The sequence below is a fragment of the Bacillus sp. TE8-1 genome (genome assembly GCF_008368855.1).
GTDB classification, from domain to species: Bacteria; Bacillota; Bacilli; order Bacillales; family Bacillaceae_G; genus Bacillus_A; species Bacillus_A cereus.
In genome coordinates, this window is the sequence record NZ_QPET01000013.1 from 115,344 (window position 1) to 169,756 (window position 54,413).

The window sequence follows — 54,413 nt, forward strand, 5'->3', positions numbered from 1 at the left end:
TTCTGAATCTACAGTATTACACACGTTAGTAAAATTAACAGGAGCACATCAACCAAGTTCGCAAATTGAAATTCAAGTAAAAAACGAACCTGGTATTCTTGGAAAAGTCGTTGCTATTTTTAGTGATTTACAAATAAATATCGTGAGTGTTCTCGTCTACCCAGCAAAAGACGAGAATGATAAAGTACTCGTTTTCCGCATTCAAACGATGAATCCTCTAAAAGTGATTGATGCACTTGAAGCAGAAGGCTACCGCGTATTATGGCCAAACATCATGGGGATGCAAGCATGAGTAGCGCGTTTATTTATTCGGATGACTTTCGGGGCTATTCATTTAGCCCTGATCATCCTTTTAACCAACTGCGCGTCACACTTACGTATGATTTATTACAAAAGGGCGGTTTCATCTCTCCCTCTCAAATCATCTCACCACGGATGGCTACAGATGAAGAGATCGCCTACGTTCATACAGAGGAGTACATAAATGCGGTAAAACGTGCTGGAGAAGGAAAGTTAGAAAAATCAATTGCGATGACATATGGACTCGGAACAGAAGATACACCGATGTTCCCAAATATGCACGAAGCAAGCGCATTGCTCGTTGGTGGTACGTTAACAGCTGTCGATGCTGTTCTTTCCGGAAAAGTAAAACACGCACTTAATTTGGGCGGCGGCTTACATCACGGCTTTCGCGGCAAAGCATCTGGCTTTTGTATTTATAACGACAGTTCTATCGCAATGAAATATATTCAAAAGAAATACGGTTTACGCGTCTTATATATTGATACAGATGCTCATCACGGTGATGGCGTACAGTGGTCGTTTTATGATGACCCTAACGTATGCACAATTTCATTACATGAAACTGGTCGCTATTTATTTCCTGGAACTGGCGCTGTAAATGAACGCGGACAAGGTAATGGCTATAGTTATTCTTTTAACGTTCCACTCGATGCTTTTACAGAAGATGAATCGTTCTTAGATTCCTATCGAACTGTTGTAAAAGAAGTTGCAGCGTACTTTAAACCGGATATTATTTTAACGCAAAATGGTGCTGACGCACATTATTATGACCCACTTACGCATCTTTGTGCGACAATGAATATTTACCGTGAAATACCGAAGCTCGCTCGTGAAATTGCAAATGAATATTGCGACGGTCGCTGGATCGCTGTCGGTGGCGGTGGCTATGATCACTGGCGCGTCGTTCCAAGAGCTTGGGCACTCATTTGGCTCGAAATGAACAACATCCAAAACATCTCAGGTTATCTCCCTCCAGAATGGATTGAAGCTTGGAAAGGACAAGCAGAAACAGAACTTCCCCTCACATGGGAAGATCCAGACAACATGTATAAACCTATCCCCCGTAAACCAGAAATTGAAGAAAAAAACGCATTAACTGTAGCGAAATCCCTTGAAATTATTCGGAATAATATGACAAAATCTTTATACTAAACGAAAAGGAGGCTCGTTTTTGAATAGCCTCCTTTTATTTATTGTCGGTTTCTGTCGGTAAGTCGATATATTTTAATAATCGCTGATATATTTCGAAATGCGCCGATATATTCTAATAATCGCTGATATATTTTTATGTACTAATGGATTTTATGAGGAAAGGTCGTGATATTATGTGGATACAACAAATGATCCACACGAAACGTGGCACATTTGAGCTTTTTACTAAAGGCAGTGGCGAACCGCTTTGTATTACACATCACTATTCACAATTCAATGAAACTGGTGATTACTTTGCGGATGTTTTTACTGCTACGCATCGTGTATTTCTCATTAATTTACGAGACGCTGGTAACTCGTTAAAAGCCAATTCAGAAAAAGAATTAAGTATGATTGAAACGATTCACGATTTAGAAGCTATACGAGAAGCTTTACAACTTCCAACATGGCATTTCGCTGGCCATTCAACAGGTGGTATGCTTGGACTTTTATATGCAATTACATATCCACATTCCTTACAATCATTAGTCGTGGTCGGAACCGCAGCAAGTAACTACACCGAAACACCCTTTTGCATTTATCACCCAGCACATCCACAGTTTCATTATATGCAAAAACTCATCGAAAACTTAAAAAACCCTCACCTTACAGATGAAGAACGGAAAGAACTATCTACTAAGAGAACAAAATTATCATTGTATAAACCAGAAAACTACAACTCTTATTTTTGTAAACCAATTAATAAAACAATGTCCGTTAGCCGGATGAATGCTTTCGCCAATGAATATCCTTCATTTGATTTAAGAGAGAATTTACCTTCCATCCAAACAAAGACCCTCATTACATGTGGAAGCCATGATGTACAGTGCCCGATTCAGTATTCTATCGAGATACATGATGGAATACGTAATTCTATCTTCATTCCATTCGAAAATAGCAACCATTATCCTTTTTTAGAAGAAGCTGCTCAGTTTACTTCTACTACTCAAACATTTTATAAATCGTTAGTACCATTATTATTAAGAAAACCTAAACACTGATAAAAAGCTCATAGCCTCTATACGACTATGAGCTTTTTTCAAAAGAAATATTTCACACTAAAAACAACTAAAAAAACAAAAGAAATAACCACTAAACCCACATCAAGTAATACCGACTTTTTATCTCTATCTTTTAAACTTACCTTAGAGCTAGAAATGCTTTTAATTACCCAAAAGATTGCAAAAAAGAACCAACCGAAATGATCATTCGTAGAATCTTCATCATAAAACATTTGTATTGCACCAATAATCAATAAGATAAGTACGATATTAGTTCCAATCTTTAAAGTCTTATTTGATTTATTATCTTTTAATATATCCCCCAACATATAGCTCGCTCCCTATGCTCTCCTCTGTTTTGTTTCTCTTTACATTTTAACACAAATTACCTATTTCTTCCTTTCCATTCGAATAACATACAAAAAACCTGCCAATTACTCGGCAGGTATATTACACGTTAAAACGATAACCAGCTCCCCATACTGTTTCAATATATTGCGGGTGAGCAGGATCTCTTTCAATTTTTTCACGTAGCTTTCTAATGTGGACGACAACAGTGGCTAAATCACCAGCGGAATCTAATCCCCAAATGCGTTCAAATAACTGTTCTTTATTTAATACTTGGTTTGGATGTGTGACAAAGAATGTTAATAAATCAAATTCCTTCGTTGTAAATGCCACTTCTTCATTGTTTATAAAAACTTTCCTCGCTCGTTGATCGATAGAAATTCCGTGAATATATAACGTATCGCGTTGCTTACTTACATTTCCTAATAATCTTTCATAACGAGAAATATGTGCTTTTACTCTTGCGACTAATTCACTCGGGCTAAACGGCTTCGTTATATAATCATCCGCTCCTAATCCGAGTCCGCGAATTTTATCTATATCTTCTTTTTTTGCTGAAACAAGTAGAATCGGAATATCTTTTACAGCACGTATTTGTTTACAAATTTCGAATCCGTTCATTTTCGGAAGCATAATATCTAAAATAATTAAATCATAGTCTTCTTGTAAGGCTGTTTGTAAACCTATTTCTCCTGAATGCTCTACATCAACTTGGAAATCATTAATTTCTAAATAATCTCGCTGTAATTCTGCAATACTTACTTCATCTTCTATTAATAAAATTCTTTTCAATTTACTCACCACATTCCTCTACTTTTTCCAATGAGAAGAAAATGCTTGTGCCTTTACCAAGCTCGCTTTCCGCCCAAATTTCCCCGCCATGTTCTTCAACAATTTGCTTCGCTATTGCTAAACCAAGTCCACTTCCACCTGTGCTAGAATTCCGCGATTGTTCTGCACGATAAAAACGTTCAAAGATATAAGGTAGCGTATCAGATTCTATACCTGATCCATTGTCCATCACTTTCACAATAACTTTATTATTATCACTCGATACTATTACAGTAATTTTCTTCTCTTCTTTATCCATGTATTTCACACTATTATGAATTAAATTTGATATAACTCTATTGATTTTTTCGCAATCAGCCGTTACATATAGTGGTGATGCATGTAATTGTAAGTTAACTTCTATACCTTCTTTACTTAAATCCATTTGCATCTCTTCGATTAACTCTTGCATAAACGTATTCAATTCAACCGTTTCAAACTGAAAGGGAACTCGATTCAAATCGAGCTTTGAGAATAAAAATAATTCATCAATAAGTGTATCCATATGTCTTGCTTTCGTATGGATAGTTGTTAAATACTTATCCATTTTTTCTGGCGTATTTGCTACCCCGTCCTTTATTCCTTCTACATATCCGATAATTGATGTAATCGGTGTTTTTAAGTCATGAGAGATGTTTGAAATAAGCTCTTTTCTATTTTCTTCATACTGTGTTTGCATCTCTATCGATTCTTTTAATCTCTTCCTCATTTCCTCAAATCCTTGATTTAATTGCCCTATTTCATCGTGTGATGTAACTGGTATTTGAAAATCTAAATTTCCTTCTTTAATTTTCTCCGTTGCGCCTTTCAATACAAAAATTGGTTTTATTACACTTCTTGAAACGAGGTAACTTAATAATCCAATGAGTAAAATGGCTAGTAGTAAGAGAGATACAAATAAGATTGGAAATAATTTTTGTGTAAGATCTACAAATGAACTTTGCTTTTTTAATACAAATATACTTCCCTCTTCTTCCTGAGGAAAATAAAAATCAAACTTTACATATCGATAAAATGTATCGCCTAGTTCCGTTGTACCACGACTATTAATATTTGCTGATTCAAATTTCGGAAGGGCTTCTTTTAAAGATACACTTTCAAATACGTTTGAAGCATATGAAAGTGTTTCTCCTTTTCTTACTACTATTTTCACACCCTCTTTTTCTATTGCTGAGACAAACGACTCATCTAACAATTGAGATTGATGCTGTTTGGCTGCTGACTTCAACTCAAGATAGGCATTCTCTTCTTCTGGTGTAAGCGGCTTTTGAATGTAAGAACTTTTATAGAAATTTTTCACTGCTTCCAAGTCACCTGTTATCGAAAAAACGATTAAAAATCCCGCGACTAATATAAGCGTAATAGAAACGAGGATAACAGCAATATAAGAAAATAAAAACCTTGTTTTAATAGACATATCTTAAATCCTCACTTTATCAAACCTTATTATTTATAAGCATAAAAATATATGTTCAATTACTCAAGCGATTTTATAGTAATTTTAGCGCCAGTTTATAAAAATTTAATGTTCCTATTTTACAGTTGAAATTAGGAGGTTGAAATTCCATGTTCAAAAAAACATTCAGTATGATATGTTGCGTAATTTTTTTACAAGGATGCTCGCAAGAACAAGAAGTAAAAAAGGAGATGACAAACATGGAGACTGCACTACTAGCAGCTACTGAAAAAAATGAAACGAATACTGTTATATCTTTACTAAAAAAAGGCGCAAATATAAATGCGACGGATAGTCAAGGACGCACTCCGCTTATGATTGCTACATACAAAAATGATGTAAAAACCGCAAAAGCGCTTATCGAAGCTGGTGCTGACGTAAATATCCAAGATGACATGAAAAACAATCCCTTTCTATACGCCGGTGCGGAAGGTTACTTAGACATTTTAAAGCTAACAATTGATGCTGGTGCAGATCCTACGATTACAAATCGTTACGGCGGAACAGCTCTTATCCCAGCCTCAGAACATGGCTATATTGACGTTATAAAAGAACTCCTCACTCGAACAAATATTGATGTAAATCATGTAAATAACCTGGGATGGACAGCTTTAATGGAAGCCATCGTACTAAGTAACGGAAACGAAACACAGCAACAAGTCATTCGCCTTCTTATTGAGCACGGTGCAGATGTAAATATTCCAGACAATGATGGTGTTACCCCGTTAGAGCATGCTCGCGCTCATCACTTTGAAGAGATAGAGAAGATTTTGTTAGAAGGCCGTAAGTAAAAAGCTAATTTTTGCCTTCCTCCCCCACCCTATGCTACATTTAAGCCGTTACATTAATATTAATAGGGTGGGAATAAAATGAACAAACCTAAAATTGGGATGATTGGACTTGGAAGTATTGCGCAAAAGGCCTATCTTCCAACACTTACAAAAGAAACTGATTGGAATTTTGTAGGGGCGTTTACACCTAACGCAGAGAAAAGAAAACAAGTTTGCCAGCAATACCGAATTCAAGACTTTCATTCTATTGAAATGTTAGCTTCGGAATGCGATGCAATCTTCGTTCATAGTTCAACTGCATCGCATTATGAAATCGTTTCTGAACTTCTAAAAAAAGGGATCGACGTTTATGTTGATAAACCGCTAGCAGCTACAGTGGAACAAGCTGAGCAACTAGTCGAGTTAAGCGAGAAGTATAACCGAAAATTAATGGTCGGATTTAATCGCAGATTCGTTCCTATGTATGTTGCTGCCAAAGAACAGGCTAATGATATTTCATGGATTCGAATTGAAAAGCATCGCACAAATAAAGTCGGGCCATATACGTACGACTTTACTATGTTAGATGATTATTTACACATTGTAGATACTGCTCGCTGGTTAGCTAATGATGACCTTAACGTCGTTCACAATATGATGCAAATCAATGAAAAGAATGAACTTCTTTACGGACATCATACATATACAACTCCAAGTGGACTGTTACTTTCTACTGCAATGCATCGCCATGCCGGTACAAATTTAGAACAAATTGAACTTGTAATGCCAGGGAAAATCATTCGCGTAAGAAATATGAATACATTTGAAATTGAACAGGAAAACTCAGTTTCACAAAGTGGTTCCCCATCATGGGATACGACGTTAAAACAACGTGGTTTTGAAGATGCTGTTCATCATTTTATTGAGTGTGTACAAGGCGATACAAAGCCTGTTGTAGATGGATTAGAAGGATTAAAAACGCAGCAAATGCTACAATCTTTACTAGATGATGTAAACAAAAATTAAAACGGATACATTTTTCAGAATTTACTTTCATTCCCATTCCCTCTTTATTTCTCTCGTAAATTTCTATAGAATATGTTGATAGGAATTATAAATTTCATAATGAATCGTGGAAAGGATGGGATTAACACATGTGGAACGAGTTTAAAAAATTCGCTTTCAAAGGGAATGTCGTTGATTTAGCTGTCGGGGTTGTAATCGGTGCTGCATTCGGTAAAATCGTTAGTTCTTTAGTAAAAGATATCATCACACCATTACTTGGTATGGTATTAGGTGGCGTTGACTTTACAAGTTTACACTTTGGATACGGTAAATCTGCTGTTATGTATGGTAACTTCATCCAAACAATTTTTGACTTCTTAATTATCGCAGCTTCTATCTTTATGTTTGTTAAAGTTTTCAACAAACTAACATCTAAAAAAGAAGAAGAAAAAGAGGAAGAAATTCCAGAGCCAACAAAAGAAGAAGAACTTCTTGGCGAAATTCGTGATTTACTAAAACAGCAAAACTCTTCTAAAGATAGAGCATAATTGAACGGATAAAAAGGCATGTCCCCTTGGGACATGCCTTTTCTATATGCTATAACGTTTCCGAATTCATATGAATAAATAAAATAATACCAGCAACCATAAGTACCATAATGCTACCTGCAAATAGTGTAATACCAATAAACATTAAACTTGTGCTCATATCTACTGATACACTTTCAATAAAAATAGAAATTACATACGTGATAAGGGCAATTCCTGCAAGAATACTTCCTGGAACAAATCGCTTTAAACCATTTTGTTTTAACGTCATATATGCAAAAATAGCAGTCATACAAAGCGTAATTATCCAAAGAACGATCATCTCTTTTCCCCCCTCACAAGCCTTTTCTTTCTATTATACATGACATTGCCCTATAATAGTTAAATTTGCACTTATGTGACATATAACAAGGAATAGTCCCATCTATAGCGAAGGCATTATAACATACACTTATACAATAAGGAGGCTTTCATTTGGAATATACTACTACATGTAAATTAGAGCTATCCGAACGATTCGATTATGTTACGATTGACTTAGACAAACAGTTTTTTTACATCGAAGTTGTAAATTTACAAAGTAATATAACTGTATTAAAAATATCAATTAACTTGCAAAAAGACGAAACGATGGTAGAGGGAAATACAATTCATTATGATACTTTTCACGTAGATGCATTATTACAAGGATTGAAATATGTTGCTCGAACATGTATTGATCATAATTTAAAAAACCAAAAGGAACTGTTCGCATTTCTAGAAGAAAATTAGCTCCAATAAAAAAAATGGTTATTTTTTCTTTTTATTGATATAATTGTTATATAGAAATATTCTTTGTAAGGGAGTGTTCATAATGATTTGGATTTCACTAATTGTATTAGCTTATTTCATCATTCTCGTCCCAATACAGTACAACTACATTAAAATGCTCAAAGAAAAACAGAAAAAAATGAGTGTCTCACAAAACGAACTATATGACAACATGTCTTATGAAGAATCCCAAGTACATTACCATTATCAAAGTAACGTATTTACAATACCTGCTTCGCTTGTCGCAAGTATTATTTATAAAGTGAAACATGCTGCATAATATGTACGCTGTAAAATTATTATTTGAGTCCGTTCATTCTGATGAGCCTGATTCTACGAAAATTGATGAGCATTATGAAGAGAATCACGATACACTTTTTGAAGAAAGTATTATTCTTGTTAAAGCAAACAGTTTGGAAGAAGCTCATGCACTAGGTGAACAAATCGCTATACAGTCTGAGCATACGTACGATAATAAGTACGGCCAGCAAATAACATGGACGTTTCGAAAACTATTGCATGTGTTTGAATTAGACGATACCCCATTTGAAACCGGAAAAGAATTGTATGCAAGATTTTTACACGTTAAGAAAGACGAAATGGTAAATGCAGTCGTACAAAAATACTATCCTGAATACGAATAAAAGCTCACAGCAATCGCTGTGAGCTTTTTTATACTTACTTCGTTGAATCTCTAAATTGGATACGGTGAGGTAAGATAACAGTGTGATCTTCCACTTTTTCTTTGTTCATATACTTTGTTAATAGACGCATTGCTACTGCACCGATATCATACATCGGTTGAACAACTGTTGAAAGCTGCGGACGAACCATTAATGCAAGGCGTGTATTATCGAAACCAAGTACTTCTACGTCAGTTGGTACGTTTAATCCAGCGTCTTGTGCTGCATGGATTACACCTAGTGCCATTTCATCAGAAGATACGAAGATTGCTGTTGGCTTTTCATCATTGCTCCAAAGCTTTTCGAATGCTTCGATACCTGAGTCATATGTGTAATCTCCATCGATTACAAGATTTTCATCATATGAAATACCTGCTTCTTCTAAAGCTTTTTTGTAACCTTGTAACTTCTTCGCGCTTCCCGCTTTATCAATGAAAGGACCAGAGACGAAACCGATACGTTTATGTCCTTGCTCGATAAAGTGCTTCATTGCATCATAAGCTGCTTGTGTATAATCAATATTTACTGATGGCGTTTCATTTTGCTCATCAAATGATGCTGCTAATACAATTGGTACTGGAGATTTTTTAAATTCTTCAATGTGAATGTCTGTAATATCTTCACCCATGAAAACAATTCCGTCCACTTGTTTTCCAAGCATCGTATTTAATAAATGGAACTCTTTCTCTTTATTTTGGTCAGAGTTACTTAAAATGATGTTATATTTGTACATTGTTGCGATATCTTCAATTCCACGAGCTAGTTCTGCATAAAACGTATTTGAGATATCAGGAATAATAACACCTACTGTAGTTGTCTTCTTACTTGCTAGTCCACGTGCTACCGCATTTGGGCGGTATCCTAAACGATCAATTGCTTCTAATACTTTCTTTCTTGTTGTAGGCTTTACATTTGGGTTACCGTTCACAACGCGTGATACGGTAGCCATTGAAACGTTCGCTTCACGCGCTACATCATATATTGTTACGTTCATCTCATCGCACACTCCTTCTATTTTTGTTATCTATTTTTATGTATCGGTTACTTGAATGAAAAAAAGACATCAACTCTATTTGCAGATGCCACCAATCGTCCCGAGTTCTTCCTTTTACTAATGATACGATAAAAACGCAGGCTCATACAATATTTTCCCGCAAAAGTTTCGAAAAAATTCGCTTCTTTTCTCGTATTTTCGTATTTTTTATGAAAAAAGGGCATTTTTTGTAAAAAAATAGATGTTTCCTTAGTAGAAATCTTATTTTAAGCAGTACGATAGTAAATGAAATTTATATCGGCGATTTTTCGAATATATCGACTGTAACTCGAAATATATCAGCGATTTTCCAAATATATCGACCGCAACTCTAATTATATCAGCGATTTTTTAAATATATCAACTTACCAACAAAAATCGACAATGACAGTCGCTATACAATAGGAGAAAGCTGTTCCAAAATGCCTTTTTGGAACAGCTCATTAAAAGTTTTTATAATTTACTTCCAAATGATTTTAATTCATTCATAAAATCATTGAACTGCGGTATATTCATTTGTTGCGCTGCATCAGATAAAGCTACAGCTGGATCTGGATGTACTTCAGCCATAATTGCGTCTGCACCAATTGCCATCGCTGCTTTTGCAGTTGGTAAGAGAAGGTCACGTCGCCCTGTAGAATGCGTTACATCGACAACGACAGGTAAATGTGTTTCTTTCTTTAAAATCGGCACAGCGGAAATATCAAGCGTATTACGCGTCGCTCTTTCATACGTGCGAATACCTCGTTCACATAAAATAATGTTCCCATTTCCCTTTGCCATAATATATTCTGCCGCATTAATGAATTCTTCAATCGTTGCTGATAGACCACGTTTTAATAATACTGGTTTATTTACAGCACCAGCTGCCCTTAGCAAATCAAAGTTTTGCATATTGCGAGCGCCAATTTGAATAACATCAACGTAATCTAATGACATCTCAATATCATTCGGATTTAAAATTTCACTAATAACAGCCAAATCATATTCATCTGCTACCTGGCGCAAAATTTGTAATCCCTCTAATCCAAGACCTTGAAAATCATACGGTGAAGTACGTGGTTTGAACGCACCACCACGCATTAATTTCAGACCTTGCCCTTTCATTGCTTCAGCAACTTGACGTACTTGTTCATAACTTTCCACTGCACACGGTCCCATAATAAAATGCTGATTTCCGTCACCAATTTTTTCACCATTAATTTCAACAATCGTATCTTCTGTTTTTTTCTTACGAGAAACAAGTAATGCTTTACGATGATCGTCTTCTTGTAATTCTAAACCAGCTTGAAAAATTTGTTTGAAAATATGTTGTAAAGTCGAAGTTTCAAATGGACCATTATTATTCTCTGCAATTAAATCCAGCATATTTCTTTCACGTACAGGATCAAAACGTTTCACACCTTGTACTTCTTTTAAATTACCAACTTCTTGTACGAGACGACCTCTTTTGTTTAGTAACTCTAATATTTGTAAATTAAGTTGATCAATTTCAGAACGTAAACGACCTAATTGTTGTGATGCCATAAGAAAGCCACCTCTTTCAAATTCCTATATGTTACTTTTTTAAGATAATTTATTATAGCTGATACATATGATTGTCACACGATATACAGCAAGGAATTACTATCAAAAAACATTATATATTTTCATTTAAAATAAAAAAAAGACAGTTTATATACTGTCTTTTTTTACAAGAAGGAAACAAACGGTTTATCACTGTTTTTCTCTTTTATAATAACGGCCTCAATTTTACTCTCGGACTTGATCTGTAATTGTACTTTCGCATCTTTAGGCAATTTGTCTAACATGCCTTGAGCAGCCAATTGGGTAAGAGCCATTAATTCTGTTTTACCGTTATATTTAATAACAATATTCATATTTAATGTATCCATTTGATCTTTCTTATAAGAAACTTTAGCGTTGACTGGAATAAAATCTCCATTAGAAAAACCTTTTATTTCCTTAGCAAAGTTATTTATTTTTGTATTATCTTCTCCATGTGCTTGTGTAAATTCATCAGAAGGATATGAATACGACTTTTCATCGATCGTACTCCAATTTCCAAGGTTCGTATCATTCTTTTGAACAGTAGCACTAGCAATATACGTACCATTTTTTAAAGAACTTGTACTTTCTTGCTTAAAGATAGCAAACGTAATTGGAGATTTGTTATATTTATCATTTTTGTTAATAGCTTCAATAAGTTGTTTAGCAACTTCAGTCCCTTTAGACATAGCCTCTTCATTCGATACACTTGAAGACATAGCTAAGCCAATCATAACACCAGATAAACTTAATTCATTTGAATTCTGTTTTCCGAAATAGTCTTGTTCTATAATATTCGTCAAAACTGGCGCTTCTACTTTCGCAACTAGTTCATCAATTAGTTTCTCTGGAATATACTGGTTCAATTGCAGTACGTGACTCTCTGTATCAAATTGTTGCGTTGCAATATTTATTAAACCATTTTCATACTCTGCTAAATCTAATTTAGAATTTGTTTTTATATTAGCTGTATTAATAACCTTTTGTTCTTTTAAAGGAATAACAGTTCTATAATAATCTTTAGAAACAGCAGTTCTCGGAATCATACTTTTTTCTTTTGTATCTTTTTGTATAACTTCATCCTTCTTACTAATCGTATTACTATTGTTACTACAAGCTCCCAGTAATAAACTTACGACTGCGAAGGATAATGCCATTTTCTTCATTACTTAAAACCTACTTTCAACAATCTAGTTATTTAGTTTGAACTATTAATAGTGTACCACTAAATATATTTCAACAAAAACAAAAAAAAAGAAGCAAGCACCTTTAGCTTGCTTCTTTTTACTTTATATTCTCTTCTAAAGCATCTTTTTTAATATTCCAATGAGATGTATTCCATACTACCATCCCATCTTTTATGTATAACACTTGCGGTGATTCATGTCTAATACTGTATTGTTCTGCAACACGATTTGACACATCTCTCGCATCTTGTACGTATAAGTAATACGCTGGTACTTCTCTTTCTTCGCTGCAATACGCTTGAAATTCTGTGTATGCACCGTGACTAATTGGGCATGTCGTACTGTGTTTAAAAAGAACATACGGCTCGTTCTTTTCTACTAAGACTTCAAGCTCTTCAATTGTTTCAAGTTTTGTCATATTCATCACGATTCACCTCTCATACGAAATCTAGAGCGTTTCTCTTTCTTTTCAGCTTTTTTCTCAATTCTTTCTAATTTACGCTCTTCTTTTTCAACCTTCTTCTCTTGTCTCGACGCACGGTAATGATTGTATACTTCAATCGCCGCACTGCTCCACTGTACAACTTGCGCTACTTTATCAGCGTTATTTTCAATTTCGTCCGTTACAGAGTCTGATACATTACGAAGCTTCGTATTTAAAGATTGGATTGTCGTTCCAATCCCATCTACACCCGCTACCACTTTATTTAATGACTGTGACTTCTGTTGAATATCATCAGCTAACGCATTCGTTTTATGTAATAATTGCTCTGTCTCTACGCTAATTCCTTGCATTTGTTTTTCTAAACCTTCTAACGTGCTTGCAACGTTTTCTAACGTCTTCTGAACCGATAACAACGTTCTGCATACATACACTACTAATACTGCGAAAGCAACCGCGATAATAGCCGCACTTACATATAAAAGAACTTGCATTTCATCACTTCCTTTATCTTTTTCATACTTTCCCCTATTATACAATCATTTTCCGTTTCATTCTAATCCCTATCTCATCATTAGAATTTTCATACTTATTCGTTAACTGTAACATAAATCATTCAACAAATTCCACTAAGTAGGTTACAATAGGAGAGGATACATAATTAGTAGGGAGGCTTTACATATGAAAGATCCACGTATTGAAAAGTTAGCATACAATTTAATTAACTACTCTATCCGCTTACAAAAAGGTGAAAAAGTATTAATTGAAAACTTTGGCTTACAAAAAGAACTTGTAACTGCACTTGTAAAAGAAGCATATGCAGCTGGTGGTTTCCCATTCGTCTCTTTAAAAGATCATCAAGTAGATCGCTCTTTATTAATGGGTGCTACTGAAGAACATTTCGAACAAATCGCTGCATATGAAGCAAGCGTAATGAAAGACATGGACGCTTATATCGGCCTTCGCTCTGGCGATAATATTAATGAACAAGCTGACGTTCCAAGTGAGCGTATGAAAGTTCATGGCCAAACAGTTGGTAAAAAAGTTCATAGAGACATTCGCGTTCCAAAAACACGCTGGGTTGTTCTTCGCTACCCAAATGCTTCTATGGCACAGCTTGCTAAAATGAGTACAGAAGCTTTCGAAGACTTCTACTTTGAAGTATGTAACTTAGACTACGGTAAAATGGATAAGGCGATGGACAGCCTTGTTACATTAATGAATAAAACAGATAAAGTTCGTTTAACTGGTCCTGGAACTGACTTAACATTCTCTATTAAAGACATTCCAGCAATTAAATGCTCAGGTCATTTAAACATTCCAGACGGTGAAGTATACTCTGCACCAGTTCGTGATTCTGTTAACGGTACAGTTTCTTACAACACACCATCTCCTTACAACGGTTATACATTTGAAAATGTACAACTTAAGTTCGAGAACGGCCAAATCGTTGAAGCAACTGCAAACGATTCAGAACGCATTAACAAAATCTTCGATACAGACGAAGGCGCACGCTACGTTGGTGAGTTCGCAATCGGCGTAAACCCATACATCTTACATCCAATGGGAGACATCCTATTCGATGAAAAAATCGATGGCAGCTTCCACTTCACTCCTGGACAAGCTTACGACGATGCATGGAACGGTAACAACTCGAACATCCATTGGGACTTAGTATGTATCCAACGCCCTGAATACGGCGGCGGCGAAATTTACTTTGACGACGTACTAATCCGTAAAGACGGGCGCTTCGTTGTACCTGAATTAGAAGCTTTAAACCCAGAGAACTTAAAATAATGAAAAACGCTCGGAATTTTCGCCGAGCGTTTTTTTATTATCCTCACTCTATATCGAGCTACTGTTCTTACTTTTTGTTTGCTGAAAATGAAAATAATATAAAAGTGCCACTGCGATAGTACCTATTAATATGGGTACATATAAAGGCAGGTTCCATTTCATATTTACCCTAGTGCAGATAGCAAACACCAGCATAATTTCCAAGCAAAAAAAGGTTTTATATATTTCATTTCTTCCCTGCCATTTCTATTTTCACATGTGGATTTTCTTTCTCTATAAGCGCCAAGAATTCATCCATATTTTGCGGCATCGCAACCATATGTACTTTATATGCATTCGTCGTAATTTCAAGAGACTTTCCGACCTGACGTATAATTCTCACATCTTTTAATACAATATCATCATTTAAAATACCGTACTTTAATACGCCATTTTCTACTTTATGTTTTTTAATAAATACTTCCCAAACGATTGGTACATTTACAATGAAGCATAAACCCATCCCAATCAACGCTGACATCCAATGCGCTTTATTAGTGAAAAGCATGACAATTGGATATATAAACATAAAAACTAACGTAAGGCAAACGAAAATGACTACTGACTTACTTCTTTGAATTGGAAAGTTCATACCTACACCCCTAATCCAAATTATACCACTATTTCTATTTTGGTTCATAGAAAAAGGCCATTTCTAAATGACCTTTTACACAATGTACCTATAAAATTTTTTATCTACCTGTAGCACCGGAAAGTTTTTCGGCAACTCGTCTATACTCACACTTTGAAAACCATTCTTTTCATAAAAACGATGTGCCGCTAAAAATTTTACTGTTGTTCCTAAGTAAATATCTTTCAATTTTTTATCCTCAGCCCATGAAATTGCTGTTTGAAGCAACATATGTGATGCGCCCCATTCTTTTCCGCGAAACTCTTTTTGTACGAACATTTTTCTTAGCGCTACTTGATGATTCTCAATATCTAATAAAGCTACTGTTCCAACTACTTTACCATCATAAATTGCTACCCAAAAGTTTCCGTGACCCTTTTGATAGAATGTTTCTATTTCAAGTAAATCAGGTTGCTCTTCTTTCGTAATTGAAACATTATACTCTTTTTGCTGAATATGAACGATAAGATCTACTACTTCCTCTTGAAACGTACCTTCATATGGAACAATACGAATCTTCTCGTTCATCGAATCTCTTTCCATTCTGAAGCTAGTAAACTATATACAGCGATATCATGAAAATGATCATATAGCCATTCTTCATCTCGTAAAATACCATCTAACTTAAATCCTAAACGTTCTGGAATTGCTCGGCTTTTCGCATTTCCAACACCGCACCGAATTTCAATTTTATTCAGCTTTAAATTTTCAAATGCATAGTGAAGTACAGCCTTTACGCTACGCGTCATAATACCTTTCCCGCCAGCATCTTCTGCAAGATAATACCCAAGACTCGTCGCTTTCTTCCCCCAACTCACTGGATGAATGCCTACCATCCCAACGAGCTTTCCTTTGTAACGTATACCACTTTCAAAACCGTCTCCCTCTGCAAACTTCTTTAACCACATCGGAAAAATTTCATCATAAGCATCAGCAGATTTTGTCCCATCTACCCAAGGGAGCCATTTTCGTAAATGATTACGGTTTTGATCTAATAATTGATATAATTCCTCTTTATGATGTTTTTCTAGTAATTGTAGTTCGATTTCGTCATCTACTCGGAGTGTGAACATGTTTTTTAGTCCCCTTTTTAGTTTTCTTATTATTCTAACATTTATATTTCAAAACGCGTACCAATATATCAACGATTTTTGAAATATATCGAACACAACTCCATATATATCGACGTTTCAACATTAATGCACAACCACGACAACATAAAAAAGACGCACAGCCAAGCTATGCGTCTTTTCTATTATTTCTCTGCAACTTGAACTTCTTTTACGTAAGCCGCTTCGAATTTTTGGATGTCACCTGCGCCCATGAAAATTAGAACGCCGTTTTTATGTTTCTTTAATACATCCGTTGTTGTATCTGTAATTAATTCTGCACCGTCAATACGCTTTTGCAGATCTTCGATTGTTAATTCACCTTTGTTTTCACGTGCTGATCCGAAAATATCACATAAGTATACTTGGTCAGCCTTGCTTAGGCTTTCTGCGAACTCATCTAAGAACTTTTCTGTACGTGAGAATGTATGTGGCTGGAATACAGCGACAATTTCACGCTCTGGATGTTTTTGACGAGCAGCTTCAATCGTTGCATTAATCTCTGTCGGATGGTGTGCGTAGTCATCGATGATTACTTGCTCTCCCATCGGCTTTTCATTAAAGCGACGTTTTACGCCTTCAAAAGTTGTTAATTGATGTTTTACTGCTTCTACATCAACATTTTCATAATGGCAAAGCGCGATTACTGCTAACGCATTTAATACGCTGTGATTGCCGTATCCTGTAATTTTGAACGTATCATAGTACGTGTTACGAACGAATACATCAAATATTGTACCATCTGTTCTCTTTTGAATGTTGCGTGCTTGGAAATCATTATCTTCTCCAAATCCATAGAAAATAACAGGTACTTTCGCTTGAATTTTTTGAAGTTCTTCATCATCTCCACATGCAATAATGCCTTTTTTCACTTGCAATGCCATCTCTTGGAATGCACTGAATACATCATTGATGTCTGCAAAATAATCTGGATGATCAAAATCAATATTCGTCATAATTGCATAGTCTGGATTATAAGACAAGAAATGACGACGATACTCACAAGCTTCAAATACAAAATACTTACTATTTTCTACCCCATGCCCTGTTCCATCTCCAATAAGGTAAGATGTTGGGTGTGCACCTTGCATTACATGGGCTAACAAACCTGTTGTTGATGTTTTTCCGTGTGCACCAGTTACAGCAACACTTGTGTATTGGCTCATCAGGTCACCTAAGAAATGATGGTAACGATGGACTGGGATGTTTAATTCTTTTGCTGCTACGATTTCTTCATGCGTATCAGGAAATGCATTTCCTGCAATAATCACTTGTCCTTCTTCTACATTATTCTTATCAAAAGGAAGGATCGAGATACTACGCTTTTCCAACGCTGTTTGTGTAAAGAAACGCTTTTCATAATCAGACCCTTGAACAGTATGCTTCATATCATGAAGAATTTGCGCTAATGAACTCATTCCTGTTCCTTTAATTCCTACAAAATGGTAAACTGTCATCTTAAAGAACCTCCAACATTTCGAACTAATACAACGGCCTATCTATAAGACAGTATATGAATCTTTTCTTATTTTGGTAATCATCATACATTTTTGATGTAGTGAAGTTATTCTTTCCCTTCACTTATCAGGATAAACTCGTACGTACTTCTTTATATGTCCATAATAAGTCCATTATAGCAAAAAAGAAGCCGCTATACTATGATAACAGAAAAACTGATAGGGTCAATCACCTATCAGTTTTTCTCTCTTTTACATCTCTTCTCTTTTTTCTAATTGAACACGCTCTAAACGTGGGTTTGGACGATATTTACGACCAGCTTTTGCTTCTGGTTTCCCATTTAGTTCTACATTATCACCAGTAAAGCCAATATTCATTTTTAATAAGCTACTTCCTACCCCGTATATGTCAACAGGTACGTTTTGAGCTTCAAATTCACGAATACGCTTCTCATCAAATCCACCAGTTACAACGATGTCTACATGCTGGAATCCTTCTTCATCAAGTGCTTTACGAAGTGCGAATACAAGCGATGGGTTTACACCACGTGGATCGAATGTTCCAAGTACTTCTGGGTGGCGAATAAAGTATTGATCAATCATCGTGCGGGACGTATCTACACGTACACCCTTTAATGTTGATCCAAATTCACGCGCTACGCGAAGTGCATCTGTAATGACATCATTGTTGTAATCAATTAATACAACTAATTCATCTTCTGGGAATTTCTTATGATATGCTTTTGCCGCTTCCACAACATCACCATTAAACATTTGAATTAATGCGTGAGGCATCGTCCCCATACCACTTTTGCCCCACCATTCATTCATCGCATGCGTCGCTTGTGCGCTCATACCTCCGATGTATGCTGCATAACCGTCACCAGCTTGTTGTGTATAATGATCATCACGGTCTCCCATGAAAATAACTGGTTTTTCTTTATCTACGCTACGCGCAGCTTGGACAACGTTATATACGTTTGTCGCAACCGATGTACGACGAGCTAAAATCCCATCAATGACACCTTCTAAAAATCCGAAATTTTCATAAGGACCATGAATTGTTAACACTGTTTCAAATGGACTAATTTTATCGCCATCTTTTAAAGAGTTAATCTCAAGTTCCTCAGGATTTTTAGCGAATGTTTGTAGCAATGCAATTACTTCATCCGTTCCGCAAAGAACTGCATTTTCCTTTTGGAAAAATTGCATCGTTACAACACTTTTCGGGCGAAATTCTTCGATGATTTCTCTAGTCTTTAAAAAGTAAACGGCAGAGAACCAACCTTCTCCAACACGTTCGTCAAATTTAAATGTTTTATTTGTTAGTCTATTTATTTCACCTTTTAATTTTAATTCAATTTCTTTCATGTCGCTTTACTCCCTACTTTACTATCCAACATTTTCTCTTAGTATACAGCAAAACCGTTTACTATACATTTGTTTCCTGCATAGCGGCAAATTCATCCTCAGAAATAAGGACATCTCTCGGTTTCGTTCCTCTACCTTCAGAAATAATTCCTTGCGATTCCATCTCTTCAATGAGACGTGCCGCGCGATTATAACCGATGCGGAATTTTCGCTGTACAGAAGATGTGGACGCTCCCCCTTGTTCTACAACAAATTGACATGCATCAAGGAACAATTCGTCTTCCGACTCAGCTTGTTCTGTTTTCGCTAATAAATCCTCTTGCTTAAATAAGTAATTCGGCTTCATTTGCTTTTTCACATGATCAACTGTTTTTTCAATCTCATCATCCGATACATATACACCTTGTACACGAACTGGTTTAGATGTACCGTTCCCTAAGAATAACATATCACCACGGCCAAGTAATTTCTCCGCGCCCCCAATATCAATAATCGTACGCGAATCAACTTGAGATGATACAGTAAACGCAATACGCGTTGGAATGTTTGACTTAATTAAACCTGTAATAACATCTACAGATGGACGCTGCGTCGCTACTAATAAATGAATACCACAAGCACGTGCTTTTTGCGCAATACGACAAATCGCTTCCTCAACATCACCAGGTGCTACCATCATTAAATCGGCTAACTCGTCAATGACAATAACGATATAAGGTAATGTCTCTCCTGGAATTTCTCGCTCACTTACAATCGTATTGTAGCGAGTTAAATCACGAGCACCAGCATGCGCAAACAATTCATAACGGCGTTCCATTTCCTCAACTGCCCATTTTAATGCAGCTGTCGCTGCTTTTACATCCGTAATAACAGGTGCTACAAGATGCGGAACAGAATTGTATGGTGCAAGCTCAACCATCTTCGGATCAATTAACATTAACTTCACTTCATGTGGTTTCGCTTTATATAAAATACTCGTTAAAATGGCGTTAATACACACACTTTTACCTGAACCCGTTGCACCCGCAATAAGTCCGTGCGGCATTTTTCGAATATCCGTTACAATTGGATCCCCTGAAATATCAAGTCCAAGCGCAACAGTAAGCGGTGATTCACTCTTTGTGAATACAGGACTTCTTAAAATTTCGCGAAGAAATACTGGCTTACTTTCTTTATTTGGAACTTCAATTCCAATTGCACTCTTCCCTGGAATCGGCGCTTCAATACGAATATCTTTCGCAGCTAAACTTAACTTAATATCATCACTTAAATTTGTAATTTTATTTACTTTCACACCTGGGTCTGGCTGTACTTCAAAACGAGTTACTGCTGGACCTTGTGATACATTAATAACATGTGCTCCAACATGAAAATTATTAAACGTTGTATCTAATAATTCTTTCTGCTCCTCTAACCATTCTGTATTATCTAACGCTGATTGCTGTGGAATCGACAACAGCGCTAATGGTGGAACAGTATATGTCAGTGGTGTATGCAATACATTTCGCATATCGTTCTCTCTTTGATTTACAACATATGCTTTCTCTTGTACTTCCGTACTTGAAATTGGCTTTTGTACTTGCTCTACCACTACTTGCTGCATTGGTTGCTCTTCCACTTGTGGTTCTACTACTTGCTGCACTGGGCGCTCTTCCACTTGTGGTTCTACTACCACCTGCTGCACTGGGCGTTCTTCCACTTGTGGTTCTACTACCACCTGCTGCATTGGGTTTTCTTCCACTTGTGGTTCTGCTACTACTTGCTGCACTGGGCGTTCTTCCACTTGTGGTTCCGCTACCTCTTGTTGTACTGGCTTATTCTCTACTCGTACATTAGCAGAAGGCTGCATTGCATTTGCTCTAGCTGCATGTCTTTCCATTAATCGTGTTCTATCTTGTTTCAACATAACAACATTAAATGGTACATGGCGCTTTTTCTCACGTTTTGGTTCTTCTTTTTGTACAACTGGTTGCTCTTCTGCGATTGGTGTTTCTTCTATAACTCGTTGCTCTTCTACGACTGGTGTTTCTTCTACAACTCGTTGCTCTTCTACGACTGGCGCTTCTTCTACAACTCGTTGCTCTTCTGCGACCTGTGCTTCTTCTACAACTCGTCTATTTTCCTCTGTTTCTGCAATTAAAACATTCGCAAAGCTTTGAACATCTTTCTTCGTTTGTTCATCAGCCTCAGCAACATGTATGAATTCACTCTTTTGTTCAATTGCTTCCACTTCTTCTGACTCTTCGCAATTACTTCCACTTCTTCTAACTCTTCTGCTTCCGCAATTACTTCAGCTTCTTCTGACTCTTCTGCTTCCGCAATTACTTCCACTTCTTCTGACTCTTCCGCTTCTGCAATTATTCTTCTGACTCTTCTGCTTCCGCAATTACTTCCACTTCTTCTGACTCTTCTGTTTCTGCAATTACTTCAGCTTCTTCTGACTCTTCTGCTTCCGCAATTACTTCCACTTCTTCTGACTCTTCCGTTTCTACAATTACTTCTACTTTTGACACTTCTTCTGGTATTTCCACAATGATTGTTTCTTCAAGTTTTTCTTCTGCTTTGACAATCACTGATTCTTCTGGAGCTTGCTTTTCTACTTCAATAGTAGGTTGTTTTATTTCTGTGTTACGTTTAATTTCTTCTGATAATATTGTATCCTCGTGCTCTACTTTAGAAGCTACTAATTCTTCTTGTAGATTGTTTTCGTTTAACACCACTACATCTTTTTCTAGCTTAGCACTTTCCATCTGCTCAGCTACTGTTTTATGAAGTAATTCATCCGCTGAAACTTCCTGCGGTGTACTCATTTCTTGAATCACTTTTTTTTCTTCTACTAAAGGCACTTGGCGTTCGATTTCATAACCGTTTTTCTCTAGCCATTGATCAACTACTGACTTTTCTTCCTTTTTATTCTCTTCATATTGTTGCTCTCCTTGCTGGTTAGCAGCTCTATGACTAGAAGAAGTTGGTGCTTGTCCTTCTGAGAAATCAGATAATTTATATCCTTTTTTCTCTAACCATGCATCAACGACTGATTTACCCTCTACAGATATTTCAAGGTCTTCTCTTTCCTTTACTTCCTCCTGCTTTTCTTCCTTTTTCTCTACTGAAGGACGATTATATCCATAAATTGGCGAAATCATTTCTGTTGGACGAAATGGTCTACGGTTACTCTCTTGCGAAGGTGCAGATGCCTTTTTAACGACAGACTCCCGCACCGGTTCATATTGCACTTCCGGCTCTTCATATGTAGAAACTACCTTTTCCACATACGGTCGTCTGCTTCTTTCCACCTTTATTCCTCTTTGGGCAGTAGGTTCTTCATATGTTACTCCTTGAACAGGTTGTTCTTCGAAGCGATTTACTTCGCTTTCATCCTCTTCATCGAACCCATTATCCGGTACTAAAGGAAAACGGCATTTACCTGCATTCCTACTTGCCATTTGTGCTTCTCTTGCTTCAGTGTAGTGGTTTACACGAGGAATTTTCGGCTGACTTTCAATTTGCTTTGGTACTTCTTTATTCATCGCTGTTTGTTCTTCCTCTTTGTTAAACAGCTTTTTCATCCAATCTAACATGCTTACCACTCTTTCTACTAAATAGTAACATCCTTTATTGTATCAGCATTCGGCAAAAAGTGCAGGTAAAATTAAGCATGTCATATTTATCCACAATATTCTAATTTACGAGTGTTTCATATGGAAAAACGCAGCCTTTCATGTAAGACTGCGCTTAAGCTTTACTCTTCCGATATGCATCTATACTACCCGTTACACTTTGCAATAAAGAATTTACATACTGCGGGTCAGATAATTTTTTATCTTCTTCATGGTTTGACATAAACCCAAGTTCTAATAACACACCAGGAACCTTTGCCCAATTAAATCCAGAAAGATCATCCCGAAATTTAATTCCATTTACTTTCACTTGCTGGTTCTCCCTCATTTTATTTACAATCATTTGAGAGATTTGAAGACTTTCCGCATAAATTTCTTTCGTATACGGACTTCCTTCTGCCGGCGTCAATACAGCAAATCCACTTTCGTTTGGATTTTCAGAACCATCTGCATGAAGACGTAAAAATAAATTCGCCTTATGATTATTTGCGAATGTCGCCCGTTCTTTATTACTTATATCAACGTCTTGTGATGTTCTCGTCATTAATACTTGTATCCCTTTTGCTTCAAGCTTTTCTTTTAATAAAAAAGCCATTTCTAATACAAGTACAGCCTCTCTCTTTTTCGTCACAACACCTGTTGTACCGTCTGTCACTTTATATTTTTGCGTTGTTGCCCCTGGTCCAATTGGCTCTAAATTTAAATTCGCTTTTTGTTGATGCCCTGGATCAATAACGACGAGAAACTTCTCTTGTTTTTCATTACTCTCTACTTTTTGTTCATTATTTTGCACTGGTTGCTCAATTGGCTGCACTGGCGTAGTTTCTTCTTTCTTTTCCTCAGATGATACTTCCTCTTGCTTATGTTCTACTTGCTCATTCGTTTGAATTGCTTGCAATTCTTCGTTTTTTTCTTGTTCTTGCTGTTTTTCTACCGGTGCGTCTTCTTTGGTATCTTTGTTTTTCTCTTGTATAGAAGATGTAGTTTCTTTTTTCGGCTGCTCTTGTGAACAACCGGCCATATATATTCCAATGAATGCAATCATGCTCATTATTTTTATATACTTCATACTTCTCTCCCATCACTTTGCACCAGATTCAAAGTTTTTCTTATAATTGCCCTATAATCTCATCCATATTTCCAATATAAACTGGCTGCCATTTTTCTGTACCACGTTCTGCAGTATAAACCGGATAAGCGTCATCATCTATATTTACGAAAACTGGATCGCCCATATCCGTTTCATATCCAATTGTAATCCATCCTTCTTGCCACTTTCCGTTTTCTTCACTTATTAATGAATTTTTATGTTTATCGTATCGGTAACCGATTTGTCCTTTTTCTAATTCACTTTCACTAAACACATATATTTCATAAGTACCTAGCTCAATATCTTGCTGTTTTGAAGTTTCAATTCGTTTTAGAAGTTCTGCGATTTTTATTTGTTGTTTCATACGTCTATCCCCTTCTATTTTTCTAAATTTTAACTAGTTTGTTTATAAAATACAATATAGATTTTAAGAAAAAAGGTGACATCCTTATAATATGAATGATTTTTTGAATATATCTGTCAAAACTCTCAATATATCAACAATTTTTCAAATATATCTATCGTAACTCTACATATATCAACGATTTTTCAAATATATCTATCGTAACTCTACATATATCAACGATTTTTCAAATATATCTATCGTAACTCTACATATATCAACGATTTTTTAAATATATCTATCACAACTCTCAATATATCAACGATTTTTCAAATATATCTATCGTAACTCTACATATATCAACGATTTTTCAAATATATCTATCGTAACTCTACATATATCAACGATTTTTCAAATATATCTATCGTAACTCTACATATATCAACGATTCGACACGGAATATCGACTTACCAACAAAAAATGACAAAACAAAAAGAGAGACTGTCCAAAAGGACAACCTCTCTCTTCTTATATCAATTAAAATTTAAACTCTTGTCCAACTTCAAAGCTATCTTCTAATACAAGAATACCTTTTTCTTGTGGAGCATCTGGAAGCTCTAATTCACGTGCAGAGCAGATCATTCCAGAAGAAGGAACACCGCGAAGTTCTGCTGGTTTAATTAACATACCACTTGGCATTACAGCACCAATTTTTGCAACGACAACTTTTTGTCCTGCATCAACGTTTGGTGCACCACATACTATTTGTAATGTTTCTGTACCGATTTCTACTTTACAGATGTTTAGCTTGTCAGCATTTGGATGCTTTTCTTTTTCAGCTACATAGCCTACAACAAATTTCGGAGAAAGATCTGCTTCTACTGTTTCTTCAAAGCCATTCTTCGCTAAAATTTCGTTGATTTTCTCTACAAGCTCTTTCGTTAATGTAAGGTTGCCTGTTTCTTTTACTTCTAAGTAAGAAGATGCATTAAAGATGTTGAATCCTGCTGTTACATTGCTTTCACGATCGTATACGCGTGCAACATCTCCTTTGCGATCAAAAGTACGGTTCTCTAAAGTAATATCTTGTAAGGCAACAATTAAAGTGTCACCAATTCCTTCAAGGTTGTAAAAAACGTTCACTTCGTTCATCCTTTCTCTTTTCCATCTGTCTTCTTCCGATTTTTCGCTAAAATAAAGATTGGTTCAAATTCTCCATCTTCATATACGAATGAAAGTGATGTAATCGGAACATGCCCTTCGGCAAAAAATTTCATTGTCATTTGTGCAATAATATCATAACCGATTTCGTTGACGATATCAGCAATAATTAATACATCTTGGTGAGGAACAGCAACAACCATGTCACCAGAAATCTTTTCACGCATCGATTGTAGTAACGATTCGTTTAAAATACGAGTCGCGTCATACCCATCATTTGTGTTTAAAAAGTAGAATGTATTACCCGCTACTGTGTCTTGTTTAAATTCATAACCTAATGAGCGTGCGTTGAATAATGCCATTTCACGCACTTGCTGTTCTGTAAGTTCTAATTTTTGTAATAGACGCTCATCAATTAGTCGATACGTTTTATTCGAATCTAGCGCGTAGTAAATACGTGTTTCCGCCGTATGATCCGTCATAATAAACGGATTTCCTTCTTCTGCTTGTTTCGGGAAAGAAGTAGAGCGAATAACAGGTAAAATTTTCGCTCCGCTATTTTCTTCTTTATGCATCGCAATTAGCGCTTCTTGTACGTAATAAGCAACTTCTTCAATTGCCTTTTCCTTGTTCACTTCCCATTTTGCCACAACTCCTGGAAGCGATACGTTAATACCTTTTTTGGAGTCTTTTTGTTCAATACGTAAAACTTCTTTCTCACTATCATACTGAAAGTCCCATTCTGGGCGAGATAATTTCTTTATTAACTCATCTTTCATCTTTTTACTTGTCATCTTCATCTCTTTTTTCCTCCCTTCCAAAAAAATAACCTCCCCCGCGAAGGTAGAGGTTGTTTTACAATTCAATTGGCAAATTGCCTTATTTTAAACCTTCAATGAACTCTTCGATTTGTTCTTGTGTTTTACGATCTTTGTTTACATAGCGACCAGTTTCTTCACCTTTATTGTACGCTACAAAGCTCGGAATGCCAAATACGTCTAATTTTACACATAGATCAATAAACTCATCACGATCTACATAGTAAAATGAGAAATCACTATATTTCTCTTCTACTTCTGGCATAAATGGATCTACAAAGCGGCAGTCTGGGCACCATTCTGCTGAGAACATAAAGACTACATTCTCTTCATTTTTTAACTGTTGGAATTGCTCCATGCTTTCTAATGACTTCATCTATATTTCCTCCTCTAACGGGTGCATTTTTCATGTTATAATCTTTCTTTTATACTACCATACATCGCGCACGGTGCAAGGTTTATGCTTGCTTTTTGTCATACTTATATTGCCCAACTAACAACTTAACAACGTGTACAAATAATTCCGTGCGGTCGACATAATCATCTGTAAAAATACCGATAGCACCTTCGTGACTACGAATATCTTTTCGCTGCACAAACTCTTCCATCACTTCGCTTAATTCCTTACCATCTTCAAGAGGTGCTAAAAAATCGTCTGGTAACGTAATACGCGCTCCTCCGGCCACAAATACTTTCCCATCCATTGTTGCTAGCGCGCCCCAGTTACACATAAATAAACCGTGCTCCGTTTTCATTACGCCGCCTTCTAGCCCAATACCAATTGGAGCTTCTCCTTCCTCTAGCGCTCGCTTCGCTCTATTAATCGCTCCTTGCATCGTCTCTTCATCTGAGAAAGGCTGAGCTGATACTCCTGACGGAACAGAAAGAGATGTAATTTCAGCATCTTTCCAAACCTTCTCCACAGCGCCAACCTTCGTTTTATTCTTTGATCCTACTACTACTTTCATTTCGTTCACCTCTATAAAAATTCATCATTCTATTCTAATATCCCTATCAGATACGAATTAAGCATCAACCACTACCACATATCACCAAGTCATCTATTCAGCCTAAAAAAGAAGGTTTTTTCTAGCAACATTACCGTCTTCAAAAACAAAAACAGCCTTCCTCTCACTTCCTACTTGGGGTCTTCATACATCATTCGAACACCAATTAAGCACTGACCACTCCCACTCATGGATGGGTCATCTATTCAATCTAAAAAAAGAAGGTTTTTTCTAACAACATTACCGTCTTCAAAAACAAAAACAGCCTTCCTCTCACTTCCTACTTGGAGTCTTCATACATCATTCGAACACCAATTAAGCACTGACCGCTCCCACTCATCGCTGGGTCATCTATTCAATCTAAAAAAGAAGGTTTTTTCTAACAACATTACCGTCTTCAAAAACAAAAACAGCCTTCCTCTCTTTTCCTATCCAGGGTCTTAATACACCATTCGAGCACCAATTAGGCACTGACCATTCCCACTCATGGATGGGTCATCTATTCAAGCTAAAAAAAGAAAGGCTCTTCAGCCCTTCTTCCTCTCTACGCGTTATTCTTAATTGTCTCTAACGTCGTTTTATCTGTTGTTCTTACAAGCTTCGTAATTAATTCTTTCGCCGCTGCATAATCATCAACATGTAAAATTGAAGCATGTGTATGAACGTAGCGCGCACAAACACCAATTACTGCTGATGGGATACCAGAGTTACTTGTATGTACACGGCCCGCATCTGTACCACCTTGTGAAATAAAGTATTGGTACGGAATGTTGTTTGTTTCTGCTGTATCTAAAATGAATTCGCGTATTCCTCTATGTGTTACCATCGTGCGATCGTAAATACGAAGAAGAGCACCTTTTCCTAATTGACCGAACTGTGTTTTGTCACCAGATGCATCGTTTGCTGGACTTGCATCAAGCGCATAGAAAATATCTGGTTGAATCATATTTGCAGCTGTTTGCGCTCCGCGGAGCCCTACTTCTTCTTGTACAGTAGCACCAGAATATAATGTATTTGGTAATGTTTCATCTTTTAATTCTTTTAATAATTCGATTGCAAGACCACATCCGTAACGGTTGTCCCAAGCTTTCGCCATAATTTTCTTCTCATTTGCCATCGGTGTAAACGGGCAGATTGGCACGATTTGTTGTCCTGGTTTTACACCAATCTCAATCGCATCTTCATAGCTATCTGCACCTATATCAATTAACATATTTTTTATATCCATCGGTTTTGCACGTTGCGCGTCACTTAATAAATGAGGAGGAATAGAACCAACAACCCCAATAACAGGACCATTCTTCGTCATAACTTGTACACGCTGTGCTAATAAAACTTGGCTCCACCAGCCGCCTAACGTTTGAAAACGAAGCATTCCGTTTTTCGTAATTTGCGTAACCATGAAACCTACTTCATCCATATGACCTGCTACAAGAACACGCGGGCCAGTTTCGTCCCCTTTTTTCAGACCAAATACGCTACCTAAACCGTCTTGTACAATTTCATCCGCATATTTGCTTAATTCTTGTTTCATAAAACGGCGTACATCATGTTCAAAACCTGATGCACCTTGTAATTCTGTTAACGTACGAAATAATTGTAATGTCTCTTTATTCACGAAGTCCCCTTCTTTCAAACCTTAGTAGAATACCTCTTTTATTGTAACGAAATTTTCGAAATGTTTCTAGTTTCTTCTTTTTTAGCTGTATTTGCTTTATAATTATTATCGGTACACTATTTTTATTTTATAGAATTGAGGTGAATATATGAGCTGGAAAGGTTTAGTAGCAGGTCTTGGCGTTGGGTTCGCAGCTGGTTATCTCGTTGCAAACAAAGTACAAGAACAATCCCATATTTCTTCAGAAAAAGCATTGAAAATGGTGAAACAAGCATTAAGTCATAAAGGTGAAATTACTGGCTCTTGGGTACATATGGTTCCAGAGACATTTGAAAAATATGATGTCGCATATGAAGTTTATCGCGGCGGTCTTACAACAATGTTAAATGATATACAAGAACGATTTGAATTTTTAGTTGATGCTAAAACAGGTACTGTTTTAGAGGTTATAGCAGCATAAAAAGGAGGGTTCCCATTAGGTGAACCTCTTATTTTTTAATTGTGGGTATTGATTAAAATTATATCAGCGATTTCCCAATTATATCGATTTATCAACAAAACCCGACAATAAAAAAGAGGCTGCTCCAATAAATATGATGGAACAACCTCCTATTTTTATGCTTCTATACTCGTTTTCCGTTCTATTTTTTCTACGATATGCCCTTCCTCATTCCACTTCACAGCGCGATAATATGCATCATGGTAAAACGTAAACCATGCCTCTTTTTCAGCACCATACTTCATCCACTTTTGCTTATTTTCAATCGAGGTCATCGGATAATCATCGTATGCCATTACCCATAATACATTTTGATGCGCATGCGTCGGTAAGAGATCCGCTAAGTGTAGCATCGTTTCCCCTTGACTCTCCAAAGCGATAACTGCATGTCCATCACTATGACCACCCGTACGCGCCATCTTGATTTCATCTGTAATTTCTATTTCTTGCTGGAACGTAACAACTTGATCTACAATTGGCTCCCAATTTTCCTTCCAATATGTATTACGTGATCTAATGTTTGGATTCCTCATTTCATTCCATTCTGTTTCACTTACGTAAACTTTCGCATTTGGAAATGACGGTACAAGGTGATCATCTTCCCATTTTGTTAGACCAGATGCATGATCAAAATGAAGATGTGTCATCAAGACGTAGTCGATATCTTCAGGCTTTAATCCTAATTTTTCTAATGATTCATAAACCGATGATTCTTCTGTTACACCTTGATTTCGTTTCATCTTCTCATTCAACTTACCGTTTCCTATCCCGGAATCAATGAGCATATTTCCATCTTTTGTTTGCAAAAGTAACGGATCTGTTCGTAAATAAATATGATTTGTATCATTATGTTTATATTTACGTGACCAAAGTACTTTCGGCACGACTCCAAACATTGCTCCTCCATCTAAATGTGTATTCCCGCCTTTTAACCACGTTACTTTTATATCTCCAATTTGTAACTGTTCCATTACACATCCCCCTTTTCAATTAATCTTAACATAAAATTCTGATTATTTTAGATGTAAAAAAACCTACGCATTACTGCATAGGCTCTGTACGATATTTTGCTTCAACTCGGTAAATACGATGACCTTTACTAGAGAATTTCTCTTCGTATTCAGTCATGATGTTACCTTCAAAGTCGCTGTTATGAAGATCTAAGCTTAAGTACGTTAGTAACATACCGTACTCAGCCATACTCATAAGAGAATATTCAAATAAACCTTGGTTATCTGTTTTGAAATGAATTTCTCCGCCTTCTACTAACACTTCTTCGTAATTACGTAAAAATGTTTTATACGTTAAACGACGCTTCGTATGACGTTTCTTTGGCCATGGATCTGAGAAGTTTAAATAAACGCGATCAATTTCACCTTTCGCAAAGAAAACTGTTAAATCTTCAGCATCTTTATTAATTAACTTTAAGTTTGGTAATTCTTCTTCAATTAATTTATCAAGTGCATCTACAACAACACTTGTGAATTTTTCAATTCCAATATAATTAATATGTGGATTCGCTTTCGCCATATCATACATGAAGCGGCCACGACCTGTACCTACTTCAATGTGAATTGGTTGTTCGTTTCCAAATACTTCTTTCCAGCTACCAGCGCGCTCCTCTGGGTTTCCGATTACGATATGTGAATATTCATTAATTCGATCCATTGCATACGGTTTATGTCTTAAACGCATAGATGTTTCCCTCTCTTTACATAGCTATTTTAAAGGAATAATTCCTTCTTTCTTTTTTAATCAATCTACCAAACAAAAAACCAAGTACGTACGAGCACTCGGTCCGTTTCTTTCAAGTATAAGATGTACCATTTTGATAAAAACTACATACAGCATTAAACATTCCATGACGAAACAGCTTTTTCTCTTACATTTGAAGAGAAAAACAATCGAAAGGATGATCCGTTCATGCCAATTAATCAACAACATCAATTAGAAGTGCTGAAAGATATTTTAGTCAACCACCAAAGTGATTGCTGCGGGACAGTTTCAGAATGCGAGCAATTAGAGCGCCTCATTCAATCGTTACTCGCAAACGATAATATAAGTAGTGACGCTAAAACAATGCTAAACGATGTATATTCTTATAGTCAATCGGGTAAATCTTCCTCTAATTTGGACAACCATATTTCCAATAATCAAGAACAACTTACTCAGTGGATTGCTGGAATGGACAATTTTTCTTAAGTATCATTCTGAAGCAAGTAGTTGCTGTAAATATTGATGCCAATATTCAGCTTCTGCTTGCTGTTTTTTTGTTGTATGCCATTGAATAGACAAAATCGTTTGTGCTATCACATACCATCTCATACGCCTAAGCAGCGATTCATCCATTTCAATATCATAGTAACCGAGCCACTCACTCCATTCCTGGCGCGGAATGTACCAATATAATAACATACCGAGGTCTAGAGCTGGGTCAGCAATTACAGCTCCATCCCAATCAATTAAAAACAATTCATCTTCATCCGACAATAGCCAGTTGTTATGGTTTACATCACAATGGCATACAACGAATTCATTGTATTCAATAGCTTTTAATGAATCCATTAAATATTGAAGGCCTTGCTGAATTGTTTCATCATCCCTTATATCTCCTCTTAAAACGAGTTGCAGTTGTTGTAATAACTCTTGTGCGTGAAGCGGCTGCTTCCCAAGTCTTTGAATCATCTGTACAAGCGCTTTAGAGGAGTGTATTTTCTTCAAAAGTTTCGCAACACGTTCTAGTTTCATATCCTCTGGCTCTAGCTTCTGTCCCGGAAGCCATTTTTGAGCAGAAATTACATCACCATTCGTTACCCTTCTTGTCCAAAGTAATTTTGGAACAATTCCTTCTGCTGACAATACCGCTAAAAAGGGCGATGTATTCCGCTTTAAAAATAACTTCTGTTGTCCGTTTTGCGCAATATATGCATCGCCCGTTACTCCACCAGCCGGTACAAGACTCCACTCTTTTCCTAATAATTGTTCCAACCATTCCATATTCATTACCCGTTAACAAATCCTTATCTTTTATAGTTATGAAAAGAAAAACCGCAACATTTCTACACATGTTGTGGATTCATATATTTTACTGTAAATGAAAAGAAAAATTAGCCTAAGCCAAAAATCCTCTATTTTATTTTACAAAACCTGTCATAGAATGACAACTTATCAAAATCGTCACCTTTGTCAATTCTACATTTATTACATTCTCATCGTCAAGTAGCGATTTGTCACATTATCGTCAATATATACGTGCTAATTGGAGCGAGCTTAAGTTCCTTTCCTCTAAATGAAGAAATTGGCTCTATTTTCGCTTCGTTTTCGTTTACTAACACATGCCACGTTGCTTCTTTCGGGAGTTGCACAGTTTTAGCTTCTAAACCGCTATTAAATAAGACGATAATCTCTTTCCACGGCCCAAACGTTTCTACATGCTCTAGGTGATATGCAAGTACTTCTGTAGATGTTTGTAAAAAAGTCATATGTTTTTTTATAAGGTCTGCGCTTTGTAATCGGAATGCCCCATGCTCTTTACGAATCGCAATTAAACCTTTTATATAGTTAACGGTCTCTATCTCTTTCTCTTTTTGATCCCAATCTAATTGATTGATCTCATCATTTGCATTATAACTATTTTCATTTCCTTTCTTCGTACGATAAAACTCTTGCCCTGCGTGTAAGAAAGGAATGCCTTGTGAAAGAATAACCATTGCGCTCGCTAACAGGTGACGTTTTTTCAAAATCGTTTCTGATTCTTCATTACTGCGCACTAGTTTATCCCACATCGTCATATTATCATGACATTCTACATAGTTAATGCTTTGCGCTGGCTCTAGAAACAGCCCTGTTTCTTTCATACTTAAAAGACTTCCTGCTGCAATATACTGCAAATGATTACAGTCTACATGCCCACCAAATGCAAAACCACGCTTATTTATATGAAATGTACTCCCTTTTATCCCATCACGAAATTGATCATTAAACTGCGCGATATGTGGCATTTTCTTCGCATTATTTAACGTTGCTTTTTCTTTGGCAGGAAGCGGTGTTTGTAAATCCCATCCTTCTCCTAATAACAAAGCATCTCTTTTTATGTTTCGCACTTCTTTTTCTATCATATTCATTGTATCAACATCTAAAATTCCCATTAAGTCGAATCGGAATCCATCGACATTGTATTCAGTAAGCCAATATAAAATAGACTCTACAATGAATTTCCTCATCATTTTCCGTTCAGACGCTATATCATTTCCGACTCCCGTCCCATTAGAAGGCATACCATCTTCACCATGACGAAAATAATATCCTGGAACAAGCTTTTCAAATGATGATAGCTCTCTTTCATAAACATGATTATATACAACATCTATAATCACCCTAATACCTTGTTTATGAAATGTTTCAATTAGTTGTTTGCACTCAACTATCCTGTTATACGGATCAGAGGGGTTTGTAGCATAATATCCTGTTGGTGCATTGTAATATAATGGATTATATCCCCAATTATAGGCGGACGAAGGATTCGCCTCATCTACACCACCGAAACAATATAAAGGTAATAGTTCAACATGTGTAACACCTAAATCTTTTATATGAGACAACCCTGTTAATGTCCCATTCCGTCCTGTTGTTCCCTCTTCCATCAATCCTTTATATGTTCCCTTTTGAATTACTCCACTATTTGGATGTATAGTCGCATCACGAATATGCAGTTCATACAATATGGCATCTGTCATTGATTGTAATGTTGGTAATCCCTCTCGTCTTGTTACATTCGTTTTTTCTAAATTGATAACAACACCATGTTTTCCATTTACCGTCACCGACTTTGCATAAGGATCCACAGCTTCGTTCCATATTAAATTAATACAAACAAGAAATGTATAGCGTGCTCCGTCTAAATCACCTTGTAATGTTTGAATCCAAACTCCGTTTTCTCCCCTGTACATTTCATGATCGGCATATTCTTTATTGCTCTTATAAATTCTTACTTTCGCAAGCCTTGCAGTTGGGGCCCATACTTTAAATGTCGTTTCTTCTTTTTGATAAACAGCACCTAAATCTGTACCTTCGTAATAATACTTTTCATCGAAAATTTTTGTTCGAATAACAGCACCTATTTGTAAATCAGTTTCTTCATTCCGTTCATCTCGTACTGTATAATACTTCCCCACATCTAGCGGCTCTTCTATAAAGCACTCATACTTCGTTGCATCTGGAAGCGCAATCGTATGAGCAATCGGTAAATCTTTCACATTACTTCCTTCTTGCAAACGAAATGTCCGACTTGTTCCATACGCATGTGGGAGCAAAATTGTAATTTTATTCATTTCATCTAAATAGGCATCAAATGGACGTTTTACTTTCAACATAAAAAAATCACCATCATTCTCAAAGTTAAAATAAAGTGAAACTTTAATGAGCGAGAAAATTTCTCCATCCTCACTTATTATTAGCCTTCACCAATTAGGCGAGATAAAATGAGCTGCAAATGATAAGGCTTTTCTTATCAACAAGACTCTATACAGTAACTCCATTCTTCTCTATAGTATATTCACCTGCATAAAAAACGTTTTCAACATTCTATTTTTGTAATTTTATTTCAGCAATCGATTTATACTTCGGGGTTTCTTTCACGTGGGATTCGTATAAAGTAATTGTATCTGCTTGAAATGATATTTCAGGCACTTCTTTTATACTTTCTAAACGAAACTTTTCTTCTCCTATCCATTTACGAGCAACGGTAATATGCGGGTGATATGGGCGTGTTTCTAGAGAAAATCCATTTTCTTCACAAATGGCATGTATTTGCTTTTGCAACTGAAACAAATCGTGATTCTCACTTACCTTCGCCCAAAAAATACGAGGCTGATCTTCCCTACCAAACGTTGAAAAACCTTGTAATGTGAACGATAGTTCTTTTGTTTCTGCAATTGTTTGTAATCCATTCTTTATTCCCTCTAGCTGTTCCTCCGTTGCACTCCCTAAAAATGAAAGGGTAATATGATAGTCTTCTTTATGTACCCATGAACGAAATTGTAATTCCTCTTGCATGTCCTCTTTATAGTTAGACAGCATTTCTTTTATATGATTCGGTAACGTAATTGCGACAAAATAATGCAGTTCCATGTACATCTTCTCCTTCTTTCTATTGTTGCTTTTCTTTCTTATCTCATTCAGGTAAAAAGAAGCCGCTCTCCAAAATAGAGAGCGGACATTATTTATATATCCATTACTTCGCTAATTCATGAATTGCTTGCGCGTAAATTGCTGTTGCTTTTAATAAGTCTTCAATTTCGATATACTCATCTTTTTGATGCGCAAGTTCTTCTTTTCCAGGGAATAGCGGGCCAAATGCCACACCAGCTTTTAATGAACGAGCATAAGTACCGCCGCCGATTGCTAATAGTTCTGCTTTTTCACCTGTTTGTTCTTCATACACACGTTGTAACGTACGGATTAATACGTGATCTTTATCGACGTGATGCGGGCGAGAATTAGAATAGTCAGCCACTTCAAAACCATGCGTACCAACATATGCTTTCAACTTCACAATTGTTTCTTCAAAGTTAGTTGTAACTGGGTAACGTACGTTTAGCCCTAAGTTACCACCGTTTTCTTTCGTATAAGAAATGCGACCGACATTCACTGTTAACGGACCGCTAATTTCATCTTTATAAGCAATAGTAGCTTTTTCACCAAAAATATCACCAGTAAATGTTTCTGTTGCAAATGTCGCAAATGCAGTTGCTTTTCCATCAAGTGAAACTGTAGTTAAGAAGTTTGCTAATAATAAACCTGCATTTTCTCCTTTTTCAGGAGTAGATCCATGCGCTGAAATTCCTTCTATTTGCAACGTCACTGTATTTCCTTCTATAGTCGATTTCCCTATTTTTTTAGCAGTTTGTAAATACTCTTCATATGCTACTGTAAGTGCATTTACATCTTCTCCCGTAATAACCGCTTCTGCAAAATCAGGAACCATATTTAAACGGCGCCCTGAATCAAATGAAACAAGTTCATATGTACCTTTTTTCTCTTCACTACCATTTTGCACAACTTGTATATCAGAAATTCCTTTTTCTGCATTAATAATTGGAAAATCCGCGTCTGGCGCAAAACCGATTGTTGGCATTTCTTCGTTTTTAAAGTAGTGATCTACACATTTCCAATTGCTTTCCTCATCTGTTCCTATAATCATACGAACACGTTTGGAAAGAGGTAAGCCTAATTCTTTCACAATTTTCATCGCATAATATGCTGCCATCGTTGGGCCTTTATCGTCAATTGCACCACGTGCAAAAATCTTTCCGTCGCGAATATCTGCACTATATGCAGGAGTCGTCCAGCCATCTCCTTCTGGTACAACGTCAACGTGACAGAGAATACCTACTAATTCTTCTCCTTGCCCCATTTCAAGATGACCTGCATATCCTTCTAAATTTTTAGAAGTAAAACCTTCAGTTTCTCCTTTATGTAACATGAAAGATAAAGCTTTTTCTACACCTTCACCGAATGGTGCGCCCTCTTTCGCAGATTCTTCTTCCCATACACTTTTAATTTGTAAAAATTGTTGTGTATCACGAATTAAATCATCTTTTCGTTTCGCAACTTCTTCTGTCCAATTAATTGCTGACATCACGCATCCATCCTTCACTATATTGTTTCTTTCATCATAACAAACCGAAATCTCTTATGCCATACACGAAAACTAAATACCGAACAATTGTAATATTTCAGATATTTCTTATTAGTTTTTCTTTTGTTTTTTCAAAAAAATTTGCAGGAATTTGGCGTTTTACGTAGAATTTTATGTGTTAGTTGACTGACCATATATACAATGTCAACTACCAATATTTTTCTATATGAATATTTGTTAAATTTCTGTAAAATTTAAGTAGATTAAAGCATGAATTTTATCATGTAGAGTACAATGGTAGTAACGACCTTCTTTCCTGAATGGGGTCAAAAAAACTAGTAGAGGAGTGGTTTTCTCTTGAAACCTACAACTACTCGTATGCTAACACGCATTAAATCAATTTATATGTACATCAATGAAAACGGAACGGTAACGACGAAAGACCTTGTAGATGAGTTCGGGATCACACCGCGAACGATACAACGTGATCTAAATGTGTTGCAGTTTAATGAACTCGTGTATAGCCCTTGCCGCGGTAAGTGGACAACAACAGGAAAGAAAGTGAGAATGACCTCATAACGAAAAATAATTGTATGGTAAATAAATACATACCCCTTTCTAATAATTAGAAAGGGGTCTTTTCTGCGCCTATAAAGGTAGGTACTACTTTTCAGTATCTACTTGATATGTTTTTAACATTTCTACTTCTTCATCTGTTAGCTCTCGGTATTGTCCAAGTTCTAGTTCTTCATCTAATACTAACGGACCCATCTCTGTTCTCTTTAGGTAGACTACTTTTTTTCCTACCGCTTCAAACATACGCTTCACTTGATGGAATTTCCCTTCCGTAATCACAAGCTCAATTTCAGAAATATCATCGCTTTTCAATATTGTAAGTGCACCTGGCTTTGTTTCATAGCCATCGTCTAAAATAACACCTTTAGCAAATTCTTTTACATCCTCTTCTGTTACTACTCCTGCAACGTGTGCATAATATTTTTTCGGCACATGCTTTTTCGGAGATAATAATTGATGTGATAACTTCCCATCATTTGTTATCAATAGGAAGCCTTCCGTATCGATATCAAGTCGTCCAACTGGGAACGGATCAAAGATTGCATCTTCTAATTCTAATAAATCTATTACTGTTTCATGATTATCATCTTCCGTCGCTGAAATAACACCTTGTGGTTTATGCATCATTAAGTAAACAAATTCTTTGTATTCCACAACTTCACCGTGAATCATAACTTCTTGCTCTTCTACATTTACATGAACTTTCGCATCTTTTACTGGCGTTCCATCAATTTTCACAACGCCATCTTTCAATAATTTCTTTACTTCTTTTCTACTTCCATATCCCATATTTGCTAATAATTTATCTAATCTCACGTTTTTCACCTTCTTTATTTATCATAGAAAAGGGGACGTAATTACGCCCCTCTTGATTTCAACTTTATTTTAAATCTACTACCAAGTTTACGTTGAATTTTATCTAATGCTTCTCCACCAAATACTCTTTCAAGTACTCCTGTGCGAATTGCTAACAATCCGTAAACAAGACCGCCAATACCTGCACAAATCGCAACTGTTATAAGAGCACCAATACGGCCATCAGGCGAAATCATGAAGGATAGAATCCATTGTGATAGTTTTACAGCAACGACCATTATAAGTGTCAGTACTGCAATTTGGAATGTTCTTTTATATACAACACCGAATGAATAGTGTGCGTATTTTTTAATTTGTTGATTTGTGTACCAAACAGAAGCTAAGAAACCAACTGCTGTCGCTAGAATTGCTCCTACTGTACCGAAATAACGAATAAAGATTACGTTACATACAAATTTCAAAATAACGCCCATTATAAGCGCAATAATCGCATGCTTCTGCTGGTTAATACCTTGCAGGATTGCCGCTGTTACTGTAAATAAAGCGAATAACAACGCAACTGGTGCATACCACATTAATACTTGTCCACCTAGTGGATCTGAATCGTAAAACGCAGTATAAATTGGATATGCAAGTGAAGAAATACCGACAACTGCTGGCAATGTTAAAAACATATTTGCCTGGAATGTTTGTGTAATTTGTAATTTCAAATAGCGGTATTGTTTTTCAGTAAATGATTTTGTAATTGCTGGTACAAGCGTTAAACTAAACGCTGTTGCAAGTGATACAGGAATCATAATTAACTTATGCGTCCACATTGTGAAAATGCCGAGAGCTCGCTCTGCGATATCACCTTGACCAATCGCCTGCATAATTGAGTTAAATGTCAATGTATCAATTTGTTGATATAAAGGAATTGTTAACCCAATTACAACGTAAGGAATCGCATATGCAAATAACTCTTTAAACAATTGAACGGTGCTTACTGTTGATTCTGGTACAGTTTGTTCAATTAAATATTGATCCAAATATTTTTTACGTTTTAGCCAGTACCAAATTAACACACCGAGTGCTCCAACCGCTGAAACGAACGCAGCAAATGTCGCTACTCCAACTGCTGTTGCAACTGTACCGCCAAGTACTTTAATAACGATAAAACTACCTGCTAATAAAAAGACGATACGAATAATTTGTTCAATAATTTGTGAAACGGTAGTTGGTCCCATAGACTGGTGACCTTGGAAATAACCACGAATTAAACTCGCTGCTGGTACAACAATAAGCGCGAAACTTACAAGACGAATGATCGTCGTAACTTCTCCTACATTATTGTGTATACTTTGTTTACCAAGCATCGCTTCTGCAAACAATGGCGCCGTCATGTACAGTACTAGGAACGAAAGAACTCCTGTTACTATCATCATAACCATTCCCGAGCGGAACATTCTCCGGCTCGTTTTATAATCGCCAAGCGCATTATATTTGGAAACAAATTTTGAAACAGCAAGTGGCACACCTGCCGTTGCGATACTTAAAAAGATCGTATATGGAATGTATCCATATGTATAGAGCGTTCCGCCTTCTGTTCCTACTAATGCATGAAACGGAAAGACGTAAATCATGCCTAAGAACTTTACTAAAAATGTCCCTAGCGTAACAATAAGCGTTCCGCGCAGAAATTTCGAATCGGACATACAAAAATCCTCCTACATCTACATAAAGTGAAACTATAATTAGTTGGAGACTTCTCTCCTACTCCTTATTAGTTGAACCATTCGAGCATTTACAGGCTAACAGACTCCCTATTTACTTCTCCTAAATCTTGAGGTTTTAGTCTTATCGCCTACAAATGGCAGGATAGTGCTGAACTCTAACTTTTGTATTGTACCACAATTCTCTCATTAAGCAGTACTTCACTCTATTTTTCTTTTAAGGGAAAACATGCTATTCTTTTAGGCAGGAAATGTAGAAAATGAGGTCGATATATTATGCATTATGATGTTATTGTCATCGGCGGCGGTCCTTCTGGGCTAATGGCTGCAATTGGTGCTGCAGAAGAAGGCGCAAATGTCTTACTTCTTGATAAAGGAAATAAACTTGGGCGTAAACTTGCAATTTCTGGTGGCGGACGCTGTAACGTAACGAACCGTCTACCACTTGATGAAATTGTTAAACATATACCAGGAAACGGTCGCTTCTTATACAGCGCTTTTTCTATTTTTAATAATGAAGATATTATTACATTCTTCGAAAATCTCGGTGTTAAATTGAAAGAAGAAGACCACGGTCGCATGTTCCCTGTGTCAAACAAAGCACAATCTGTTGTAGACGCACTTTTAACACGATTAAAAGACTTAGGTGTAAAAATTCGTACAAATACGCCTGTTGAAACGATTGAATATGAAAATGGTCAAACAAAAGCAGTTATACTGCAAACAGGCGAAGTGTTAGAAACAAATCACGTCGTTATCGCTGTTGGCGGAAAATCAGTTCCTCAAACTGGATCTACTGGAGACGGATATGCTTGGGCTGAAAAAGCGGGTCATACAATCACAGAATTATTCCCAACAGAAGTACCTATCCTTTCAAACGAGCCGTTTATACGTGACCGCTCATTACAAGGTCTTGCTTTACGTGATATAAACTTAAGTGTATTAAACCCGAAAGGAAAAGCTATCATTTCTCACAAAATGGACATGCTCTTCACTCATTTCGGCCTATCTGGACCTGCTGCTCTTCGCTGTAGCCAATTCGTCGTGAAAGCACTGAAAAAGTTTAAAACGAATACAATACAAATGAGTATTGATGCATTGCCAGAGGAAAATAGTGAGCAACTATTTCAGCGCATGCTGAAACAAATGAAAGAAGATCCGAAAAAAGGAATTAAAAACGTTTTAAAAGGTTATGTTCCTGAACGTTACTTCCTATTCTTATTAGAAAAAAATGAAATTGACGGCAGCGAACAAGCTGGACAAGTTTCTCACGAAAAGATTCGTGCACTTGTGAAAGACTTTAAAGAGTTTACTGTGAATGTAAATGGTACGCAGTCAATTGAAAAAGCATTCGTTACTGGCGGCGGTGTATCCGTGAAAGAAATTAATCCGAAAGAAATGTCTTCTAAATTTACGAACGGCTTATATTTCTGCGGAGAAGTTCTTGATATTCATGGTTATACTGGTGGCTATAATATTACATCAGCCCTTGTTACTGGTAGAATTGCCGGAACGACAGCTGGAGAAAACGCGAAAATGCAGTATTAAAAAAAAGAAACAGGGATTCCTGTTTCTTTTTTTATAGGTACATGAAATTATATGAGCGATTCTGCAACTTATATCGGCGATTTCCCAAATATATCGACTTACCGACAAGAAACGACAAATATAGGCTCCACTTAACTTCCCATTGCTTTTTTGTTGCTTTATATACCTTAGTACCTTTATATTTTATATTGTTGAATATTTAAAAAAGGGTAAGGGGAAAAACAAATGAGAAAAAAAGTCATGATGTCTTTAATGTTAATGACGTTTCTTTCTGCGGTAGAAGGAACGATTGTTAGTACAGCAATCCCTCGTATAACGAGTGATTTGTCAGGCGTCGAACTTGTTAGTTGGGTATATGCAATTTATATGCTTGCAACAGCTGTTTCGACTCCAATATACGGAAAGCTCGCTGATTTATTTGGCCGTAAAAAAGTTTTACTGATCGGAGCTACAATCTTTTTAGTCGGTTCTGCACTTTGCGGAGTCGTTACATCGATGGAACAATTAATCTTCTTCCGCGCGCTTCAAGGTATCGGTGCTGGTGCTGTTATGCCAATCACAATGACGATTATTGGAGACTTATATAGCGAAGCGAAAGACCGCGCGAAAGCACAAGGTTGGATGAGTGCCGTTTGGGGTGTATCCGGTGTTATCGGACCGTTAGTAGGTGGATTTTTAGTTGATTCCCTTTCTTGGCGCTATATTTTCTTCCTAAACGTTCCATTCGGAATTATCGCTTGCTTAATGATTGCAATTTACTACAAAGAATCTATTAAACCTGCTAAGCATCATATCGATTATCTTGGTGCAACAGTCTTCTCATTAAGTACAATCGCTCTACTATATGCATTATTAACAGGTAGCAGTAAGCAAAACTGGGGAGACATGACAATTATCGGCCTATTAATCTTTGCCGCTATTTCATTTATTATTTTCTTATTCATCGAGAAGAAATCTCCGGAACCATTAATTCCGCTATCACTTTTCTCTAACCGTACATTATCTACGATAAATATATTAACTCTTATTGCTGGCGCAATGATTATTAGTATTACAATGTACCTTCCAATTTGGAGCCAAGGTGTATTAGGGAAAAACGCTACAGAAGCTGGACTTATTTTAATGCCAATTCCTGTTATGTGGACATTTGGCGCTATTTTCTCTGGTAACTTAGTAGGCAAATTAAAAACGAAACAAATCATTTTACTTGGAGCTAGCATTTTATCAGTCGCTACGTTCTTATTATTTACACTATCAACAAATTCACCATCGTTCCTTATTTATGTAGCAGTCGGATTATTCGGCTTAGGCATGGGGCTTGTGACACCGATTTACATGGTAACAATTCAAGCAGCCGTACCAGCTCATACACGCGGAACAGCTGTTGGTTTAAACACATTTATTAATACATTTAGTCAAACGTTAGGTGCTGCAATATTCGGTACAATCTTCAATACGATGATTCACGCACGTGGTATTAAAAATCTTGATCTTGTATCTGGTGGACATGGCGGTACTACAGCAAACGTAGTAACCGAATCGCAATCTGCATTAGCATCAAGCGTACACGTCATTTATATGAGCACTTTCGTATTAGCAGTATTTACATTAATTATCGCTTGGCTCTTATTAAAGCCAGCTACACAAACAAGTGAGCAACAATAAAAAGGATGACCATTTTGGTCATCCTTTTTTATTTTTCATTCTCCACAATATGTTTCAGCATGGATAATTTATTATCCCAAAAACGTTCATAATACGAGAGCCATTGTTGTAATTCTTCTAATGGTTCTGGATGCAAACGATATATCTTCTCTCTTCCGCTTTTTCTTCCACTTACTAAATTCGCTTCTGAAAGAATATGAAGGTGCTTTACAACCGCAGTACGACTCATCGGAAAATGATCCGTTATTTTGGAAATCGGTAACTCTTTGTCACTTAATAACCGTATTACTTCTCGGCGGGTTGGATCAGCAATTGCTTGAAATACATCATATTTCGCTGCTGACGAGGACACTTAGCCTTCGACAACCTTTTTCAGTTTTTCATTTACAATCGCTACCCAACCACCGCTCATTCTATCGCGAATAATAGAGCTCTTCGCATTTGCTTTCGGAAGAATTTCATCAGGATGTTTCCAGCCGCCGTGAATTAACGTAAATTCTGTTTTGTTATCTCCTAAGTCTTTCAAATCAAATGAAACAACCCAGCCATCTGTATCCCATGAGAAAGATAAATGGTTTGGTTCATCAATTTCTAATACTTTACATGGTGATGGCCCAAATGGTGATTGCACATGAAATTCATGTCCTACCTCTAATACAAAATCATTTGGCATAAACCATGACGCAATCCCTTCTGCAGTTGATACTACACTCCATACCTTTTGAATAGACGCGTTAAAAACGATTGTTTGTTTAATATCATTTAATGTATTTTGTTGTTCCATTTTCATTCTCCTTTACTCGGCGTTATAACATAACACCTTTTGGTTATACTTTGATAATATAACACCTTTTAGTTTCATGTCAACGCTAATCCTTTTACTGTTGAGAAATTCTCAACATTTTTTCAACAGGACAAACACCCTCTTAGCATTTCCTCATAATATACTCACAAAGGCAATACAAAATAAAAACTTCTCTCAACATGAAACTCCATCATTCATATTGAAAGAAGCGCCTTACTTATATCATGCGTACTTCGTCTCTCCTCCTTCCCTCAAGGGACAATACGCGAGATATGACAAAGTCAGAAGGAATATGCCCACCATTTGAGTAGGTAGTTATTTCTCTTCTCCTCAACATTTCCTCAGGAGCGAAATGACTACCGACTCACTTTTTTCAAACAAAAATAAAAAGGGGATGAAAGCGATGTTCTATTGCATTAACTGCTCTGATATTCATCATGAAAAACATCCAAATGATAAAGTATTCAAAAACGGTTTTTATATTGATCCATTTTTAGGTGATCGTTATCACCTTGGTATGTGTAAAGATGCCCAAAACCATGAAACAGGGGAGCCTCTTTTAACGACAAAGAAATTAGGCACAACCCAATCTATTATGAACGTATTACCGACACATGTTGTCCCAACATAAAACATAAAAAAGAGCTGGGTGAGCCAGCTCTTTTTTATGCTTTATAAACGATCATTGCTGAAAAACAATAAATTTGGTTTTCATCGTCGTTAATAGAAACACCAACTTGATACTTAATATCTACAAAGTTGCTATCATCAATCTTTTTCAAAAACACATTCACAGCGTCTTCTAAGTCTTTTTCGTGACTTTCATCAAAAACTTTCACACGAATCATGTTAACACCATCCTAGATCGCAGCCCTCCGCCGCTTGATTATTGCCACGGTGCGTATCTATGATGCGATAAAACTTTCCATTCTCATATATATATCCGTCTTCTAACACATATTTTTTATCTTCAGTATAGACATAAAACTTACCTATCATAAATTTACTCGTATATAATTCCAAATAATTTGGTCTAAATTTAGCTACAACTTTATTTGTAATATCAATTTTTATTGTGCGCCCCACCTTCTCTCCCTCCTTTGCAAAGAACGGATTTAGGTATATTGTATTAGCGCTTTTACATTTTATGCTTAAAAATAAGTGGATATGCCTTCTTTCTTCACCTGTACTATTTTTCTAAAAAAATCACTATAAATAAAACCCGAAAAAATACAAAAAAAGCACTTTATCTTATTGACTCGAATATAAATATTATGTTATTATATAAAATTTGACATTTTTACATACGTATGTTATCATTAAAAGTGGTTACCACATATGGAGGTGGATGATTTGTTTCAAATTGGTGATAAAATCGTTTATCCAATGCACGGTGCAGGAATCATCGAAGCAATTGAAGAGAAAGAAATATTAGGTACTTCACGTCAATATTGTGTGATACGCATCATTAGTAAAGATATGCAAGTAATGCTTCCGATGGATCAATTAAAAAAATCAGGTATTCGTTATATCGTTGATCGAGGTACGTTAGATGATATACTTCTTGAATTTCAAAACGGGGAGTCAGACACATCACTCTCATGGAAACAAAGATATACAATGAATATGGAAAAAATGAAAAACGGCAATTTACAAGATAGCGCAGAAGTTGTTCGGGATTTACTTCGCCGCAATAAAGAGAGAACTTTAAATGCGAGTGAAAAACAAATGCTAGATAACGCCCGAAAAATGATGATCAGTGAAGTTGCACTCGTACAAAATGTTTCTGAACATCAAGCAACAGAATTTCTTCAAGATACAATTAATCACTAAATTTAAAATAGCTGGCCGCTATTTTTTTTTGTAAAAAAAGGACGAAGAGTTTTATCTCTTCGTCCTTTTATATTACCCACGCCCAGCTTGAAACGATGGATATAACGTCATTCCACCATCTGCAAATAGCGTAATTCCGGTTACGTAACTCGCCTCTGATGAAGCAAGCCAAGTTGCTACTGCTGCGATTTCTTCAGGTTTTCCAATGTAGCCCATAGGTATCATACTTTCTACGTCAGCACGTTTTTTAGGATTAGCAAACTTTTCTGCATTGATTGGCGTATTAATTGCACCTGGTCCTATATTATTTACTCGAATACCTTTTGGCGCATACTCTAGCGCTAACGTTTCTGTCATCAGTTTAATGCCACCCTTACTTGCTGCATAGTGCACAAATAGTGGCCACGGAATTTTCTCATGAACACTAGACATATTAATGACTGACCCTTTAATATCATGTTCTACAAAATATTTAATCGCTTCACGACTTCCTAAAAAAGCACCTGTTAAATTTGTATTAATTACCCTATTCCAATCTTCAAGCGGCATTTCATGCGACGGTACCGCGTTTTCTATCCCTGCATTATTAATCATAACGTCAAGCGTACCAAACTCTTTCACAGCAGATTGAATGAGATTCACAATATCCGATTCGACGGTTACATCACCTTTTACAGCAATCGCTTCGCCGCCTACCTTTTTAATTTCTTCTAACACATCATTCGCTTCTGATTCTCGTGAGCGATAATTAATAACCACTTTCGCTTTTTCCTTAGCAAACCTCACTCCCATCGCTCTTCCAAGACCAGTTGCTGATCCTGTAATAACGACAACTTTCCCTGCTAAATCACTATACATTTCCATACCTCCTTTAACTTTTGGCTATACCTAACATAATTCCGGCTGCGATAATAAAAACAATACCGACAACGATACCCGTTAATTGACGTTTCGTTTTCTTTTCACCTAATATAAGGATCCCACCAAGCGTGGAAATAATAATTCCCATTTGCGATAGCGAGAAACTTGTTGCTACTCCAACACGCGGCTGCGAAATGAATAAAAACATATTTCCAGCTGCCCAAATTAATCCTGGAATAATATTTCGAATTGCATATTTATTAAATGGATGATGTTTAAAGGTAAGCAAAATCCCACCTAACACCATACCAACTGCTTGTGGCAACAAAGCTGACCAACCATCTACGTTAAATAGTCTAATCACTACTACGTAAACTAAATAGCCGACTGTTGAAATTAATAAAATTACGATACCTCTTTTAAAGTTTGCTGCTTGCTCTGCATTCTTTTCTTCTTCACTTTGAAGCGATGTTAAAATAACACCGATAATAATACAAACGAGCGCTAAAATCCCAAGGACGACCGATATTGTCGTGGACCATTCATGAAATACGATAACGCCAAATAAAGTCGTCGCGACTAATTGAAGTCCTGTTGAAATTGGCATCGTCCTCGAAACACCCATTAAATCAATACTTTTCAATTGATTTGCCTGACCAAGCGCCCAAAATAAACCTGACACAACTCCAACTCCGATAACGGTAGGTGTTAATACTGGCTTCATAAAAATATAAACAACAATTGAGAAAATAAGTGCTCCAAACGTTGTTCCGAGCGTTTGACTATACGGTCCCCCGCCCAGTTTTACATTAAATAGCACAATACTTCCCCAAAATATAGCTGGTAAAATCGCTAAAAATATATCCATCACTCATTACCTTTCTTTACTAAATGCATAGGTTATCACTCTAAGTCATTAGAGTGAGCTTTTATTTTTTCTTTTTCCCGTTCACAAACTTTTTCTGCAATAGCGTCAGAAACATTCTTTTCTCGCTCCACTTTCTTTATCTTTACGTGATCTAAATGGTCTTCCAAAGTAAGCGTAACTTTATCGTTCGGGGGATTATGCGCTCCTTGAAATGTAAGAAATTGTAGCTTCACTTCATACCTAGGAACAAATTCATCTTTCTTGCCGAGACGCTTTATATTTATGACTGAAGCACATTCATATTGATCTTCTGTCACTTGTCTAATAACTGAATAGTACCTATTTGATAATGCACTCTCTAAAAGCTGTTCTCTTGATTCTTTCGCGAAAGAATCACTTGGAGAAGAGAAAAAAGACGCACATAGCATTGTCATAACTACACATATTTTTTTCATAATTCCCTCCTTGTTCTATAGATTAGTGTTCTCAAAACTGCCATAAAAAAACGACTTTCCCTATATAGGAAAGTCGTTTTAATGAATCCAATATTAACCACCGCTCACTGGTGGGATTAGTGCAACAACATCACCAGATTGGACCTTGTCATCTTCATTTGCATATTCTTCATTAATCGCAACCATAATTGGCTCTGAAACTGGTACATTATATTCGTTCGCAACAACATCTTTTAACTGTGCAACCGTAATATTTTCTTTCTCTATTTGTAATTCACTTGTCCCTGCTTCTTCTTGCAAGTGCGCAAATAACAATACTCGAATCATACTTATAGCTCCTTCCCAGGCTCTCCCGCCGGATATGGTGTTTTTTCTAATTGATCACCAATCCATGAGTCACCATCTTCCCAAAACTCCTTTTTCCAAATCGGAACAATTTGTTTTATGCGTTCCATAATATATTCGTTCGCTTCATAAGCCGCTTTACGGTGTGGTGTTGAAACAGCAACAACAACCGCTATATCAGAAATTTGCAACGTACCGATGCGATGTGTAATCGCAACATATGTACCCGGCCATTTCTCTTTCACTTCCAGGCCGATTTTCTCTAGCATCTTTTCTGCCATCGTTTTATAAGCGACATATTCTAAGTATAATGTACGACGCCCTTTCGTAAACTCTCTAACCGTTCCAATAAATGTTGTAACAGCACCGCATTCACGTCGAATTACTTTCTTCGTTACCTCTTCAATCGAGATTTCTGTATCAATTACTTCATAATATGTATTTGTCATTTCGCACTCCTAACCGTTTGTAAAAACCAGTCTATGTACAACTCTTCTTCTGTTATATGAAATACTTTATATTCTTCTCGTATATTTACTGGGACATCATACCACGTAATAACCGTCACTATATTTTCTACTTTATGTAAAAGCTCAGCATCTTCCGCAGAACGAAGTAACACTACTTTCGGGTAGTTCTCTTTTTTATAGCCCTCTATTAAAATTGTATCCACTTTAAAAAACTCATATAAGCGAATAATTTCTTGCAAGGACCATTTCTTTCTTAGTGAAGAAAGTGAAAGTAATCCAGCACCTTCTACACTACTTACGACAGCACCAGCTTTACGGTGTCTTTCGCTATCTTTTTGCGCTACTTCTGGAAAACCTCCGTGCCCGTGATGTTTAATTGTAGCAACTTTCATTTCGCTTTCGGCTAATGCATGCACAATTTTCTCTACAAGTGTCGTTTTTCCGCTATTTTGATACCCTACTATTTGTAAGATTGAAGGGGCTTCGCCCATGGCCACTCACATCCCTCAGAGTGCTCTAACAATAATACGGATACTTTCATTCCGGTCTCAAATCCTCTCGTTCCTCCGGGTAACACGATAAAAGCATTCGCATCTGCAAGTGAAGATACCGCACTCGATTTATCTAAACCAACCGGCATCGCTTGTAACGCCCCATCCACAATTGTTACGTTCGCTCTTACGAAACGAGTAAATGGATTTGGCTTCGGAAAATCTTTTTGTAAAATAGCATCCGCTCTATATACGTGAGGTTCCTTCGCATACAAATACGTTTTTATAATTGGATGCACAAATAATTCAAAGCCTACATAACAAGCAGACGGATTTCCTGATAAACCAAAGAGTAACTTTCCATCAACTTCAGCTACTGTCGTTACACTTCCGGGCCTCATGGCTATCTTATTAAAGAGTACATTTGCCTGTAATCTTTCATAAATAGCTGGTAAGTAGTCATAATCTCCTACTGATACACCGCCTGTTGTAATTAAAATGTCGACCTCATCGATCGCTGATTGAACAGCTGTAAAACATGCATCTAACTCATCCGCGAGTTGACCATAATAACGAACTTTCCCGCCAGCTTTCATAATTTGAGCTGCGATCATATACGAGTTACTATTTCTAATTTTCCCCGGTTCTAACGGCTCATGTACTTCTAATAATTCACTTCCTGTCGTTACAATACCGACAACAGGCTGTTTTACAACTTTCACCGTGCTATATCCAAACGTTGCTAGTAAGGCCGCAACACCTGGATTAATTGCAACACCTTTCTTAACGAGAACTTGATTTTGTTTTATATCTTCTCCTTTAAACGACACATTGTCACCGTTATTAAAAGGGCGTTTTAACTTCATATATGTTTTCCCGTTCTTCTCAAACCCTTCTGTCAGCTCTAGCATTACGACTGCATTGCAATCTTCTGGAATAGCTGCTCCTGTCATAATGCGAATTGCTTCAAAAGCTCCTACTTCCTCTAAAAAAACGGAACCCGCCCCGATTTCTCCTATTACTTCAAATTCAACTGGATTCTCTTGAGTTGCTTCTTTCGTATCTTCTGCTCGAATGGCGAAACCATCGTAAGGGGAACGATCAAAATGAGGAACGTCATGATCTGAGACAACATCTTCCCCGAGAATTCTCCCGTAACTTTCCGTAATAGAAATTTCTTCTACTTCACCATGCTTCGCATATTTCATTACCCGTTCTACTGCCTTAGCAACTTGAATTGGAATTCGTTTTTCTACCATCGTTTCTCACCTCATATTTGCAATTTTTTTTATCTCGATTAAACTTTATATATTCAATAGAAATTACTTCAAGGAGGAATTCCATGTCTTCATTTACACATTTCAATGACCAAGGACGCGCAAAAATGGTTGATATAAGCGACAAAAAAGCAACCGTTCGAACAGCAATTGCGTGCTCTAGCATTGTCGTTACGAAAGAAATTTACGATAAAATCTCTCACAATGAAATTGGGAAAGGTGACGTATTAGCAGTTGCGCAAATCGCAGGCATTATGGCCGCGAAACGTACTTCTGATATTATCCCAATGTGCCATCCTTTATTATTAAAAGGTGTTGACGTTTCTTTCGATTGGAAACAATCAGAAGAACAATATCGTTTACTCATTGAAGTAAAAGTTAAAACAGAAGGTAGCACCGGTGTTGAAATGGAAGCTTTAACAGCTGCTTCCGCTACCGCTCTTACTGTGTATGATATGTGTAAAGCTGTCGATAAAGGTATGATTATCGGCGAAACGTACTTACTTGAAAAAACAGGTGGAAAAAGTGGAGATTATACGAGAAATTCATAATCCTCTCTCCGTTGAGCCTAAAGGGTTTCCTTTAGGTTCAACCTATATATCTTGCATATAAACTTTTCGCTACATTCATATCATTCGTCCCATGAATGAACGCCCTGCCATCTGTAAATAAAACAAAACGATATTCTTCTACCGGAAATGATAATAAATAAGGTGTCGCCTTTATCTCTACGCTTCTTTGTAAGCGTTTTTTAATTTCTTCTAAATTAAAATTCTTCCGCACACCCGGGCGAATTTGTACTGTATTCCGCCCACATAACACTTCTGTTTTCGTTTGTCCTTCAAATGTTAAACTCGGATATGTACGTAACCTTCCGCAAGATAAACAAGTATCTTTTTTCTGCCTATTCACTTTAAATGCCATCTGTTGATTATTCCAAAGATCAAACGATAACATCGTTTCACGAAGCGCACCAAAGTCTTCTACTAATATTTTCAGCGCTTCCGTAATTTGATGCGCAACTACTAATTGTACTGCCGGTTGTATAATACCAGCTGTGTCACATGTTGCACCGCTCGCTGGATGCTCCATTAAACAGCGAAAACACGGTGTTTTCCCTGGTAAAATTGTATACGTTACTCCGTAGCTTCCGACACACCCACCATATATCCACGGAATATTATACTTTTGTGAAATATCATTAATAAGAAGACGCGTTTCAAAATTATCTGTCGCATCTAATATTAAATCTACATCATTCACTAATTCTTCCATTTCTTGCACCGTTACATCCGTCACAACAGGAGTTATTTCCACCTCAGAATTAATCGCTCTTAAATGCTCTGCTGCCGCTACCGCCTTCGGTTTATACTGCTTTGCATCTTCTTCTGTATATAGTTGTTGTCTTTGTAAATTACTCCATTCTACATAATCACGGTCAGCAATCGTTACTTTTCCAACACCTGCTCTAACAATCGCTTCTGCATTTGCCGCACCGAGAGCACCAGCACCAATAATAAGCACATGCTTCTCTCTTATTTTTCTCTGTCCTTCTTCTCCAACACCAGAAAATAATATTTGTCTTGAATATCGCTCCTGCATGCGATAGCCCCCTTTCTTATCCTCCTATATAAGACATTTCGATTTTCGGACGATTTTTTGCACTTTCTTCTGTTCGTTCATCCGAATACCTATCTTTTCTATTCATCCATACATCTTGTATAACACTTAATAACTCCTCATCCGAAAGATTTCCTCTAAGAAGTTCTCTTACATCCAAACCCTCTGTCGCAAATAAGCACGTATAAAACTTTCCATCTGCCGAAATTCTCGCCCTCGTACAAGAGACACAAAATGACTCAGAAACAGATGTAATAAAACCAACTTCAACATTTGTTCCAACGTACCGATATCGCTTCGCAACTTCACCAAAGTAATGCGCTTCGGCTGGCTCAAGTGGATACATCTTATGAATCATCTCAATCAATTCTCGTTTTGTAACGACTTGATCAAAATTCCACCCATTTGTACTACCAACATCCATAAACTCAATAAACCGAAGCGTGATTCCTTGCTCTTTAAAATACGCAGCCATCGGAAGTACTTGATGATCGTTCATCCCTTTTTTTACAACCATATTTACCTTTACTTCCAGCCCCGCCTCTTTAGCTGCTATAATTCCCTTAATTACCGGTTTTGTATTAATATTTCGACCATTAATATTCTTAAATATGTCGTCATCTATTGCATCTAAACTAACATTCACTCTATGTAATCCAGCTTCTTTTAATGCCTTCGCTTGTTTCGTTAAATGTACAGCATTTGTCGTTAACCCTATATCTATTAGCCCATCAATTTTCACAAGACGTGCAATAAGTTTTGTTAAATCTTTACGAAGTAGTGGCTCACCGCCAGTAATTCTAATTTTTCGTACACCGATGTTAACAAATAATTTTGCCAAACGCTCAATTTCATCAAAGGTTAGTAAAAACTCATCTTTCAAAAAAGCATAATCTGGCCCAAATATTTCCGCTGGCATACAATATGTACATCTAAAATTGCAACGATCAATGACAGATATACGTAAATCTTGAAGTGGGCGTCCAAAAAAATCTTTAACCATCTCCTGCATCGCCACCCTCCCTTTCTGCCAAATTTCTTTCTTTTCATTCTATTATAATATATTTTCGAACTGCGATGTTTTTGCTCAAGAGAATAAAGTGAAACTTTAAATAATTAGAGGGGAGCCACTCCCCTGGTTAACGAGGTTTACTTACAAATACAAAGATAAAAAAACCTTGAAACATAAAAGTTTCAAGGTTTTCTGCTTATTAACTTAATCTAATAATAGTTAGGGTAGCCCCTGGCGTTGCTGTAGATAATGTAGCTACTGCAACTACTCCAAATAACTGTAAGCTAACAGCAGCTCCAGCAGGCAAGTTAGCGATTATTGTTGCACTAAATGAACCAGTAGCCACTGTCGGGGCATTTATCGTTCCCGCAAGCGGACTGCCATTTACAGTTATACGAGAACTTACAAGTAAACCTGCCGTTAAATTAATTGTATAGGCTATATAATAGTTTCCTGCATTCGCAACTGTAAATACAGTATTTCCACCACTAACGGTTATTCCTGGGCCAATATTTTGATTGTTCGGTAACGGTACGTTCGTACCCCCTAATAAAACGGAAATAGCGGTTCCTGATGTATTATTCGCAAACGCATACGTTGCAGTTGTACTAACTCCAGTCGCCCCGGTCGCTCCAGTGGCTCCAGCTCCGGTTGGACCTGTATCTCCAGTTGGACCTTGTGAACCGGTTGCTCCTGTAGCTCCC

The 54,413-nt window shown here is 36.7% G+C and carries 61 protein-coding genes and 2 pseudogenes (1 of these 63 only partly in view); 18 read left to right on the forward strand and 45 right to left on the reverse strand.

What is annotated here, in order from left to right; translation table 11 throughout:
- The 3 genes from DN404_RS11435 to DN404_RS11445 form a co-directional block, all read left to right on the forward strand.
- Nucleotides 1-292 carry the final stretch of an acetoin utilization AcuB family protein gene (locus tag DN404_RS11435; RefSeq protein ID WP_000634583.1) on the forward strand. Its footprint begins 353 nt before the window's first position, so only the last 292 of its 645 coding nucleotides appear in the window; the start codon falls outside the window, past its left edge; the stop codon is at nucleotides 290-292.
- Nucleotides 289-1,455, forward strand: coding sequence for an acetoin utilization protein AcuC (acuC, locus tag DN404_RS11440; RefSeq protein ID WP_149215078.1), 1,167 nt, complete (start codon nucleotides 289-291; stop codon nucleotides 1,453-1,455). The genes DN404_RS11435 and acuC overlap by 4 nt, the downstream gene beginning before the upstream one ends.
- A gap of 152 nt (nucleotides 1,456-1,607) precedes the next feature.
- Nucleotides 1,608-2,495, forward strand: a complete 888-nt coding sequence (locus DN404_RS11445) for an alpha/beta fold hydrolase (protein WP_140159298.1) — start codon at nucleotides 1,608-1,610, stop codon at nucleotides 2,493-2,495.
- A 38-nt stretch (nucleotides 2,496-2,533) separates the two neighbouring features.
- Here the strand turns inward: DN404_RS11445 and DN404_RS11450 are convergent, their stop codons facing one another.
- From DN404_RS11450 to DN404_RS11460, 3 genes are all read right to left on the reverse strand, one after another.
- Nucleotides 2,534-2,824 carry a hypothetical protein gene (locus tag DN404_RS11450; RefSeq protein WP_000900161.1) on the reverse strand — a complete coding sequence of 97 codons (291 nt, stop codon included), beginning with the start codon at nucleotides 2,822-2,824 and terminating at the stop codon, nucleotides 2,534-2,536.
- Between the two features lie 121 nt (nucleotides 2,825-2,945).
- Nucleotides 2,946-3,635 carry a response regulator transcription factor gene (locus tag DN404_RS11455; RefSeq protein WP_002024886.1) on the reverse strand — a complete coding sequence of 230 codons (690 nt, stop codon included), beginning with the start codon at nucleotides 3,633-3,635 and terminating at the stop codon, nucleotides 2,946-2,948.
- A gap of 1 nt (nucleotide 3,636) precedes the next feature.
- The gene (locus DN404_RS11460) at nucleotides 3,637-5,091 is read right to left on the reverse strand and encodes a sensor histidine kinase (RefSeq protein ID WP_000023874.1); all 1,455 of its coding nucleotides are present in this window, start codon (nucleotides 5,089-5,091) and stop codon (nucleotides 3,637-3,639) included.
- Between the two features lie 149 nt (nucleotides 5,092-5,240).
- Between DN404_RS11460 and DN404_RS11465 the strand changes: the two genes are divergently transcribed.
- From DN404_RS11465 to mscL, 3 genes are all read left to right on the forward strand, one after another.
- Nucleotides 5,241-5,921 carry an ankyrin repeat domain-containing protein gene (locus tag DN404_RS11465; protein ID WP_000475114.1) on the forward strand — a complete coding sequence of 227 codons (681 nt, stop codon included), beginning with the start codon at nucleotides 5,241-5,243 and terminating at the stop codon, nucleotides 5,919-5,921.
- 78 nt (nucleotides 5,922-5,999) lie between these two features.
- On the forward strand, nucleotides 6,000-6,926 hold the full coding sequence (locus DN404_RS11470; protein WP_006926854.1) for a Gfo/Idh/MocA family protein: 927 nt from the start codon (nucleotides 6,000-6,002) through the stop codon (nucleotides 6,924-6,926).
- Between the two features lie 128 nt (nucleotides 6,927-7,054).
- Nucleotides 7,055-7,453, forward strand: a complete 399-nt coding sequence (gene mscL, locus DN404_RS11475; RefSeq protein ID WP_000267011.1) for a large conductance mechanosensitive channel protein MscL — start codon at nucleotides 7,055-7,057, stop codon at nucleotides 7,451-7,453.
- Nucleotides 7,454-7,502: 49 nt separating this feature from the next.
- Here mscL and DN404_RS11480 read toward each other — a convergent pair whose 3' ends face one another.
- Nucleotides 7,503-7,775: a DUF3917 domain-containing protein gene (locus DN404_RS11480; RefSeq protein ID WP_000636589.1), complete on the reverse strand. Its 273-nt coding sequence runs from the start codon at nucleotides 7,773-7,775 to the stop codon at nucleotides 7,503-7,505.
- A 152-nt stretch (nucleotides 7,776-7,927) separates the two neighbouring features.
- On the opposite strand from DN404_RS11480, the gene dhp61 reads away from it, so the two are divergent.
- The 3 genes from dhp61 (at nucleotide 7,928) to DN404_RS11495 (ending at nucleotide 8,907) form a co-directional block, all read left to right on the forward strand.
- Complete coding sequence (gene dhp61, locus DN404_RS11485) at nucleotides 7,928-8,224, forward strand: protein Dhp61 (protein WP_000456863.1); 297 nt, start codon at nucleotides 7,928-7,930, stop codon at nucleotides 8,222-8,224.
- Between the two features lie 82 nt (nucleotides 8,225-8,306).
- Nucleotides 8,307-8,543: a DUF3949 domain-containing protein gene (locus DN404_RS11490; RefSeq protein ID WP_000637902.1), complete on the forward strand. Its 237-nt coding sequence runs from the start codon at nucleotides 8,307-8,309 to the stop codon at nucleotides 8,541-8,543.
- Between the two features lies 1 nt (nucleotide 8,544).
- Nucleotides 8,545-8,907, forward strand: coding sequence for a DUF4288 domain-containing protein (locus tag DN404_RS11495; protein WP_002024884.1), 363 nt, complete (start codon nucleotides 8,545-8,547; stop codon nucleotides 8,905-8,907).
- Nucleotides 8,908-8,941: 34 nt separating this feature from the next.
- Here DN404_RS11495 and ccpA read toward each other — a convergent pair whose 3' ends face one another.
- From ccpA to DN404_RS11520, 5 genes are all read right to left on the reverse strand, one after another.
- Nucleotides 8,942-9,940, reverse strand: coding sequence for a catabolite control protein A (ccpA, locus tag DN404_RS11500; protein WP_001103297.1), 999 nt, complete (start codon nucleotides 9,938-9,940; stop codon nucleotides 8,942-8,944).
- A 492-nt stretch (nucleotides 9,941-10,432) separates the two neighbouring features.
- Nucleotides 10,433-11,506: a bifunctional 3-deoxy-7-phosphoheptulonate synthase/chorismate mutase gene (locus DN404_RS11505; protein WP_000168214.1), complete on the reverse strand. Its 1,074-nt coding sequence runs from the start codon at nucleotides 11,504-11,506 to the stop codon at nucleotides 10,433-10,435.
- A 164-nt stretch (nucleotides 11,507-11,670) separates the two neighbouring features.
- Nucleotides 11,671-12,693, reverse strand: a complete 1,023-nt coding sequence (locus DN404_RS11510) for a CamS family sex pheromone protein (protein ID WP_000738025.1) — start codon at nucleotides 12,691-12,693, stop codon at nucleotides 11,671-11,673.
- Between the two features lie 118 nt (nucleotides 12,694-12,811).
- Nucleotides 12,812-13,138, reverse strand: coding sequence for a bacillithiol system redox-active protein YtxJ (gene ytxJ / locus DN404_RS11515; RefSeq protein ID WP_001057469.1), 327 nt, complete (start codon nucleotides 13,136-13,138; stop codon nucleotides 12,812-12,814).
- On the reverse strand, nucleotides 13,138-13,650 hold the full coding sequence (locus DN404_RS11520; RefSeq protein WP_001197720.1) for a DUF948 domain-containing protein: 513 nt from the start codon (nucleotides 13,648-13,650) through the stop codon (nucleotides 13,138-13,140). Before DN404_RS11520 ends, ytxJ begins: the two co-directional genes overlap by 1 nt.
- A 187-nt stretch (nucleotides 13,651-13,837) precedes the next feature.
- Here DN404_RS11520 and DN404_RS11525 point away from each other — a divergent pair, with 187 nt between their 5' ends.
- Entirely contained in the window at nucleotides 13,838-14,953 is a 1,116-nt protein-coding gene (locus tag DN404_RS11525; RefSeq protein WP_000654729.1) for an aminopeptidase, read from the forward strand.
- Between the two features lie 48 nt (nucleotides 14,954-15,001).
- On the opposite strand, the pseudogene DN404_RS31320 reads toward DN404_RS11525, so the two are convergent.
- From DN404_RS31320 to DN404_RS11595, 14 genes and pseudogenes are all read right to left on the reverse strand, one after another.
- Nucleotides 15,002-15,183, reverse strand: a pseudogene (locus tag DN404_RS31320) (hypothetical protein).
- The gene (locus tag DN404_RS11530; RefSeq protein ID WP_149215079.1) at nucleotides 15,180-15,584 is read right to left on the reverse strand and encodes a PH domain-containing protein; all 405 of its coding nucleotides are present in this window, start codon (nucleotides 15,582-15,584) and stop codon (nucleotides 15,180-15,182) included. Before DN404_RS11530 ends, DN404_RS31320 begins: the two are co-directional and overlap by 4 nt.
- 75 nt (nucleotides 15,585-15,659) lie before the next feature.
- Nucleotides 15,660-16,151 carry a GNAT family N-acetyltransferase gene (locus DN404_RS11535; RefSeq protein WP_001003158.1) on the reverse strand — a complete coding sequence of 164 codons (492 nt, stop codon included), beginning with the start codon at nucleotides 16,149-16,151 and terminating at the stop codon, nucleotides 15,660-15,662.
- Nucleotides 16,148-16,696 carry a GNAT family N-acetyltransferase gene (locus DN404_RS11540; protein WP_000494681.1) on the reverse strand — a complete coding sequence of 183 codons (549 nt, stop codon included), beginning with the start codon at nucleotides 16,694-16,696 and terminating at the stop codon, nucleotides 16,148-16,150. Before DN404_RS11540 ends, DN404_RS11535 begins: the two co-directional genes overlap by 4 nt.
- 182 nt (nucleotides 16,697-16,878) lie before the next feature.
- The gene (gene murC / locus DN404_RS11545) at nucleotides 16,879-18,189 is read right to left on the reverse strand and encodes a UDP-N-acetylmuramate--L-alanine ligase (RefSeq protein ID WP_000219468.1); all 1,311 of its coding nucleotides are present in this window, start codon (nucleotides 18,187-18,189) and stop codon (nucleotides 16,879-16,881) included.
- Nucleotides 18,190-18,441: 252 nt separating this feature from the next.
- On the reverse strand, nucleotides 18,442-19,560 hold the full coding sequence (locus DN404_RS11550) for a nicotinate phosphoribosyltransferase (RefSeq protein ID WP_000658370.1): 1,119 nt from the start codon (nucleotides 19,558-19,560) through the stop codon (nucleotides 18,442-18,444).
- Nucleotides 19,561-19,621: 61 nt separating this feature from the next.
- Nucleotides 19,622-23,141: pseudogene (locus tag DN404_RS31195) on the reverse strand (DNA translocase FtsK).
- A gap of 154 nt (nucleotides 23,142-23,295) precedes the next feature.
- Nucleotides 23,296-24,249 carry an N-acetylmuramoyl-L-alanine amidase gene (locus DN404_RS11560; RefSeq protein WP_149215080.1) on the reverse strand — a complete coding sequence of 318 codons (954 nt, stop codon included), beginning with the start codon at nucleotides 24,247-24,249 and terminating at the stop codon, nucleotides 23,296-23,298.
- A 40-nt stretch (nucleotides 24,250-24,289) separates the two neighbouring features.
- Entirely contained in the window at nucleotides 24,290-24,634 is a 345-nt protein-coding gene (locus DN404_RS11565; RefSeq protein ID WP_000813166.1) for a hypothetical protein, read from the reverse strand.
- A gap of 516 nt (nucleotides 24,635-25,150) precedes the next feature.
- The gene (gene ytpR / locus DN404_RS11575) at nucleotides 25,151-25,765 is read right to left on the reverse strand and encodes a YtpR family tRNA-binding protein (RefSeq protein WP_001006770.1); all 615 of its coding nucleotides are present in this window, start codon (nucleotides 25,763-25,765) and stop codon (nucleotides 25,151-25,153) included.
- Complete coding sequence (locus DN404_RS11580; protein WP_000784588.1) at nucleotides 25,762-26,574, reverse strand: DUF1444 domain-containing protein; 813 nt, start codon at nucleotides 26,572-26,574, stop codon at nucleotides 25,762-25,764. Before DN404_RS11580 ends, ytpR begins: the two co-directional genes overlap by 4 nt.
- 79 nt (nucleotides 26,575-26,653) lie before the next feature.
- Complete coding sequence (locus tag DN404_RS11585) at nucleotides 26,654-26,968, reverse strand: thioredoxin family protein (RefSeq protein WP_000838193.1); 315 nt, start codon at nucleotides 26,966-26,968, stop codon at nucleotides 26,654-26,656.
- Nucleotides 26,969-27,050: 82 nt separating this feature from the next.
- Complete coding sequence (locus tag DN404_RS11590) at nucleotides 27,051-27,560, reverse strand: DUF84 family protein (RefSeq protein WP_000869940.1); 510 nt, start codon at nucleotides 27,558-27,560, stop codon at nucleotides 27,051-27,053.
- A 583-nt stretch (nucleotides 27,561-28,143) separates the two neighbouring features.
- Nucleotides 28,144-29,217, reverse strand: a complete 1,074-nt coding sequence (locus DN404_RS11595) for a M42 family metallopeptidase (RefSeq protein WP_001031514.1) — start codon at nucleotides 29,215-29,217, stop codon at nucleotides 28,144-28,146.
- Nucleotides 29,218-29,365: 148 nt separating this feature from the next.
- Between DN404_RS11595 and DN404_RS11600 the strand changes: the two genes are divergently transcribed.
- Nucleotides 29,366-29,677, forward strand: coding sequence for a PepSY domain-containing protein (locus tag DN404_RS11600; RefSeq protein WP_000118543.1), 312 nt, complete (start codon nucleotides 29,366-29,368; stop codon nucleotides 29,675-29,677).
- A 155-nt stretch (nucleotides 29,678-29,832) separates the two neighbouring features.
- On the opposite strand, the gene DN404_RS11605 is transcribed toward DN404_RS11600, so the two are convergent.
- Nucleotides 29,833-30,687 (reverse strand): YtnP family quorum-quenching lactonase, encoded by an 855-nt coding sequence (locus tag DN404_RS11605; RefSeq protein ID WP_000436855.1) that lies wholly within the window; start codon nucleotides 30,685-30,687, stop codon nucleotides 29,833-29,835.
- A 70-nt stretch (nucleotides 30,688-30,757) separates the two neighbouring features.
- Nucleotides 30,758-31,411, reverse strand: coding sequence for a tRNA (guanosine(46)-N7)-methyltransferase TrmB (gene trmB / locus DN404_RS11610; protein ID WP_001239385.1), 654 nt, complete (start codon nucleotides 31,409-31,411; stop codon nucleotides 30,758-30,760).
- A 228-nt stretch (nucleotides 31,412-31,639) separates the two neighbouring features.
- Between trmB and DN404_RS11615 the strand changes: the two genes are divergently transcribed.
- The gene (locus DN404_RS11615; protein ID WP_001122235.1) at nucleotides 31,640-31,918 is read left to right on the forward strand and encodes a YtzH-like family protein; all 279 of its coding nucleotides are present in this window, start codon (nucleotides 31,640-31,642) and stop codon (nucleotides 31,916-31,918) included.
- Nucleotides 31,919-31,921: 3 nt separating this feature from the next.
- On the opposite strand, the gene DN404_RS11620 is transcribed toward DN404_RS11615, so the two are convergent.
- The 4 genes from DN404_RS11620 to pepV all read right to left on the reverse strand — a co-directional run bounded on the left by DN404_RS11620 (nucleotide 31,922) and on the right by pepV (nucleotide 37,355).
- A complete protein-coding gene (locus DN404_RS11620) occupies nucleotides 31,922-32,719 on the reverse strand; it encodes a phosphotransferase family protein (RefSeq protein WP_001986674.1) in 798 nt (265 codons plus the stop codon).
- A 227-nt stretch (nucleotides 32,720-32,946) separates the two neighbouring features.
- On the reverse strand, nucleotides 32,947-35,088 hold the full coding sequence (gene pulA / locus DN404_RS11625) for a type I pullulanase (RefSeq protein ID WP_149215081.1): 2,142 nt from the start codon (nucleotides 35,086-35,088) through the stop codon (nucleotides 32,947-32,949).
- A 211-nt stretch (nucleotides 35,089-35,299) separates the two neighbouring features.
- Complete coding sequence (gene thpR, locus DN404_RS11630) at nucleotides 35,300-35,845, reverse strand: RNA 2',3'-cyclic phosphodiesterase (protein WP_000418984.1); 546 nt, start codon at nucleotides 35,843-35,845, stop codon at nucleotides 35,300-35,302.
- Nucleotides 35,846-35,948: 103 nt separating this feature from the next.
- Entirely contained in the window at nucleotides 35,949-37,355 is a 1,407-nt protein-coding gene (pepV, locus tag DN404_RS11635; RefSeq protein ID WP_001274259.1) for a dipeptidase PepV, read from the reverse strand.
- 357 nt (nucleotides 37,356-37,712) lie between these two features.
- On the opposite strand from pepV, the gene DN404_RS11640 reads away from it, so the two are divergent.
- A complete protein-coding gene (locus DN404_RS11640; protein WP_000805512.1) occupies nucleotides 37,713-37,934 on the forward strand; it encodes a DeoR family transcriptional regulator in 222 nt (73 codons plus the stop codon).
- A gap of 84 nt (nucleotides 37,935-38,018) precedes the next feature.
- Here DN404_RS11640 and DN404_RS11645 read toward each other — a convergent pair whose 3' ends face one another.
- Both DN404_RS11645 and DN404_RS11650 read right to left on the reverse strand, forming a co-directional pair.
- Nucleotides 38,019-38,747 carry a pseudouridine synthase gene (locus tag DN404_RS11645; RefSeq protein ID WP_001234947.1) on the reverse strand — a complete coding sequence of 243 codons (729 nt, stop codon included), beginning with the start codon at nucleotides 38,745-38,747 and terminating at the stop codon, nucleotides 38,019-38,021.
- Between the two features lie 41 nt (nucleotides 38,748-38,788).
- Nucleotides 38,789-40,441, reverse strand: a complete 1,653-nt coding sequence (locus tag DN404_RS11650) for a putative polysaccharide biosynthesis protein (protein WP_001284028.1) — start codon at nucleotides 40,439-40,441, stop codon at nucleotides 38,789-38,791.
- A gap of 294 nt (nucleotides 40,442-40,735) precedes the next feature.
- Here DN404_RS11650 and DN404_RS11655 point away from each other — a divergent pair, with 294 nt between their 5' ends.
- Both DN404_RS11655 and DN404_RS11660 read left to right on the forward strand, forming a co-directional pair.
- The gene (locus tag DN404_RS11655; protein WP_000558859.1) at nucleotides 40,736-42,007 is read left to right on the forward strand and encodes a BaiN/RdsA family NAD(P)/FAD-dependent oxidoreductase; all 1,272 of its coding nucleotides are present in this window, start codon (nucleotides 40,736-40,738) and stop codon (nucleotides 42,005-42,007) included.
- Between the two features lie 225 nt (nucleotides 42,008-42,232).
- Nucleotides 42,233-43,672, forward strand: coding sequence for an MDR family MFS transporter (locus DN404_RS11660; protein ID WP_006924902.1), 1,440 nt, complete (start codon nucleotides 42,233-42,235; stop codon nucleotides 43,670-43,672).
- A gap of 28 nt (nucleotides 43,673-43,700) precedes the next feature.
- On the opposite strand, the gene DN404_RS11665 is transcribed toward DN404_RS11660, so the two are convergent.
- Complete coding sequence (locus DN404_RS11665) at nucleotides 43,701-44,024, reverse strand: ArsR/SmtB family transcription factor (RefSeq protein WP_006924901.1); 324 nt, start codon at nucleotides 44,022-44,024, stop codon at nucleotides 43,701-43,703.
- Nucleotides 44,025-44,456, reverse strand: coding sequence for an SRPBCC family protein (locus DN404_RS11670; protein WP_000437765.1), 432 nt, complete (start codon nucleotides 44,454-44,456; stop codon nucleotides 44,025-44,027).
- A gap of 424 nt (nucleotides 44,457-44,880) precedes the next feature.
- Between DN404_RS11670 and DN404_RS11680 the strand changes: the two genes are divergently transcribed.
- Entirely contained in the window at nucleotides 44,881-45,108 is a 228-nt protein-coding gene (locus tag DN404_RS11680; protein WP_000498989.1) for a DUF3973 domain-containing protein, read from the forward strand.
- Nucleotides 45,109-45,142: 34 nt separating this feature from the next.
- Here DN404_RS11680 and DN404_RS11685 read toward each other — a convergent pair whose 3' ends face one another.
- Together DN404_RS11685 and DN404_RS11690 are read right to left on the reverse strand one after the other, a co-directional pair.
- Entirely contained in the window at nucleotides 45,143-45,325 is a 183-nt protein-coding gene (locus DN404_RS11685) for a sporulation protein Cse60 (protein ID WP_000621751.1), read from the reverse strand.
- Between the two features lies 1 nt (nucleotide 45,326).
- Nucleotides 45,327-45,563: a DUF2553 family protein gene (locus tag DN404_RS11690; protein ID WP_000533804.1), complete on the reverse strand. Its 237-nt coding sequence runs from the start codon at nucleotides 45,561-45,563 to the stop codon at nucleotides 45,327-45,329.
- Between the two features lie 252 nt (nucleotides 45,564-45,815).
- Between DN404_RS11690 and DN404_RS11695 the strand changes: the two genes are divergently transcribed.
- Nucleotides 45,816-46,310, forward strand: coding sequence for a CarD family transcriptional regulator (locus DN404_RS11695; protein ID WP_000451445.1), 495 nt, complete (start codon nucleotides 45,816-45,818; stop codon nucleotides 46,308-46,310).
- A gap of 72 nt (nucleotides 46,311-46,382) precedes the next feature.
- Here DN404_RS11695 and DN404_RS11700 read toward each other — a convergent pair whose 3' ends face one another.
- From DN404_RS11700 to moeA, 7 genes are all read right to left on the reverse strand, one after another.
- Entirely contained in the window at nucleotides 46,383-47,168 is a 786-nt protein-coding gene (locus tag DN404_RS11700) for a glucose 1-dehydrogenase (protein ID WP_149215082.1), read from the reverse strand.
- Nucleotides 47,169-47,181: 13 nt separating this feature from the next.
- Nucleotides 47,182-48,039, reverse strand: coding sequence for a glucose uptake protein GlcU (glcU, locus tag DN404_RS11705; protein WP_000350861.1), 858 nt, complete (start codon nucleotides 48,037-48,039; stop codon nucleotides 47,182-47,184).
- 35 nt (nucleotides 48,040-48,074) lie between these two features.
- Entirely contained in the window at nucleotides 48,075-48,494 is a 420-nt protein-coding gene (locus DN404_RS11710; protein ID WP_000717684.1) for a DUF3888 domain-containing protein, read from the reverse strand.
- Nucleotides 48,495-48,587: 93 nt separating this feature from the next.
- On the reverse strand, nucleotides 48,588-48,821 hold the full coding sequence (gene moaD / locus DN404_RS11715; protein ID WP_000621777.1) for a molybdopterin converting factor subunit 1: 234 nt from the start codon (nucleotides 48,819-48,821) through the stop codon (nucleotides 48,588-48,590).
- Nucleotides 48,822-48,823: 2 nt separating this feature from the next.
- Entirely contained in the window at nucleotides 48,824-49,288 is a 465-nt protein-coding gene (gene moaE, locus DN404_RS11720) for a molybdopterin synthase catalytic subunit MoaE (RefSeq protein ID WP_000185943.1), read from the reverse strand.
- The gene (gene mobB / locus DN404_RS11725) at nucleotides 49,285-49,800 is read right to left on the reverse strand and encodes a molybdopterin-guanine dinucleotide biosynthesis protein B (RefSeq protein ID WP_149215083.1); all 516 of its coding nucleotides are present in this window, start codon (nucleotides 49,798-49,800) and stop codon (nucleotides 49,285-49,287) included. The genes moaE and mobB overlap by 4 nt, the downstream gene beginning before the upstream one ends.
- A complete protein-coding gene (gene moeA, locus DN404_RS11730; protein WP_000229713.1) occupies nucleotides 49,770-51,059 on the reverse strand; it encodes a molybdopterin molybdotransferase MoeA in 1,290 nt (429 codons plus the stop codon). Before moeA ends, mobB begins: the two co-directional genes overlap by 31 nt.
- Nucleotides 51,060-51,142: 83 nt before the next feature.
- On the opposite strand from moeA, the gene moaC reads away from it, so the two are divergent.
- A complete protein-coding gene (moaC, locus tag DN404_RS11735; RefSeq protein WP_000094146.1) occupies nucleotides 51,143-51,628 on the forward strand; it encodes a cyclic pyranopterin monophosphate synthase MoaC in 486 nt (161 codons plus the stop codon).
- A gap of 37 nt (nucleotides 51,629-51,665) precedes the next feature.
- Here the strand turns inward: moaC and DN404_RS11740 are convergent, their stop codons facing one another.
- The 3 genes from DN404_RS11740 to DN404_RS11755 form a co-directional block, all read right to left on the reverse strand.
- Nucleotides 51,666-52,679, reverse strand: coding sequence for a molybdopterin-synthase adenylyltransferase MoeB (locus tag DN404_RS11740; RefSeq protein ID WP_001158105.1), 1,014 nt, complete (start codon nucleotides 52,677-52,679; stop codon nucleotides 51,666-51,668).
- A 16-nt stretch (nucleotides 52,680-52,695) separates the two neighbouring features.
- Entirely contained in the window at nucleotides 52,696-53,709 is a 1,014-nt protein-coding gene (gene moaA / locus DN404_RS11745) for a GTP 3',8-cyclase MoaA (protein ID WP_001157114.1), read from the reverse strand.
- 199 nt (nucleotides 53,710-53,908) lie between these two features.
- Nucleotides 53,909-54,413 (reverse strand): BclA C-terminal domain-containing protein (locus DN404_RS11755; RefSeq protein WP_149215084.1); only part of this gene is annotated, 505 nt, incomplete at its 5' end.

What these genes read in the sequence shown, in the direction of transcription:
- acuC (WP_149215078.1), top strand. Translation starts at nt 289, where the DNA reads ATGAGTAGCGCGTTTATTTATTCGGATGACTTTCGGGGCTATTCATTT.
- DN404_RS11445 (WP_140159298.1), top strand. Translation starts at nt 1,608, where the DNA reads ATGAGGAAAGGTCGTGATATTATGTGGATACAACAAATGATCCACACG.
- DN404_RS11450 (WP_000900161.1), bottom strand. Translation starts at nt 2,824, where the DNA reads ATGTTGGGGGATATATTAAAAGATAATAAATCAAATAAGACTTTAAAG.
- DN404_RS11460 (WP_000023874.1), bottom strand. Translation starts at nt 5,091, where the DNA reads ATGTCTATTAAAACAAGGTTTTTATTTTCTTATATTGCTGTTATCCTC.
- DN404_RS11465 (WP_000475114.1), top strand. Translation starts at nt 5,241, where the DNA reads ATGTTCAAAAAAACATTCAGTATGATATGTTGCGTAATTTTTTTACAA.
- DN404_RS11470 (WP_006926854.1), top strand. Translation starts at nt 6,000, where the DNA reads ATGAACAAACCTAAAATTGGGATGATTGGACTTGGAAGTATTGCGCAA.
- mscL (WP_000267011.1), top strand. Translation starts at nt 7,055, where the DNA reads ATGTGGAACGAGTTTAAAAAATTCGCTTTCAAAGGGAATGTCGTTGAT.
- DN404_RS11480 (WP_000636589.1), bottom strand. Translation starts at nt 7,775, where the DNA reads ATGATCGTTCTTTGGATAATTACGCTTTGTATGACTGCTATTTTTGCA.
- DN404_RS11490 (WP_000637902.1), top strand. Translation starts at nt 8,307, where the DNA reads ATGATTTGGATTTCACTAATTGTATTAGCTTATTTCATCATTCTCGTC.
- DN404_RS11495 (WP_002024884.1), top strand. Translation starts at nt 8,545, where the DNA reads ATGTACGCTGTAAAATTATTATTTGAGTCCGTTCATTCTGATGAGCCT.
- ccpA (WP_001103297.1), bottom strand. Translation starts at nt 9,940, where the DNA reads ATGAACGTAACAATATATGATGTAGCGCGTGAAGCGAACGTTTCAATG.
- DN404_RS11505 (WP_000168214.1), bottom strand. Translation starts at nt 11,506, where the DNA reads ATGGCATCACAACAATTAGGTCGTTTACGTTCTGAAATTGATCAACTT.
- DN404_RS11510 (WP_000738025.1), bottom strand. Translation starts at nt 12,693, where the DNA reads ATGAAGAAAATGGCATTATCCTTCGCAGTCGTAAGTTTATTACTGGGA.
- ytxJ (WP_001057469.1), bottom strand. Translation starts at nt 13,138, where the DNA reads ATGAATATGACAAAACTTGAAACAATTGAAGAGCTTGAAGTCTTAGTA.
- DN404_RS11520 (WP_001197720.1), bottom strand. Translation starts at nt 13,650, where the DNA reads ATGCAAGTTCTTTTATATGTAAGTGCGGCTATTATCGCGGTTGCTTTC.
- DN404_RS11525 (WP_000654729.1), top strand. Translation starts at nt 13,838, where the DNA reads ATGAAAGATCCACGTATTGAAAAGTTAGCATACAATTTAATTAACTAC.
- DN404_RS11530 (WP_149215079.1), bottom strand. Translation starts at nt 15,584, where the DNA reads ATGAACTTTCCAATTCAAAGAAGTAAGTCAGTAGTCATTTTCGTTTGC.
- DN404_RS11535 (WP_001003158.1), bottom strand. Translation starts at nt 16,151, where the DNA reads ATGAACGAGAAGATTCGTATTGTTCCATATGAAGGTACGTTTCAAGAG.
- DN404_RS11540 (WP_000494681.1), bottom strand. Translation starts at nt 16,696, where the DNA reads ATGTTCACACTCCGAGTAGATGACGAAATCGAACTACAATTACTAGAA.
- murC (WP_000219468.1), bottom strand. Translation starts at nt 18,189, where the DNA reads ATGACAGTTTACCATTTTGTAGGAATTAAAGGAACAGGAATGAGTTCA.
- DN404_RS11550 (WP_000658370.1), bottom strand. Translation starts at nt 19,560, where the DNA reads ATGAAAGAAATTGAATTAAAATTAAAAGGTGAAATAAATAGACTAACA.
- DN404_RS11560 (WP_149215080.1), bottom strand. Translation starts at nt 24,249, where the DNA reads ATGAAGTATATAAAAATAATGAGCATGATTGCATTCATTGGAATATAT.
- DN404_RS11565 (WP_000813166.1), bottom strand. Translation starts at nt 24,634, where the DNA reads ATGAAACAACAAATAAAAATCGCAGAACTTCTAAAACGAATTGAAACT.
- ytpR (WP_001006770.1), bottom strand. Translation starts at nt 25,765, where the DNA reads ATGAACGAAGTGAACGTTTTTTACAACCTTGAAGGAATTGGTGACACT.
- DN404_RS11580 (WP_000784588.1), bottom strand. Translation starts at nt 26,574, where the DNA reads ATGAAGATGACAAGTAAAAAGATGAAAGATGAGTTAATAAAGAAATTA.
- DN404_RS11585 (WP_000838193.1), bottom strand. Translation starts at nt 26,968, where the DNA reads ATGAAGTCATTAGAAAGCATGGAGCAATTCCAACAGTTAAAAAATGAA.
- DN404_RS11590 (WP_000869940.1), bottom strand. Translation starts at nt 27,560, where the DNA reads ATGAAAGTAGTAGTAGGATCAAAGAATAAAACGAAGGTTGGCGCTGTG.
- DN404_RS11600 (WP_000118543.1), top strand. Translation starts at nt 29,366, where the DNA reads ATGAGCTGGAAAGGTTTAGTAGCAGGTCTTGGCGTTGGGTTCGCAGCT.
- DN404_RS11605 (WP_000436855.1), bottom strand. Translation starts at nt 30,687, where the DNA reads ATGGAACAGTTACAAATTGGAGATATAAAAGTAACGTGGTTAAAAGGC.
- trmB (WP_001239385.1), bottom strand. Translation starts at nt 31,411, where the DNA reads ATGCGTTTAAGACATAAACCGTATGCAATGGATCGAATTAATGAATAT.
- DN404_RS11615 (WP_001122235.1), top strand. Translation starts at nt 31,640, where the DNA reads ATGCCAATTAATCAACAACATCAATTAGAAGTGCTGAAAGATATTTTA.
- DN404_RS11620 (WP_001986674.1), bottom strand. Translation starts at nt 32,719, where the DNA reads ATGAATATGGAATGGTTGGAACAATTATTAGGAAAAGAGTGGAGTCTT.
- pulA (WP_149215081.1), bottom strand. Translation starts at nt 35,088, where the DNA reads ATGTTGAAAGTAAAACGTCCATTTGATGCCTATTTAGATGAAATGAAT.
- thpR (WP_000418984.1), bottom strand. Translation starts at nt 35,845, where the DNA reads ATGGAACTGCATTATTTTGTCGCAATTACGTTACCGAATCATATAAAA.
- pepV (WP_001274259.1), bottom strand. Translation starts at nt 37,355, where the DNA reads ATGTCAGCAATTAATTGGACAGAAGAAGTTGCGAAACGAAAAGATGAT.
- DN404_RS11650 (WP_001284028.1), bottom strand. Translation starts at nt 40,441, where the DNA reads ATGTCCGATTCGAAATTTCTGCGCGGAACGCTTATTGTTACGCTAGGG.
- DN404_RS11655 (WP_000558859.1), top strand. Translation starts at nt 40,736, where the DNA reads ATGCATTATGATGTTATTGTCATCGGCGGCGGTCCTTCTGGGCTAATG.
- DN404_RS11660 (WP_006924902.1), top strand. Translation starts at nt 42,233, where the DNA reads ATGAGAAAAAAAGTCATGATGTCTTTAATGTTAATGACGTTTCTTTCT.
- DN404_RS11670 (WP_000437765.1), bottom strand. Translation starts at nt 44,456, where the DNA reads ATGGAACAACAAAATACATTAAATGATATTAAACAAACAATCGTTTTT.
- DN404_RS11680 (WP_000498989.1), top strand. Translation starts at nt 44,881, where the DNA reads ATGTTCTATTGCATTAACTGCTCTGATATTCATCATGAAAAACATCCA.
- DN404_RS11685 (WP_000621751.1), bottom strand. Translation starts at nt 45,325, where the DNA reads ATGATTCGTGTGAAAGTTTTTGATGAAAGTCACGAAAAAGACTTAGAA.
- DN404_RS11695 (WP_000451445.1), top strand. Translation starts at nt 45,816, where the DNA reads ATGGAGGTGGATGATTTGTTTCAAATTGGTGATAAAATCGTTTATCCA.
- DN404_RS11700 (WP_149215082.1), bottom strand. Translation starts at nt 47,168, where the DNA reads ATGTATAGTGATTTAGCAGGGAAAGTTGTCGTTATTACAGGATCAGCA.
- glcU (WP_000350861.1), bottom strand. Translation starts at nt 48,039, where the DNA reads ATGGATATATTTTTAGCGATTTTACCAGCTATATTTTGGGGAAGTATT.
- DN404_RS11710 (WP_000717684.1), bottom strand. Translation starts at nt 48,494, where the DNA reads ATGAAAAAAATATGTGTAGTTATGACAATGCTATGTGCGTCTTTTTTC.
- moaD (WP_000621777.1), bottom strand. Translation starts at nt 48,821, where the DNA reads ATGATTCGAGTATTGTTATTTGCGCACTTGCAAGAAGAAGCAGGGACA.
- moaE (WP_000185943.1), bottom strand. Translation starts at nt 49,288, where the DNA reads ATGACAAATACATATTATGAAGTAATTGATACAGAAATCTCGATTGAA.
- mobB (WP_149215083.1), bottom strand. Translation starts at nt 49,800, where the DNA reads ATGGGCGAAGCCCCTTCAATCTTACAAATAGTAGGGTATCAAAATAGC.
- moeA (WP_000229713.1), bottom strand. Translation starts at nt 51,059, where the DNA reads ATGGTAGAAAAACGAATTCCAATTCAAGTTGCTAAGGCAGTAGAACGG.
- moaC (WP_000094146.1), top strand. Translation starts at nt 51,143, where the DNA reads ATGTCTTCATTTACACATTTCAATGACCAAGGACGCGCAAAAATGGTT.
- DN404_RS11740 (WP_001158105.1), bottom strand. Translation starts at nt 52,679, where the DNA reads ATGCAGGAGCGATATTCAAGACAAATATTATTTTCTGGTGTTGGAGAA.
- moaA (WP_001157114.1), bottom strand. Translation starts at nt 53,709, where the DNA reads ATGCAGGAGATGGTTAAAGATTTTTTTGGACGCCCACTTCAAGATTTA.